At 47.3% G+C, this 57,671-nt stretch carries 44 protein-coding genes (2 of these 44 running past the window's edge); 7 read left to right on the forward strand and 37 right to left on the reverse strand.

The annotated features are described in order from the left end of the window. The 10 genes from ASD40_RS30230 to ASD40_RS38885 all read right to left on the reverse strand — a co-directional run. Positions 1 to 36, reverse strand: partial view of an SDR family NAD(P)-dependent oxidoreductase gene (locus tag ASD40_RS30230; RefSeq protein ID WP_057306827.1) — the 5' portion only. The gene continues 726 nt to the left of window position 1, outside the view; 36 of the gene's 762 nt are visible here — the first part of the coding sequence; it begins with the start codon at positions 34 to 36; its stop codon lies beyond the left edge, outside the window. Positions 37 to 106: 70 nt separating this feature from the next. Beyond that, entirely contained in the window at positions 107 to 385 is a 279-nt protein-coding gene (locus tag ASD40_RS30235) for a GntR family transcriptional regulator (RefSeq protein WP_156390239.1), read from the reverse strand. Between the two features lie 118 nt (positions 386 to 503). After that, positions 504 to 1,370, reverse strand: coding sequence for a phytanoyl-CoA dioxygenase family protein (locus ASD40_RS30240; protein WP_057306829.1), 867 nt, complete (start codon positions 1,368 to 1,370; stop codon positions 504 to 506). Between the two features lie 84 nt (positions 1,371 to 1,454). Further along, positions 1,455 to 1,727 carry a hypothetical protein gene (locus ASD40_RS30245; RefSeq protein WP_057306830.1) on the reverse strand — a complete coding sequence of 91 codons (273 nt, stop codon included), beginning with the start codon at positions 1,725 to 1,727 and terminating at the stop codon, positions 1,455 to 1,457. Positions 1,728 to 2,422: 695 nt separating this feature from the next. Then, positions 2,423 to 4,237, reverse strand: a complete 1,815-nt coding sequence (locus ASD40_RS30250; RefSeq protein WP_057306831.1) for a family 43 glycosylhydrolase — start codon at positions 4,235 to 4,237, stop codon at positions 2,423 to 2,425. 61 nt (positions 4,238 to 4,298) lie between these two features. After that, a complete protein-coding gene (locus ASD40_RS30255; protein WP_057306832.1) occupies positions 4,299 to 6,677 on the reverse strand; it encodes a glycosyl hydrolase family 95 catalytic domain-containing protein in 2,379 nt (792 codons plus the stop codon). A gap of 75 nt (positions 6,678 to 6,752) precedes the next feature. Then, positions 6,753 to 7,676, reverse strand: coding sequence for a glycosyl hydrolase (locus tag ASD40_RS30260; RefSeq protein ID WP_235549441.1), 924 nt, complete (start codon positions 7,674 to 7,676; stop codon positions 6,753 to 6,755). Between the two features lie 25 nt (positions 7,677 to 7,701). After that, on the reverse strand, positions 7,702 to 9,258 hold the full coding sequence (locus ASD40_RS30265; RefSeq protein WP_156390240.1) for a glycoside hydrolase family 43 protein: 1,557 nt from the start codon (positions 9,256 to 9,258) through the stop codon (positions 7,702 to 7,704). A gap of 41 nt (positions 9,259 to 9,299) precedes the next feature. Next, positions 9,300 to 9,548: a hypothetical protein gene (locus ASD40_RS30270; RefSeq protein WP_057306834.1), complete on the reverse strand. Its 249-nt coding sequence runs from the start codon at positions 9,546 to 9,548 to the stop codon at positions 9,300 to 9,302. A 187-nt stretch (positions 9,549 to 9,735) separates the two neighbouring features. Further along, the gene (locus ASD40_RS38885; protein ID WP_235549442.1) at positions 9,736 to 12,168 is read right to left on the reverse strand and encodes a LamG-like jellyroll fold domain-containing protein; all 2,433 of its coding nucleotides are present in this window, start codon (positions 12,166 to 12,168) and stop codon (positions 9,736 to 9,738) included. Positions 12,169 to 12,594: 426 nt separating this feature from the next. On the opposite strand from ASD40_RS38885, the gene ASD40_RS38890 reads away from it, so the two are divergent. Continuing rightward, positions 12,595 to 12,903 (forward strand): hypothetical protein, encoded by a 309-nt coding sequence (locus tag ASD40_RS38890; RefSeq protein ID WP_235549443.1) that lies wholly within the window; start codon positions 12,595 to 12,597, stop codon positions 12,901 to 12,903. Between the two features lie 346 nt (positions 12,904 to 13,249). Next, positions 13,250 to 13,387: a hypothetical protein gene (locus ASD40_RS38895; RefSeq protein WP_235549444.1), complete on the forward strand. Its 138-nt coding sequence runs from the start codon at positions 13,250 to 13,252 to the stop codon at positions 13,385 to 13,387. A 503-nt stretch (positions 13,388 to 13,890) separates the two neighbouring features. Here the strand turns inward: ASD40_RS38895 and ASD40_RS30280 are convergent. The 6 genes from ASD40_RS30280 to ASD40_RS30305 form a co-directional block, all read right to left on the reverse strand. Beyond that, positions 13,891 to 15,513, reverse strand: coding sequence for an extracellular solute-binding protein (locus ASD40_RS30280; protein WP_057306836.1), 1,623 nt, complete (start codon positions 15,511 to 15,513; stop codon positions 13,891 to 13,893). A gap of 64 nt (positions 15,514 to 15,577) precedes the next feature. Further along, positions 15,578 to 16,447 carry a carbohydrate ABC transporter permease gene (locus ASD40_RS30285; protein WP_057306837.1) on the reverse strand — a complete coding sequence of 290 codons (870 nt, stop codon included), beginning with the start codon at positions 16,445 to 16,447 and terminating at the stop codon, positions 15,578 to 15,580. Then, the gene (locus ASD40_RS30290; protein WP_057306838.1) at positions 16,447 to 17,406 is read right to left on the reverse strand and encodes an ABC transporter permease; all 960 of its coding nucleotides are present in this window, start codon (positions 17,404 to 17,406) and stop codon (positions 16,447 to 16,449) included. Before ASD40_RS30290 ends, ASD40_RS30285 begins: the two co-directional genes overlap by 1 nt. Positions 17,407 to 17,613: 207 nt before the next feature. Beyond that, positions 17,614 to 19,050 (reverse strand): response regulator, encoded by a 1,437-nt coding sequence (locus ASD40_RS30295; RefSeq protein WP_057306839.1) that lies wholly within the window; start codon positions 19,048 to 19,050, stop codon positions 17,614 to 17,616. Continuing rightward, positions 19,043 to 20,812, reverse strand: a complete 1,770-nt coding sequence (locus ASD40_RS30300) for a sensor histidine kinase (RefSeq protein ID WP_057306840.1) — start codon at positions 20,810 to 20,812, stop codon at positions 19,043 to 19,045. The genes ASD40_RS30295 and ASD40_RS30300 overlap by 8 nt, the downstream gene beginning before the upstream one ends. Before the next feature lie 367 nt (positions 20,813 to 21,179). Next, entirely contained in the window at positions 21,180 to 22,028 is an 849-nt protein-coding gene (locus ASD40_RS30305; RefSeq protein ID WP_057306841.1) for a helix-turn-helix transcriptional regulator, read from the reverse strand. A 241-nt stretch (positions 22,029 to 22,269) separates the two neighbouring features. Here ASD40_RS30305 and ASD40_RS30310 point away from each other — a divergent pair, with 241 nt between their 5' ends. Further along, the gene (locus ASD40_RS30310) at positions 22,270 to 24,555 is read left to right on the forward strand and encodes a beta-L-arabinofuranosidase domain-containing protein (protein WP_057306842.1); all 2,286 of its coding nucleotides are present in this window, start codon (positions 22,270 to 22,272) and stop codon (positions 24,553 to 24,555) included. A gap of 250 nt (positions 24,556 to 24,805) precedes the next feature. Here the strand turns inward: ASD40_RS30310 and ASD40_RS30315 are convergent, their stop codons facing one another. From ASD40_RS30315 to ASD40_RS30360, 9 genes are all read right to left on the reverse strand, one after another. Further along, complete coding sequence (locus ASD40_RS30315) at positions 24,806 to 26,257, reverse strand: glycosyl hydrolase family 28 protein (RefSeq protein ID WP_057306843.1); 1,452 nt, start codon at positions 26,255 to 26,257, stop codon at positions 24,806 to 24,808. 107 nt (positions 26,258 to 26,364) lie between these two features. Next, a complete protein-coding gene (locus tag ASD40_RS30320) occupies positions 26,365 to 26,580 on the reverse strand; it encodes a hypothetical protein (protein ID WP_057306844.1) in 216 nt (71 codons plus the stop codon). Between the two features lie 32 nt (positions 26,581 to 26,612). Then, positions 26,613 to 27,581 carry an ABC transporter permease gene (locus ASD40_RS30325; RefSeq protein WP_082562554.1) on the reverse strand — a complete coding sequence of 323 codons (969 nt, stop codon included), beginning with the start codon at positions 27,579 to 27,581 and terminating at the stop codon, positions 26,613 to 26,615. A 388-nt stretch (positions 27,582 to 27,969) separates the two neighbouring features. After that, positions 27,970 to 30,333, reverse strand: coding sequence for a glycoside hydrolase family 95 protein (locus ASD40_RS30330; protein WP_057306845.1), 2,364 nt, complete (start codon positions 30,331 to 30,333; stop codon positions 27,970 to 27,972). A gap of 1,092 nt (positions 30,334 to 31,425) precedes the next feature. Then, the gene (locus tag ASD40_RS30340; RefSeq protein WP_057306847.1) at positions 31,426 to 31,659 is read right to left on the reverse strand and encodes a hypothetical protein; all 234 of its coding nucleotides are present in this window, start codon (positions 31,657 to 31,659) and stop codon (positions 31,426 to 31,428) included. A 302-nt stretch (positions 31,660 to 31,961) separates the two neighbouring features. Then, entirely contained in the window at positions 31,962 to 33,155 is a 1,194-nt protein-coding gene (locus ASD40_RS30345) for a Ger(x)C family spore germination protein (RefSeq protein WP_057306848.1), read from the reverse strand. A gap of 13 nt (positions 33,156 to 33,168) precedes the next feature. Beyond that, positions 33,169 to 34,695 (reverse strand): spore germination protein, encoded by a 1,527-nt coding sequence (locus tag ASD40_RS30350; protein WP_057306849.1) that lies wholly within the window; start codon positions 34,693 to 34,695, stop codon positions 33,169 to 33,171. Between the two features lie 17 nt (positions 34,696 to 34,712). Beyond that, positions 34,713 to 35,825 (reverse strand): GerAB/ArcD/ProY family transporter, encoded by a 1,113-nt coding sequence (locus ASD40_RS30355; RefSeq protein WP_057306850.1) that lies wholly within the window; start codon positions 35,823 to 35,825, stop codon positions 34,713 to 34,715. Continuing rightward, the gene (locus tag ASD40_RS30360) at positions 35,809 to 36,042 is read right to left on the reverse strand and encodes a hypothetical protein (RefSeq protein WP_057306851.1); all 234 of its coding nucleotides are present in this window, start codon (positions 36,040 to 36,042) and stop codon (positions 35,809 to 35,811) included. Before ASD40_RS30360 ends, ASD40_RS30355 begins: the two co-directional genes overlap by 17 nt. A gap of 434 nt (positions 36,043 to 36,476) precedes the next feature. Between ASD40_RS30360 and ASD40_RS39545 the strand changes: the two genes are divergently transcribed. After that, positions 36,477 to 36,653, forward strand: coding sequence for an EAL domain-containing protein (locus tag ASD40_RS39545; protein WP_442952751.1), 177 nt, complete (start codon positions 36,477 to 36,479; stop codon positions 36,651 to 36,653). Between the two features lie 62 nt (positions 36,654 to 36,715). Here the strand turns inward: ASD40_RS39545 and ASD40_RS30365 are convergent, their stop codons facing one another. From ASD40_RS30365 to ASD40_RS30390, 6 genes are all read right to left on the reverse strand, one after another. Then, a complete protein-coding gene (locus tag ASD40_RS30365; RefSeq protein WP_057306852.1) occupies positions 36,716 to 37,423 on the reverse strand; it encodes a FadR/GntR family transcriptional regulator in 708 nt (235 codons plus the stop codon). Positions 37,424 to 37,446: 23 nt separating this feature from the next. Then, positions 37,447 to 38,187: a LutC/YkgG family protein gene (locus tag ASD40_RS30370; protein ID WP_057306853.1), complete on the reverse strand. Its 741-nt coding sequence runs from the start codon at positions 38,185 to 38,187 to the stop codon at positions 37,447 to 37,449. Next, positions 38,180 to 39,697, reverse strand: coding sequence for a LutB/LldF family L-lactate oxidation iron-sulfur protein (locus ASD40_RS30375; protein ID WP_057306854.1), 1,518 nt, complete (start codon positions 39,695 to 39,697; stop codon positions 38,180 to 38,182). Before ASD40_RS30375 ends, ASD40_RS30370 begins: the two co-directional genes overlap by 8 nt. Beyond that, a complete protein-coding gene (locus ASD40_RS30380; RefSeq protein ID WP_057306855.1) occupies positions 39,694 to 40,422 on the reverse strand; it encodes a (Fe-S)-binding protein in 729 nt (242 codons plus the stop codon). Before ASD40_RS30380 ends, ASD40_RS30375 begins: the two co-directional genes overlap by 4 nt. Positions 40,423 to 40,728: 306 nt before the next feature. After that, complete coding sequence (locus ASD40_RS30385) at positions 40,729 to 41,685, reverse strand: aldo/keto reductase (RefSeq protein WP_057306856.1); 957 nt, start codon at positions 41,683 to 41,685, stop codon at positions 40,729 to 40,731. A 32-nt stretch (positions 41,686 to 41,717) separates the two neighbouring features. Beyond that, entirely contained in the window at positions 41,718 to 44,420 is a 2,703-nt protein-coding gene (locus ASD40_RS30390; protein ID WP_057306857.1) for a UxaA family hydrolase, read from the reverse strand. A 384-nt stretch (positions 44,421 to 44,804) separates the two neighbouring features. Here ASD40_RS30390 and ASD40_RS30395 point away from each other — a divergent pair, with 384 nt between their 5' ends. The 3 genes from ASD40_RS30395 to ASD40_RS37600 all read left to right on the forward strand — a co-directional run bounded on the left by ASD40_RS30395 (position 44,805) and on the right by ASD40_RS37600 (position 46,396). After that, on the forward strand, positions 44,805 to 45,707 hold the full coding sequence (locus tag ASD40_RS30395; protein ID WP_057306858.1) for an AraC family transcriptional regulator: 903 nt from the start codon (positions 44,805 to 44,807) through the stop codon (positions 45,705 to 45,707). A gap of 181 nt (positions 45,708 to 45,888) precedes the next feature. After that, positions 45,889 to 46,197, forward strand: a complete 309-nt coding sequence (locus ASD40_RS39550) for a restriction endonuclease (protein WP_442952752.1) — start codon at positions 45,889 to 45,891, stop codon at positions 46,195 to 46,197. Between the two features lie 46 nt (positions 46,198 to 46,243). Continuing rightward, a complete protein-coding gene (locus ASD40_RS37600) occupies positions 46,244 to 46,396 on the forward strand; it encodes a hypothetical protein (protein WP_156390241.1) in 153 nt (50 codons plus the stop codon). A gap of 149 nt (positions 46,397 to 46,545) precedes the next feature. On the opposite strand, the gene ASD40_RS37605 is transcribed toward ASD40_RS37600, so the two are convergent. From ASD40_RS37605 to ASD40_RS30420, 6 genes are all read right to left on the reverse strand, one after another. After that, entirely contained in the window at positions 46,546 to 46,683 is a 138-nt protein-coding gene (locus tag ASD40_RS37605) for a hypothetical protein (protein WP_156390242.1), read from the reverse strand. Positions 46,684 to 47,332: 649 nt separating this feature from the next. Beyond that, positions 47,333 to 47,854, reverse strand: a complete 522-nt coding sequence (locus ASD40_RS30400) for a hypothetical protein (protein WP_156390243.1) — start codon at positions 47,852 to 47,854, stop codon at positions 47,333 to 47,335. 394 nt (positions 47,855 to 48,248) lie between these two features. Beyond that, the gene (locus ASD40_RS30405; RefSeq protein WP_057306860.1) at positions 48,249 to 52,247 is read right to left on the reverse strand and encodes an NPCBM/NEW2 domain-containing protein; all 3,999 of its coding nucleotides are present in this window, start codon (positions 52,245 to 52,247) and stop codon (positions 48,249 to 48,251) included. 18 nt (positions 52,248 to 52,265) lie between these two features. Beyond that, on the reverse strand, positions 52,266 to 53,762 hold the full coding sequence (locus ASD40_RS30410) for an S-layer homology domain-containing protein (RefSeq protein WP_057306861.1): 1,497 nt from the start codon (positions 53,760 to 53,762) through the stop codon (positions 52,266 to 52,268). 125 nt (positions 53,763 to 53,887) lie between these two features. After that, positions 53,888 to 57,160 carry a carbohydrate-binding protein gene (locus tag ASD40_RS30415; RefSeq protein WP_082562556.1) on the reverse strand — a complete coding sequence of 1,091 codons (3,273 nt, stop codon included), beginning with the start codon at positions 57,158 to 57,160 and terminating at the stop codon, positions 53,888 to 53,890. Positions 57,161 to 57,177: 17 nt separating this feature from the next. Further along, a protein-coding gene (locus ASD40_RS30420; RefSeq protein WP_057306862.1) for an ABC transporter substrate-binding protein crosses the window boundary here: on the reverse strand, positions 57,178 to 57,671 show its 3' portion. The gene runs 838 nt beyond the window's last position; the window shows 494 of its 1,332 coding nt (coding positions 839-1,332); its start codon lies off the right edge, out of view — the gene reads right to left on this strand; the stop codon is at positions 57,178 to 57,180.

Genomic DNA, 57,671 nt, shown 5'->3' on the forward strand with positions numbered 1-57,671 from the left:
ACCTGTTACGATCGCCGTTTTTCCTGCTAAATTCATTGACATACCTCCTATTCCAAATCATATATCATGTATGATTTATTCCAAAAAAAATTATACAAAATAGTTTCTAGTCCGGATGTGCGATTGTTTTTATATGCTTGAATCGAATTTTCTCTTCGTATTCATTCGGTTTTCTACTAGACCATGTTTGCATAGCCTGCTCGAGTTCCTTTATAACTGAACTTGGTATTTTGGGGGCTGCTTTCTTAATCGCCAAACCTTCCAGTTCGATCCGAATTTCGAACATCTCATCCAGCTCTTGCAGTGACATTTCGGCCACATACATCCCTTTAAATGGCACCGTATTAACTACGGATTCGTTCCTTGATCTATGAATAAATTTCATCGGTTAGTACATAACGGCAAGTCATTTTCTTGTTATATCATAAATCATACACGATTTATTATGAAAGATAAAGAGGAAGATCGTCGATCTGCAAATTTGCGTTAAATTGTACGAGCGATCATGCTCCATGCTCCATTTTCTCCATCAGCCAATCCTTCAACGTTGCAACTTTATCTGGAAATTTGATACTACGTGCCAGAAACCCAAATCCGTGGGAAAGCATGGGATCCTGATCCGTCGGCTGATACCTTAAATCAACGCTCCAACGAACACCATCCGAATTATTTGGTGTGGACATGTGAAGCAGACGATCATTGAATAGAATAGCCGATCCTGCTTTTACCGGCAGCGCTACTGTTTCCCGTTTGCCTAGCTGGTCTTCATGAAGCGCTGTATATCCAGTGCCGGTATGGCTTTCCCTGTGCCACTCCAGCAGCTTGGACCCTTGTGTTCCTGGCTTCACATGGAGGCACCCGTTCTCCAACGTTGCATCAACGAACGAGATCCATACGGTGATTACAGGGTTGGCATTGGCATCAGGCCAATAGGATTTGTCTTGATGCCAGGGAACGGCTCCAGCGGCAACGCCGGGCACCTTCGGACGGACATTGTAGACTGGGCTGCTGAATATTTCTCCACCGATCAGTGACTCGACGGCATCAAGAATTTTTGGGCTGCTCATTAAATGATAATACCCAGGGATTCTGTCTCTCCATCCTCTCCCGTACTTCAAGAAATCTTGATCCGCCAGACCTTGAAACAATTCTGCTAATCTGAATTCGAACGGTCGATCTTCCAGTTTGTCCTCAATCCTACCTTCATCGTACAATTCATTAGCAATCCTGGACACTTTCTCCGTCATCGCCTGTTTAACAGGTGCCATATCTGCTTCCGTCAATAGATCGGGTAAGATAATATATCCTTCCCGCTTATAGATATCCAGCTGTTCAATTGTTAAACTTCCGCTCATTTCTTGGAACTTCATGTAAGATCATCCCCTTAATGTCATAATGTTTCTCTTGTTTAGATTATCATCGCTGCGCTACTATGTATTTAGAGAAGATTCCTCTCATTTATAAAATTTTCCGCTAAAATAGTAATTCCAAGGATCTGCTCCTGCCCTTACCTTCGTTCTAACGTTTTCAAGAAGCTCTTTGGTGAGTCCTACACCAGGATGTGTAAACCCGGCTTCATCGGTTACCTCTGTAATCGTTGGCAGATAATCTGTAAAAATCGAAGTTGTTTCTGCCTTAACGGCAACCGGCAAAACGGTTAAACATAGCTGTGTTATCATTACAATTGTTGTTATACATGATAACAATTTTTTTACCTTAATTTTCATATGCGATCTCCATTCCCATTTTAAAATTGATGGCGTTATTCTGCATATTCTTGGGGATTACTATAATACATTTACAGTTTCCACCCAAGGACCGCGTAGATTAACAAATATATCAATCTAATTGATCATATATGGGTGGGGTTTTACTGGTGATGCTGTTGCTAGAATAAGAGTAATTGCTTTCTAAATTGTTTAAAAATTTATCTTCTTAACCTCCTCGCATGGTGATTGTTTCTTGTATTTGTTTCTTCTTAGTAATTTCCTGATTGATTATTATTGCCATTCCCGGACTGATCTCTTCATGATCTGTTATCCAGTTGTCTCATTCTGGTAAGCGCTTACTTTAATATAATTTTAACAATGCCAGCGGTTGTGCGTATATATCACTTTTCCCTTATTCCTTGTAATTTTCAAAAAAAACCTGTGCACTAAGGCAACAGGGCTCATCTGGGTTGCGTACAGTCTGAACGGAAGATAAATACGTTGGTTGTTGCAAAAAGCGTACATACGATTCCCCCAGATCATTTTCAAAGCCCCTATAACATTTCTTGCTTCAACCTCCCGTTTCTACTTTTCTGTAGATGCACCTGTAACATATAAAGAACCGCCTCGTTCCCGATAAAGGAGAGAAGCGGCACGAAAGCGAACCTTTCCTATTACGCCTGAATACTTGGGTTAGGGCTACATAGCATCCTCTACAGTTTCACCTGTTGCATCAGCCCATCTTCGCCGAAGGTGAGGGGGTCTATGCAGACTTCGCGGTGATAGCCTTTTCCTTGTGTAAACCGGGTCAGCGGCGTTACAAACCGGTGATACGCAATCCAATACTTATCGGTGCCCGGCTCCTGGAGAATCGAATGATGAGCGGTGCCGAGCATATCCTTTTCCTTATTTTTGACAAGAACCGGGTAGCGGTAAGTTACTGGACCGTAAAGATGCTCCGCCGTGCCATAGTTCACGTGGTAATCCTCGCTGCCGGTGTCATCGCAGGACCAAGTGAAGTGATACTGCCCGCCGCGCCTCAGAACGGTGACCGCCTCCCGGAAGTCGTGCAGTCCGGCAAGATTCTTCATCGTATCCTCAATGACGCTTACCATATCTTCGCCGAGCTGTACGATTGCAGGGTGTGCATTTCCAAACAGCATGTAAGCCGTACCGTCATCCTGGGTAAAGACGGATGGATCAATGGTCTGGCCCATGGCGATACCAAGACGCTTCATCTGTTCCATGGTAATAAGCGGCTGCGGCTGCGCGCGAAATGGGCCTGCCGGAGTCTCGGCAACCGCAACACCTATGGCGCACTCTCCGCTTTCCATTTTGCCGCAGAAATAATAGTAATATTTACCATTTTTTATGGCGATGGCTGGTGCCCATGCGCTGCCGACAGCCCAGGGTACATCTTCCGTCGCAAGATCCAAAATCACGCCTTCGTCTTTCCAAATGCGCATGTCAGCCGAAGAAAACGCATGAAATTGCGTGCCCGACCAGCCCGTGAAGCCGTCGGTTGTGGGATAAAGGTAATAGCAGTCGCCGAACTTCACAAGATCCGGGTCAGCGAATTGTCCGGGCAGCACCTGATGGCCGTCGCCAAACACTGCCAGAAGGCGGCTGCATTCCTCAGCGGTAATAGGGAGGACTCCGCCGTGGCGCTTCTTGGTTTTCCCCAAATTGAACGACCCTTCCGGCAGAACCCGGAATTCACCGCTTTCAAGGTCGGAGGTCAGCAAGGGGAGGTAGCCCTTTCCTTCCGCAAAGCGATCCACAATAAGGCACCACTCCTCGCGGTCGTTCAGCTTGAAAATTTGCGGCCCTTCCACACCTAACAATTCCTCCAAAGCAGGAGCGGACAGATTGGTAAAAGAGTCTTTTTCCAGTGATGTGCCTTTTTCGACCCGGATATTCTTAGTCGTTTCATCCTTGGAATAACGGTAGTAGGTACCATTATGGGCAATGATCGTGGTATCAATGATATGGTTATCCCGTTCAATATACTTTTCAGGCGCTGTGAAGCTGCGGAAATCCCTGGTACGGGCACTATAGATCTTTTGTTTCCGCTCTATTTCCTGCGGCTCCTGCGTCGCGGAGGCCCAGAACACCAGGAATTCGTCCGCGGCTTCGTCATAAATGGCCTCCGGCGCCCAGACGCAGCCGGCACCCGGTACGCCAAGCGTGACTGCCCACGATGAAGACCAGTGCACCAGATCAGCGGATTCCCATACGATAATGTCCCGGCTTCCAGCATTCACCGCAGTGTCCCAGCCTTTTCCGTTTGCAATGCGGAGATCCGTGGCAATTAGATAAAACTTGTCCTCCTTAGGCGAGCGCACGATAAACGGATCCCTCACGCCCTTTTCCCCTAGTTCCGAACGTAGAACCGGTAAGCTCGCGTTCAGGTCTTTCCAATGCAAGCCGTCCTCACTATAAGAGAAATAGACCTGTTCACCCTCAAGCTGCTCCCCGATAAAATGTACCAAAAGGTAACCTGAATATTGGCTGTTATGTACTGTCAAAATAAAGTCCTCCCCTTTATGGATATGATGTCTGTCTGTGTGGGTTTAAAGACAAAAGTCTTCAAACGGTCGATACCACGTAACGTTTACCGCTTTCAACATGGAACCCGATGCATCCGTTCCCCATAACAGAATAAGCAACTTCTTCGCCATCCTGCGTAATTCTGACCTTTTGCTTGGCGAGGACTTTGCAGGTCTGTGTTATGGAAACGGCGATTTCCGCCTTTGACAATACGCCATTCTCCCACTCAAGATCGACCACATACCCCCCTCTGCCCCGCAAGCCTTTGACATATCCGTCCTTCCAGGCATCGGGCAACGCCGGCAGGAGTTCCAAGCAGCCTTGATGCGATTGCAGCAGCATCTCTGAAATCCCCGCTGTGGCGGCAAAGTTTCCGTCGATTTGGAAAGGAGGATGCGCGTCGAATAGATTGGCGTAAACACCGCCTCGGCCACGATGAATCGAATCTTCTCCCTTAACGAGCGACAGTAAATTCGAGATTAACCGCTCAGCGCGGTTGCCGTCCTTGAATCTGGCCCATAGGCCGATTTTCCAGCCCAGACTCCAGCCCGTTCCCCCGTCCCCCCTTATTTCAAGCGATGTCTTCGCAGCTCGGAACAGATCGGGAGCAGACTGCTCCGTAATCAGACGCCCCGGATAAACCCCGACAAGATGAGAGACGTGACGATGATGGGCATCCTCCTCCTCGAAATCTTGGAACCATTCCTGCAATCGACCGTGCTTGCCGATTTGAAGCGGCAAAAGCTTTTGCTTCTTCACTGCCAGTGTCTTTGCAAAATCTTCATCAATCCCAAGCAGCTCCGCAGACTTGATGCAGTTGTCGAAACATTCGCCGATCAGAGACAGATCCATGGTCGCCGACGCACTTACGGAATGGCACTTATCGCCAACCCGGAATTTCAGCTCTGGAGAGGTGGAAGGCGAAGTAATCAAATAACCGTCTTGATCTTCCATGAGCCAATCCAGACAGAATAACGCTGCTTCCTTCATGATAGGGTACGCGGTTTCCCGTAAAAATGCTTCATCCCCGCTGAAAGCATAATGCTCCCATAAATGCTGGGTCAGCCATACGCCTCCCATCGGCCAGTACGCCCATGCCGGGTCTCCATCGCCATAATCGCCAACCGGCGCCGTTTGGGCCCAAAGATCCGAATTATGGTGTGCCACCCACCCTCTTGCGCCATAATTCGTTTCCGCCGTCTCCTTTCCATTGCATGCCAATCTGCGGATAAATTCAAACAACGGCTCATGCAATTCCGCCATATTGCAAGACTCTGCCGGCCAGTAGTTCATCTCGGCATTGATATTAAGCGTGTGGTTGCTGCTCCATGGCGCTCTCGTTTCCTCATTCCATATGCCTTGCAGATTGGCAGACTGGGTTCCCGGGCGGGAGCTTGCAATCATCAGGTACCGGCCATAATGGAACAAGAGCTCCACCAGCCCCGGATCGCTGCTGCCATATTCAGCAATTCGCCGATCGGTCGGCATATCGGAGGGAGCTTTGGACTCTCCCAAAGACAAGGCAACTCTGTCAAACAGCTTGCGATGATCGTCAAGATGCCGGTTTCGAATCTCCTCATACGTCATACTGCTAACAGCCTGGATGGCATCCGTTGTGATTTTCCGCAGATCCCGTTCGGAATGGCTCGCGCCCATGCTTGCGTCAAAGGAGGTGGCTGCACTGAAAAACAAGGTCGCGCTGGTCGCTCCGACAACATGCAAGCCGTCTGCATTAACCTTCAACGTCCCGCCTTCATGCACCACAGCCAATCCGCCGTGGAACTTCAAAGCTTTTGATGACTCAGGCGCACCGTAAACAATGGGATTTTCCGAGTTGTAGTAGCTGGGCCATACTTGCTCAGGAGCTGTACCGGATATCATATATTGTTTTTGATCGGCATCAAAGGACGATGCATAATGAATGGGACTGTCCAGCCAGGCCCGAAAATCGAGCATCCCTTCCTTGCTCGACGTCAGACGCACGACAATGGATTGATCGGGATAAGAAGCGAATGTTTCTCGGGTATACTGAACGTCGCTAACGTTATAGGTAACCGTCACGATGCCGGTTGACAGATCAAGCTTCCTGCTGTATTGGTGGTTCACATCGCCATGATGCATCACGAAACGCAAGTCTCCGAAAGGCAAATAGGATTGCGTATAGGGACCCATCATTTCCTTGCAGAGTCGATCCGCTTCCTCATAGTTCTCTTGGGCAATAATCTCTCTCACCTTCGGCAACACGTCTTTGGCCCCCGGATTATTCCAATCTTTAGGGTAACCGGACCATAGCGTGTCCTCATTCAATGCAATGCGTTCTTTCTCAACTCCGCCAAATATCATCGCGCCAAGTCTTCCGTTTCCAACGGGAAGGGCTTCCGTCCAATAAACGGCTGGGGCATGAAACTGTATATTCATAGTGATTTCCTTTCCTTCTATTTCAGAATTTCACTCGTTGTTCATACCGAATAATCGAAATGATCTCAGGTTTGCTTACTCGCAGGTTGGAGGCATGAGCTTCAGTTCAAACGGCCGGTCTCGGTCGCATACCAGCTTACCGTCAACAACGTCCAATTGGGCTACTTGTATGGAGGAACGCCGTGTTCCGTAGGTGTAGGAAGGAGGCTCTTGCCCGGTTAATCTCTCCGGATGGGTGAAATAAAAGATATAGGCTTCGTCCCCTGAGCAGACTACATCCGCATGCAAGCCAATCGTGCCGTCATCTTCCCTCGTGCCTGGCTGATCGAGAATGAGGCCGTTCCGTTCCCAGTTGATCAAATCATCCGATCGGTATACACCTTGCCCTCTCCACTCGTCCACGATTAACCAATAATATTCTTTGAACTGAAAGACATTAGGCCCTTCATGTCCCCGTCCCTCAATAATCAGCCCTACACGTTCCCAATGGTATAGATCCTTGCTGTCGGCGGCGTAGGTGTTGTTGTCTTCTTTGAACCACATTCTGAACAGGCCGTTAGGGAGACGGTAAATACAAGCATCTATAATATTTGTCTCGCTGATATCCAGCCTGGACTGAAACGTCCAATTGAGGAGATCTGGACTTGTATAATGGAGCATGTCCGCCCGACCTACCCAATCCTCAGGTACCCCTTGAATATAAGTGACATACATATGGTAAATGCCTTCATGCCAGTAAATCTCAGGCGCCCAGAATGTATTTCTTCCCCACTCGATGTCCAGCCCCGGGAGTGTTCCCCGGTAAACCCAATCGTTCCCATCTTTGGATGAAGCAACACCGAGATCAGTGCCGTGCACCCAGGCAAATCGACGATCTTCCACCGTTGCCCTGCGGTTTGTGTAAATCATCCACCATTCCTTGGCTTCTCTGTTCCAAATAACGACCGGATCCGCTGCTCCGTCATAAATAGGGTCTCGATACAATGGCGTTTTCATCATAGCCTCCAGTGTGTGTTCGTCATGGTTACATTTCTCCTGCAATCTCATAACAAAATTGGTCTACATCAATATAACCCTGTTCACTCTCGCAGTTATAGCTGTATAACCCGATCCGATCTCCCCTATAATTCCCCCACCCCAGCTGATAGGCGCCTCCAAAGCTCGTGAAATGATCCCCATCGACGCTATATTCGAACTGGCTGATTCCGTCTAAGTTCCACACAGACCTTAACCATAGGGTGCAACCTGATAATTCCGGTCCCCATTCCATCGTTCCCGAATGGTTAAATTTCAGAACCCTTGTCCCATTCTGTTGGTGTACGCCAATCATGCAATAGGTTTGTGCAAAATGGCAAAGCCCCGCTTCTTGCCCGTCTGCCATGCCGCTGATCTCTATTTTAACGGTTACCTCATTGTGAACCGTTCTAAACGCTCTTTGCGAAATTATGTTGCATACGGTAAAGAAATTGTCCTTATCGATGGGTTGGCATGCGTTTAGACGCAAATAACCGGTCCTTTCCGTTAACGACCATTTGTCGGCTCGCGGCTGATGGTTCCATTCCCAATGCGGCTCAAGCACCGCTCTGTCAAAATCGTCGTTTGTGGAAAGAACCGTTACGGGATGTCCGCTTATGGGCTTCCTGCCTCCCCATACCATCTCCCCGATTCCGTCACCGTCCGTATCGTTTCCGATGATCGGCCATCCGTCAATCCACGTTACGGGCAGCAAGTGAAGCGGTCTCCCCTCGTACTCGCCCGTTCCTTGATGCGAAATAAAATACCAATCACCGGAAACGGTCTGGACAAGTCCACCTTGATTCGGCTCCCGGTCTACATCCTTGCCATGCGTATGGATAATCTCCTTCTCCTCGTAGGGCCCATAAATATGTTTCGCCCTTAACATCATGACGACTCTGACTTCAATGCCTTCCTCACAGCGAACCTCGCTGTGGAAAAAATAGTAGGTTCCGTTTATTTTATAGAGCTTATTGGCTTCGCTCCCTTTGTGCTGATGAATAATCGTATCGCTGTCATGCAATAGTTCTTTGCCGTCTTCACTTAATTTAAATAAATGGATATTATAGTTATCGGCAAAATTAGTGGCAACAAAGTAGCCTTGTCCGTCATCGTCCCAAAACGGACAGCAGTCGTCCCAGCCGCTAACCTCCCAAACTTGATGAAGCGGTTCCCAAGGTCCCGCTGGATCGGCAGCCGTGCTCATAAACAATCCTTCATCGGGCGTGAAAAAATACACCCAATATTTATCCTTGTGGAATCGGATCGCGCCCGCCCAGACTCCTCTGCCATAACGGTTCATTCGATTGTAGTTATATTCAGGGCCGATACTCGTCAAATCATCCACAACATGCCCGATCATTCTCCAATTAACAAGATCTTTGGAATGCAGTATCGCCATCCCCGGAGAGCAATGCAAAGTAGAGGAGATACCGTAATAATCATCTCCGACTCTAATCACATCCGGATCGCTATAATCTCCCGGCAAGACAGGATTGACATAAGTGCCGTCCCCCTGATCTCCCCAAGCTCCCTTCTTCGATAACAGATTGTAGTTATCTTCCATAACAGAATCATCCTTTCCATTCTAAAAGAACATTATATGTTTCAGTCAATAATTATCTGATCGTACGTGCTCTCCATGTCTTCGTTCAGAGAGTACAGCAGATAATAACGTCCATTCACAACCCCGCGAAATGACTGTGGGTAAGCTTCATACTCCTCACGAGTAAGTAGAGGGTAAATTCTCACGCTCGTTTTCGCGCGTTCTTGCACCGTTGTCTTGATTGCATCCCCAAGTTTGTCCATGACGGAAAGAACAGATGCCTTTTGTTCATCGTACAAACAGAATCTCACATCATAGCCCCCCTCACTCTTGATGTGCTGGAACTTCTCACGCAACTCTACACAATTTCCGACACATTCGTCATAAGTATCATTCAACGGATCAGAATAAAGCTCCACCGCCGAACAAATGACGGAAAGTCCGGAACACGACGTGCATGTTCCGGACTTCCGCTGGTTCATTCACTGTCGCTGCAATCTACTCGTTCATCACAGCCGATACTTCCTGAGCGTTTAAAGCACTATTGTAGATGCGGAAGTCGTCAACCCGACCGTCGAGATAAGGATCGTTGAATTGCGATCGGCCGATCCGATTCTGCGTGGTAATGCCGAGTTGTGACGGTTTGATGTTGATGTTGCCGCTGCCTACTTGCTGGCCATCGACATAAAGTGTTCCAGTAGAACCGTTCAAGGATACGGCAACATGATGCCAGCCACCTGTAGGCAGCGTCACAGTCCCGTCGAACTTTTGCTCCGTCCCGCCGTTTTTGATCCCAAAACGGATGAAGCCGTTTGAATCGTTTTGCGGCGTCAGGAACATGTAGTGGGACGTATCGGAACCGAAGTCGAAGATCCGCGCCCATTTGGTACTGGTGTCCAAATATACCCAAGCGGTTACGGTAACCGCGTTATCGCCGGAAACAACGCCTGACGGCAGGGTGACATAGCCATCAGTGCCATTCAGGTCTACAGCGTTGCCCTTATAGCCGGCTACCAAGCTGGCGCCGCCTGTCAAGGTGCCGTTCCAGCCGTTGCCGGTCACATCGGAGGCCGTCGTTCCTGTCGTTTCGTTAAACGGAAGCTCCGCCACCGGAAACAAGGTTTGCCCATTCACGAGATGCATCACTTGCGATGCGGTCATAGCGCTATTATAGATCCGGAAGTCATCCACCCGTCCATCGAGATAAGGGTCGTTGGTGTATTGCGAGCGGCCGATCCAGTTTTGCGTGGTGACTCCCAGAGTGGACGGCTTCAGGGTCATTGCGGTATTGCTGCCTACTTGAACACCGTCAACGTAGAGGATGCCCGTCGAGCCGTTCAAGGTAACCGCTACATGGTGCCAGCCCCCGGTCGGCAGCGCCGCCTGTCCGTCAATGATTTGTTCAGCTGAGCCGTTGTTCTTGATTGCAAAACGTATTTTGCCTTTGTCACTTCTCGGTGTGAGGAACATATTGGTAGCCGAACCGGAACCGAAATCGAAGATCCGCGCCCAGTTGCTCACCGTATCCAGATTCACCCAAGCAGCCAAGGTGATCGTGTCGTTGCCGGATACGACGCCTGACGGAAGAGCGACATATTGAGTCGTTCCGCTCAGGTCTACAGCGTTGCCGTTTTTGCCGGCTACACGACTCGCGCCGCCAACCAATGTGCCATTCCAGCCGTTGCTCGTCGCATCAAATGCGATCGTTCCGCTGGTCTCGTCAAACGGCAGGTTCGCCATAGTCATGGTATCGCCAGTGTCTCCGAATACCTTAAAATCACGGATGCTGGCCGTAGCGCCGCTTGGCAGTCCGGTCACGCTAACACGGACATATCGGGCATTTGCAACAAAGTAATCGGTCTGAACCTGGCTGTTGTTGCTATTGCCGGTCTTGTTGATTTTTGTGGTCCAGTTAACATTATCATTGGACACATCAAGGGTATACTTATATGCTTGACCGTCCTGTGCCCACATTACCTGAGTACCGTTATTGATCGTCAAGCTTCTGCCAAGGTCTACCGTCCACGTATGGCCGGTTAACGTATCAGCTGCACTCCATGCCGTCATCGTGTCCCCGTCGTTCCCATTGGAGGCGGAATTTCCTGCCGCAGAGCTATCCGCCGTTGAGGTCTTGCCGATCGCCAGATCGGTCGGGTCTCCGAATACCTTGAGATCGCTTATAGCAGCGTTAGCGCCGCTTGGCAGTCCGGTAACCGTAATTCGGACATACCGGGCGTTCGCTGAAAAGTAATCGTTCTGAACCTGATCCGTACTCGTATTCGTCGTCTTGTCAACGACTTGGGTCCAGTTGGTGTTATCTATTGATGTTTCGACCTTATACTGATAGACGGAGCCGCTAGTCGGCCACAACACCTGGGTGCCATGGGTGATCTTCTTGACATAGCCAAGGTCAACCTTCACATAATGTCCGGTGTTTCCGTCATTCGCGCTCCAGCTAGTCATTTGGTTGCCGTCTGCCGCATTGGAAACCGGAAAGCCTGACATCGTACTATCGCTACTTGCGGTCTTGCCCATCGCCAGATTCCATTGTTCTCCGAGTACCTTGAAATCGTAGAAGCTTGCCCACACACCGCTTTCCAGACCAGTCACAGTAATTTTGACATACCGGGCGTTTGCCTGGAAGTTATCGGCTTGCGTTTGGTTCGTGCTCGTATTGGCGGTCTTATCGACTTTCATGGTCCAGTTGGTATTATCATTGGAGGTTTCAATCTTGTACTTATACACTTTGCCGCTCTGTTCCCACTTCACTTGGGTACCGGTAGGAATTCTCATGCTGGAGCCAAGGTCTACCGTCCATGAATGGCCGGAATTTCCATCATTCGCTGACCAACGGGTCGAGATGTTGTTGTCATTCCCGTTGGAAGCCGGATTTCCTGCCTGCGAGCTATCGCTACTTGCGCTCTTGTTCAACGCCAGATTGAGTGGCGTGACAGGAGGGAAAGGCGTCACCGCAGGAGGTGTACCTCCGGAAGCGATGAAGTTCACGTTGCTGGTATAGTTGCCGACCGTAATATTTCCTGCGGCGGCATTCGAAATTACATTCCCGTTAATTTTCAAATTCTCAAACGTGATATCCTGGGCCAGACGGGAGGAATTCCAGCCGTAAATTGTGGAACTGTCGGTATTCGTACCGGTATAGGATACATCCTTGAAATAGACATTTTTAATTCCACGACCCGGGCCGGTCGTCCAGCCATTATCGACGATACCCATTTCAACAAGCTTGTGTGCACAACCATCTTCGACCCGGATATTGTCGAAAGTCGTATTGGTGATCAGGTTGCCGTCGCCGCTTATTATTGCAATGTTCAACGCACGGCTGCAGCTTAAGGTATTATGCGTCAGAATGTCAATATTCTCAAACCTGAGATTATCCATCACAACGCCGCCGCCGGGAGCCGTCGGATCACCGTGAGTGCCGATGTTGATGGCATGGGCAACGTCCGGCATCAGAATACTGTTGGAGACTGTGACATTCTGGGTATTTCCCCAAAAGCTTTCTCCCCCGCCTTGGCGCGTGCCGTAGAGCGCGATGGCGTCATCGCCGGTGCGGTAAAAGGCGTCATTGATCGTTACATTGTTGGAACCGTATACATTAAGACCGTCGGTCCATTTCTTGTAGCTGAACCATTTGACGTTGTTTAACAAAACATTGCTGGAATTTCCGATATTGGCGCCAGTGCCGCCGCTGCCAGCGTTGCCGTAATCGTTCACTATGATGCCATCGACGGTGATATTATTCGAAAAGTTGATCACCAGACCTCCATAATTGGGACGACTCAGCATTCCACGGCCTATGAACTTGGCATTATTAGCACTTAGGAAACTTACATTCCCGTTGATGACCCCACCGCCGGCAAGGTAAAGCGTCTTGTCGCTGGGTACTACGTAGCTCTGGTTATGCACACCGGGGCCAAGATAAATGACATTCGGGTCCGTAGGGCTGGGAGGATTGACCTCCAACGGATTTACAAAAAGGTGAAGATTAGTGTTGACATTCCCATTCACCTCCACCGAGAGCTTCGTAGGGCCGGATATGGAGAATGTCATCGTATTGCCGGTGACGGCAGGCGTAAGCCCGGCGCTCGTAGGATGGATGGCAGCCGATGTAACCGTTCCGGAATTGTAGGTTATCGAAAGATCGACCGGACCGTCCGTATCGAAATAAGCAATGGAAGCATTAGAGGCGGGAGTAACTCCAACTGTCGTATTATACACGTCCACGTTCTGCCAGGTTCCGCCTGGAACCCGTACTTGCACGGTATAGGTGGTGTTCATGGGAATACCCGCCGGGGCTGGATAAGTCTTTAATGTCGTAGCCGCTTGAACGGATGCCGGAAAGTTAAACACCATCGGAACGAAAGCGATTACAAACGCAAGTAGAAAAGATAACACTTTAGACCTTGTTTTACTTCTGTTAAATAACGGATTTTTACTCATTCTTGCAGCTCCTTCTTTTTTTGAAATTTTTAAATCGTAAGCATTGATAAGCTACTGTTTGTTAATCCCCCCTTACACTAGTGAAAAGCACAAAGTACTTCATGTTTAGTTCACGCGAAGGAAGCTCACGAACATAGTAGATATCGTTCGGAAGCTTCCTCGCGTCGTTGCACTGCAATGGAACCTTGGTTGTTACTTGATACCTCTCTTGGCTACCTCATCGTTAACTTCTTTGATGGCTTCAGGCACACCTTTGGAGTCGTAACTCTTAACAATTTCTTTCCACTGGGCAATCGGGTCACCTTTGCCCAAAATCACTTTAAAGATGTCATTCAGGATATCTTGGCCCTGAGCCGCAAGCTTATTTTTAGCTGGGGTCGAGATCGCATCTAAATCAAAGTTGACTGGGATCAGCGTATTTTCTTGTTTATAGCGATTCCACGTTTCAATTTGCAGCTTCAGCAGTGCGGCTCCTTCAGGATCGGAGCTTACCACTTTTTTGCCCTTATACAGGAGGGGATCCCATGCGGCAAGAAAAACCAGTTTTGACGTGATCGGGTATTTGTCGGCAAGCGTTTCACCGGCTTTCAGCAGGGAAACGTATTGTCCATTGTCCACTTTAAAATCGACATTTTCGATTCCATTAATGCCCAGGACTCTATACTCATCAGACATCATGTAATCCAACACTTGGAGAGAACGTTTGAATTTATCATCGCTAATGGTACTGGCGAAAAACGTATTGGACCAGAAAGGCGCGCCCGCAGGCGTATAGCGTTTTCCGTCGGCCGCAGGCCAGATGTTCAAATAACCCATTGCTTTCGAAGGGCTGACGCCAGGATTCGCTTTTTTGAATGCGGATACTTGTTCATCACTCACGCCTTCCATGCCATAAAGCGCAAAGCTTTGGCCGGACAAAAACTTGTTGGTGCCGTCGGCGTCTTTCTGGATGGCAAAGTCCTTGTCAAGAATACCTTCCGAATAGAGCGTACGAAGCTGCTTGATACCCGGATAGGCTTTCTCGGACGTGAAAGAGGGAATCCACTTGCCGTTTTCCTGGGTCCAGTTATTCATCATTTCGGGGAAGCTTCCCAAGAATTGCGTTAACAGATAGCCTTTATTATTAATCGTCAAACCGGTGACACCGGGGTGTTTCTGTATGACTGCTTTGGTCATGGCCAAGAATTCGTCAAAGCTTGCCGGATCCTTAGTAAATCCGGCTTCCTCCGCCCAATCCTTCCGATAACGGATGGGCCTGGTCAGCCTGGCATCGCCGATATCCTCACCGCCAAAACGCGGAACCGCATAATATTTCCCATCCACTTTTAACGGCCGCAAGGCCGGTTCCACAGCTGGACTGGAAAAGAGCTTTTTCAAATTCGGATACGGGCTCAGATCGTCGGGAAGCGGCTTGATGACGCCTTGCTTGGCCCAAGTTTGGTACAACCCCAAATCAACATCGTCGGCGAACATATCGGGAAGCTGCTTGGATGCGGCCCATACCTTTGCCTTCTCCTGCCAGTCGTTCCAGGTAATCTGAACGGGTTTGATCGTGATGTTGAATTTCTTGGTCAAATCGTTGTAAATTATATCATCCTTTGCTTTCGGAGCATCAAAGCCCGTCTGGATGTCCCATACTGCAACACTAAGCTCCAATGGCTTGCTCAATGCTGATTCATCTGACTTCTGTGACGCCCCCGCCGTTGCGCTCGGGGATGTGTTTGGCTTGTTCTCCGCTTTACCGCAGGCGGACAGCGCCGTCCCTGCGAGCATAAGCAAAGCCGAGCATACCAGTGCTTTTTGTTTGACCTTCATTTCGTAAACCCTCCTTGTTTATTTGAAGCTAGGATATATATAATAACGGCCGAAGCCACTATTATCATTCTTTTACGGAACCGAGCGTGATTCCCGCATTGAAGTGTTTCTGCACGAATGGATACATCATCAAGATCGGTATGGCGGATATGATGATCAACGCAGACTTTACCGAATCCACATAAACGGTTTGAGCTGCTGAGGCATACTGACTGCCCAACCCATTGAGCGACTGACTCAGATCTGTGATCGCGTCTCTTAACACAAGCTGTAGCGGGTGTAAGTTGATATCGTTGATAAACAAATAGGGAAGCCACCATTCATTCCAACGTTCAACCGCATAAAACAATGACATGGTCGCCATGATCGGCAACGAAACAGGTATGACTATGCGAATGAGGATACTCAGATCATTAGCACCGTCGATTTTTGCCGACTCCTCAAGCGCAGGATTGACTTTTCCGAAGAAATTAATCATCAGGATTAAGTTGAATGCGTTTACAGCCGCCGGCAATATCATAACAAGAATATTATTCTGCAAGTGAAGATTCTGAATCGTCAAATAAAAAGGAATGAGACCGCCTGAAAAAAATAATGTAAAGATGATGCAAGTCATGATCAAGTTTCGCCCCGGCATCGACTTCTTAGATAACGCGTAAGCGCCTGTTGACGTCATCACCAGATTTACCAAGGTGCCAAACACAGTCACGAAGACCGATACAAGCAAGCCATCGACTACTTTCCCTTGTGAAAAAATGTATTGATATGAAGAGAAATCAATGGAACTCGGAAATAACATGACGCGTCCCGCATTCCTGTCTGCTATGGAAGACAAGGACTGAACGAGCGTTTGATAGAATGGGAATACAGCCGCAATCGCGCACAGCCCCAGGAAGAGCGTGATCAGCGCATTGGAAACCGATAAACGCTTCATTAGAGACCCTCCTCCTTCAGAACATGCTTCACAAAATAGTTAGCTCCAAACAGTAGCAAGCAATTGATGACGGATTTCAGCAAACCGACCGTTGTGGAGTAGCCGAACCCCGTTGAGTCTACAAAAGCGCTGCGATACACGTAGGTATCGAGAATATCTGCGCGTTCATAAACGGCCGGGTTATACAAATTGAAGATCTGGTCGAACCCGCCATTCATAATACCGCCGACTGCCAGAATAAGCAGAATAGCTGCCGTGGTACGAATCACCGGCCATGTAATGGCCTTCATTTGCTGATAACGGGTTGCGCCGTCGATGGCCGCCGCCTCATAAAGCTCGGGATTGATACCCGCGATGGCTGCCAGATAAATAATGGAGGACCAGCCTGCTTCTTTCCATATGTTCGACGTGAACAGCAGCGCCAGAAAACTTCCGTCGTGGACCAGGATCGTGTTTTTTCCCCATCCGAATAGCTGCAGGATCTGATTCAGCACACCCTGATCGTTCAGGATACTCGTTATGATTCCGCTTAACACGACCCAGCTGATGAAATGCGGAAACGTAAATACGGTTTGATAGATCCGCTTTAATTTTCTGTGTCGCATTTCATTCAGCAGAATCGCCAGCAAGATCGGAATCGGAAATTCGATAAGCAAACGCCCGAAGCTAATCAACAAGGTGTTGTTGAACGCATGCAGGAATTTCTGATCGCCCAGCACATCCCGAAAGTTTTGAAAGTTATTCCAGGGACTGTTCATGATGCCCAGAGAATAATTGAAGTCCTTAAAAGCCAAGATCACGCCGTACATAGGCACATACGCGAAGATCAGAAAGAACAGCACCGTTGGGAATACCATCAAGTAAAAGTACTTATGTCGGACGACTTCCTGCCAGCGGCGACGGATGACTTCCGCCCTTCGGTGCCTTTTGTATTTTGTCTGCGTTACTGTCTGTTGCATACCCCTCTTGCCTCCTATCTCGTCTATAAATCTATTGTAAAGGAAACGCTTCCATAGGGGTATGTCGTTAAATTAGTGTTATTCTTGTATTTTTCATGTAACTTTATGTCGAATTCGAGGAGAAATTGTCTTGCACCTAATTCAAGTACAAGTTATCGATAAGGAATACAAAAAAAAAAAAAAAAAAAAAAAAACGGCCTCCGTTAATTAGGAGCCGGAAATATAGCCGTTCTGACTTTGGTCGTAACGATAGCTTCTTGGTGGAATGCCCATCATTTTTTTGAACATTTTACTGAAATAAAAATAATCTTGGTATCCTACCTGGTCCGCTATATCGTTGATTGGAATGGAGGTAGTTCTGAGCAACTCCGAAGCGCGTTTCATTCTAAGACCGGTTAAGTGCTCGGTAAAGGTTTTATCCAGTTCTTTTCTGAATAATTGCGAGATATAATTCGAGTTTAAGTTGAATTGTTTACTTAAGCCCTGTATTGTAATGTCCTCGCCAAAGTGCTCGTTGATGTATTCCAGTATGGCAGAGAATGTATGAATGCGTCCAGACTGCATGGAAACATGCTGTTGATCGGTCTGCTCCCCCCGGAACAATCCCTTTAAATAATCGATCATATCCCGGACATCCTCAAACTGATCTGCCAAGTGTTCGAAAGAATAGAGGTATAAATCGTCCGAATCCATACCTTTTCGACTTAACTGCGTAATGCAATCGTTATACAACAACAGGGCATGCCGGATATTCAGAAGGCCGCTCTGGAACATGGATAACAAGGAATCCATATGTGCGTTGAACGTCTGGTTATTTCCGTCTGTCGGCACTGCAAATGCCGACTTCGTGTCATTGGTTTTCCATGATCCTTCCCATGTGAAGATTTCGGCTAAAGTGAAATATTGATAGGCTTGAAGCTCTGCATCTTGGATTGCCTGTGTAAATCCTTCCGTATCGCCCCCCCGTTTGCTGAACCCGATTCCTTTTAAGAAATGACGACTTTCAGAAGCAAATTGGGTCATTAATTGGGTCGCATCACTGTCAGCCATCACGTATATAAACTTGCGATAACCGATACGCAACGTAATGCAAGGTGTTTTTTCATTGATCGGAAACTTGTCCCTTCTCACTGTAAGCATGATACGCAAATCTTCTTTTCCGGAACTTGTCATGCCGGCCAAAGCTAACTCACGCTGCAATCTGCTGGTTGCTTCTGGCGTACCGTTCTCGATCAAATCAAGTATTTCGCCTTCAGGCAACAGACGAAGGGTGTCTAATTCACGCTTGATCTTTTTAAGATACCCCATGATTTCCATCTCGTCGAAAGGTTTAAGGCAATAACCGGATATGTTATTCTGGATTGCTTTCTGCACAAGAGCAAATTCCGCCAGTCCGCTCACGATTATAAATTTGGCGGATATACCCGCATCGTCCAATCGTTTTTTCAGTTCCAGCCCGTTCATTCCGGGCATCCGGATATCGGAAAAAATCACGTCCGGTTGAATAAGTTTGACAGCTTCCACTGCCTCCTCCCCGCTGAGCGCATATCCGACAACTTCATAGCCGCAGCCCTTCCAATCCACCGTCGCTATCAAGCTTTCTATAACCAGTTCCTCGTCATCCACAATAAAAACTTTATACATGACCTTCACCCCTAACCGGAATTGTAAGCGAGACCGTTGTTCCGCCTTCAAGCTCGCTCGTCATCCTGATGCCGTATGGTTCTCCGAAAATCATGCGGATTCTTTTATGGACATTTGCCAGTCCGATGCCGGATACGGAATCGCCATCAAGGCCATCTGTTGGCGATAAGCATTCCATTGTATTATTAATTTCCTCTAACTGTTCCAAACCTATTCCTGTACCGTTATCATTAACGGAGAGATACAGGTTCTCCCCGTCCCTATAGCCTTTTATCACCAACACACCAGTTTGTCTGAGCGGTTCAATGCCATGTTTGATGGCGTTTTCCACGATGGGCTGCAAGATCATTTTAGGGACAAGACATGCGAGGCATTCCGTAGGAATATCGTATTCCACATGCAAGCGTTCGCCAAATCGGATTTGATGAATGAAGATATAGTTTTTTATGATGATCCATTCTCTTTCCAAGGAAATCATATCAGGTCCCTTGATACTGTAACGGAAAAACATAGCTAGCGCCTTAGTCAGTTCAAATATTTTCGAAGAACCCTCTCTAGCGGCAAGACCTTTGATCGATTCCAGCGTATTGTATAAAAAATGCGGATTGATTTGGCTTTGCAAAAAGCTGAGTTCCGCTCTCCGTTTAATCAACTCCGACTCGTAGAGGACACGCTTGCTTTCCAGCAAATGATCCGTCAATTTCTCAATTTCCGCCAACATTTCATTGAAACGTGAAGCCATAATAATCATTTCCGCATAACCATCTACATCGATTCGTTTGCTGAGATGGTTTTTTTCCCCGAGACTCACTTCTCCCATCAACCTCATAAACTTCTTCAAAGGCAGCAGAATGTTATTGCTCACGAACAGAAGAGGTATAATCATCAATACGAGTGCAATTGCAACCATGATAAGCTGCTGTTGACGGATCACATTAAGACCTTGAAGGAGCACACGATTCGGCATGGCAATAACAATTTCACCGTCCATATCCGGAATAGCTTCCCTCTGAATCATGTATTGACTGTTATGATTCAACAATCTATCTTTTGGAATCGGCTCCCCAAGTTTACTTGAATCATCATTCGTATAGAAGAGCCTTCCGTTACGATCAGCCATGTAGATTAAGGCACCCTCGGGTAAATTGACCGGGTTGCCGTCGCCAAAGAGCAGTCGATTGTCGATTATCAAAAGCAGAGTTCCAAGTTCACTATTGACGGCCTCAAAATCAGTTGTTGAATAGATTGGCACTCCCGCAACCAACACCGGCGTTGTAGTATAAGGTAAATCGATCATTTTAAGCCCCAAAAAATAGGACAAGTTATCTCTCGGAATTTCCCTGGAAATTGCTTCAATTTGAGCCGAATTGGCCAGGAAGTTGAAAACGGCGCCGTTATTTTCAACCAGTGCAATATCCAAAATAGCCTTTTTCATTTTCCTCATATCTGACAAATAAGCTTTTAACTGGTTGAACATTTCTAACTTTTGGACTGGATTTTTTTCAGACAAAAAATTTTGTACGGTTTGTCCGTTATAGGCAATCGTTTCCATAATTCTTTTAACATCATTACTATTCGAAGAAATGGACTGGTTCAGTTGCGATATAACACCTTTGATGTAATCGCTGTTATTCTTCTTTACGACATTGACGGCTTGGTAATAATTCACAGCCATGATCGAAATCATAACCATAACAATTAATAAATCCAGTAAAGATAACTGAACCGTGATGGGAAGTTTTTTCAAATAGGATCGTTTCATGTGATATATCCTTTTTTTCATTCTGTATTTGGAAAAAAATTGAAAAAGTGCGCCAAACCAAGGATAATGGTATCCGCGAAGAAACCCATAAACCTTGAGAGGAGCACCTATATGTTGAATAGTAAACGATAATAATCCTCAAGTAAATAGATACCAGAATTTTCACCGTAGTGGTAGTTCGACCCTCTTCCAATACCTTTTATGACGGAATGCAGGCACAAGGACAGGACAATATCGTAAACCTGGTTCGCGCTGCGCTTGGGCAGTCAGCCAGCGATATGGCGCATTAGTGTGGCCGGAAGATATTCATTCTTCATTTGAAGATTTCAGAGAACAAATCGTTGCAGGCCTTTGGCGATGTCATTCATTATTTATAATAAAGTAATCGGTTTACGTAAGCATTCCGGTAATCCGTAGGAGTCAAGCTTGTTATTTTCTTGAATGATTTGGTAAATGAATGACTATCTGGAAAACCTAGCTGCATAGAAATCTCATTAATCTTTTGATTGGTATCCGTCAGCAGAAATTTAGCCGCCTCCATTTTTTCTTGCATGATGAATTGTTTTAATGAAACACCCGCGATAGAAGAAAATATGCTGGAGAGATGTTTGGCGTTATATCCAAAATGTTTAGCAAGTTGTGTAACTCTTATATTCTCTTGCCGGTTCCATTTGATGTAGTCCACAATATCATTGTAAAGCTGCTGTTTTAGCAGTTTCTTAGATTGGTTTGGGACCACAAACATCTGGTTGTATATCTCGCACAAAATACTGGTGGTCAAGTAATTGTTTAAGGTCTGTTCCCTGTAGCTGCGAATGGAATCCTGCAATTGCTTCAGCATCACAATGAGCTTTTCGGGACTGCGCAGCGTACCTGTTTGGGGAAGGACGATAATTCCCGGTTCGTAGACATGCTCGTGAGCGGCCTCATGGAACGTTTCATGCCCGTATGTTGAAAAATGTAACCAGTAAAAGCTGCAATCGGACTCTTGGTAGCCATATTGTTGGGTGCGGGGAGGCATGATCAAGAACTCCCCTTCCCTAAGGGCGAAGCGGTCTATGCCGCATGAGATGTACATCGTTCCGCGGGTTTGAATGAATAACTCGTAATTCATCAATACTCGGTTCATGTGCTTCCACTCGGGATTCGGCGATACAAATTTTCCTGTCATATCCATGACCACCGGTACATCCACACGGAATTGATACAATACCATATTACTGATCCCTGCCCTTTCAGACTTTTTCACAATTGGCTTAAGAACAGAGTAGCAGAAATATAGGGTTATTTCCATGTCCTATGAGGTTTCAGAAATTGATGACAGTAAAGCCGAAGCGATGAAACCCTTCCTTTTTGACACATAATCCAACCTTATGTTATTTACCCTATCGGTAGAAGACGCTAAGCTTGATATAGTCTCCATCGGAGAACGTTACTATTTAACGGAGGGATTGGATATGAAGGAAGCTGCGCCGAGTATGGTGGTTCTGAAGGATATTGGCATGAACCGGGTAGAGTTGACCGGAGCCTATCATGTGAATGCATTCGAGAAGGAAATGGCTTATTTGGCGAGCTATGATGCGGATCGTCTGCTAGTTGGTTTCCGTGAAGTGGCAGGTCTGCCGGCCAAGGCCCGGATCTATCCCGGATGGGAAAATACGGAGATCAGAGGCCACACTTTAGGCCACTATCTTACCGCTTGTGCACAGGCTTATTCGCAGAATCAAAGCGCAGAACTGCTTGCTAAGCTGGAGTATATCGTGGCTGAATTGGCCGTCTGTCAGCTGGAAAGCGGATACATGTCGGCGTTTCCAGAGATGCTATTCGAGAATGTAGAGAATAGGAAGCCAGCCTGGGTTCCATGGTATACGATGCACAAGATCATCGCAGGTCTGATCGATGTCTACGAATGGACACGAATCCAAACGGCCTATGACGTTGTCAATAAACTGGGGGATTGGGTAGCGTACCGCACCTCCAAATGGTCCAAGGAATTGCAGGCTACCGTACTGGCTGTGGAATATGGCGGCATGAACGATTGCCTCTACGACCTGTTCAAATTGACGGGGAATAAACGCCACTTGGAAGCGGCCCATCAGTTTGATGAGCTTAGCTTATTTGAGGCAATCTGGGAAGGCAAAGACATATTAAAAGGCAAACATGCCAACACAATGATTCCCAAGTTCATAGGAGCCTTGAATCGCTATCTGACATTGGGAGAAAGCGAAGTGTTTTACCGGGAGGCTGCCGCAAGATTCTGGGATATGGTGGTATATCACCACAGCTATATCACAGGCGGAAACAGTGAATCCGAGCATTTTGGCGAGCCTGATCTTCTGGATGCCAAACGCAGCGATATCACTTGCGAAACCTGCAACAGCTACAATATGCTGAAGCTGACGAGGGAGCTTTTCAAGCTAACTCAGGATGTCAGATACGCTGATTTTTACGAGACTACCTATGTGAACGCCATTCTGTCATCCCAGAATCCTGACACCGGGATGACGATGTATTTCCAGCCGATGGCAACAGGTTATTTCAAGGTTTACAGCTCGCCGTTCGAGCATTTTTGGTGCTGTACCGGCACGGGCATGGAAAGCTTCACGAAATTGAACGATAGCATCTATTTCCAACTGGACCAGCGGTTGTACGTGAATCAATATGTCAGCAGCCAGTTGGATTGGTCGGAACAGAAGGTGAAGATTATACAAACCACCGACCTTCCGTTCACCGATACGGTTCATTTGTCCGTTGAAACCACCGATCAGCAGGAGCAGTATTTGTCCATTTATCTGCGTGTGCCTTATTGGACTGCAGGCGAAATGGCGGTTGCTGTGAATGGCAAAACTGTTCAACCGCAGGTAAGCAATGGTTATGCTTTAATCGAACGGGCTTGGAAGAACGGCGACACCGTTCATGTCCAAATCCCGATGAAAGCCACTTACTCCTCTTTGAGGGATGCGCCGCATGTGGTCGGATTTAAGTACGGTCCAGTGGTACTAAGCGCCGCATTGGGCAAAGACGATATGGTCGAGTCCAGGACAGGCGTTATCGTAAGTATTCCGACCAAGCGAATGCTCGTGAAAGACTTTATCACCCCTCAAGGTATGAGTGTCCAGGAGTGGTTAGGCGGATTCGATCAGCATTTCGTTCGCAAGAACGGCGAATTAGCCTTTGTGCTCCAAAATACGGATGAGGACGATCATCTGGTCTTTACGCCTCACTATAAGCAGCATAATGAAAGATACGGGATTTATTGGAAATTGGTTGAGGTCGGTTCGGATGATTTACGGGAGCATCTGGATAAGAACCGTAAGGAGCAGCTCATCAGAGAGACTACGATTGACAGTGTGCAGGTGGGCAATGACCAATATGAGCTGGAGCATCAGGTCAAAGGCGAGCTTACGCATGCCGGTAGCTTTGAGGGGCTGAATGGCAGAAGAGCGGAGCCTGACGGGTGGTTCAGTTATGAATTGAAGGTATCGTCCGGACAAAAGAACGGTCTGTCGGTCACCTTCTTCTATTGGCTCAAGGACAGCAGCTTGGAAATCTGGATTGACGGGAAACTGTTGATAACCGAGACCTCTCCGAATGAGAGAATTCGGGGTTTTTATGAGAAAATAATTGAAATCCCTGCGGATATGATTGCATCAGATCAAGAATCGGTTGTGGTCAAGTTTGTACCCATTGGAGGTTTGAATGGTATTTATGGCATTCTTAGATCCATAAAGCTTAGTTCATAAACCCTCTACGCAGGTTGTTCAGGAAATCAAAAAGAAGCAGCCGGACTGCTGCCGGTTTGCTTCTTTTTGGTTCTGTTCGTCTTAGAGAAGTACCAGCGAAGCTGAAACCACTCATCCTCCAATAAATCCCCCCGGATGGCAAGCCAAAATGAATTAATCTGCTCAATTATAAGATCGTGGATAACCCTTCAACAAGGTGCTTATGTTTCAATACTGTCAAAGCCTCGTAATATTGGATTTTGAATCATCTTCATACGTTCCTCCCGTCGGAGAAAGATATACGCTTTGCAAAACCATTGATATCGAAATTCCCCTGAGACGGCTCAAGGATCAGTTGCTCATTTATCCTCAGATTGATGAAGCTGATCCCATCTACTAACCGTTCGGAATCAAAACCATAAATCCGGTTCGGATTGGTGTTCGCTCCTTTATAGCTAATGTTCCGGAACGTAATATTTTCGATTCTTTGACCAGGCACAGGGTTGTAATCTTTGTTCCAAACAACACGAATGTCAACCAGTTGTCCCAACTCAAAATCCTCTACACGGATGTCATCATAGATCACGTTCCGTACCGTATTCTTGTCACCAGCGTTGATCGACAAGGCCCCCCAATAATTAGTCTGCGGTTCATGATGCTCCAAGATATCGATATTTTCGAAAAGAATGTCTTCAATAACATCACCATCCCGATAATGATCTCCATGCGTCCCAATATTGAGCGGATGCGCGACATCCGCCCAAAGCACTGAGTTGCGCACGCGGATATGACGTGTATCTCCATGGTAGTCCCATCTTGTCCCGTAAATCGCAATACAGTCATCGGAGGTACGAAGGAATACGTCATTGATCTCGATTTGGGTACTCGCCATGATATCGATGCCGTCAGACCAGCCTCGCGTGCTGAACGATTTAAAATTATCGATCCGTACAGCTTTTGATCGCTCGATATAAATGCTGTAATGCGGGGGATCCAGCAGAATGATACCTTCAACCGTGACATTCTTCGAGAAGATAATTCGAACGCCTCGAAAAGCGGAAAATCGATGAAAGTCGGCCAAATACAAGATACCTCTTCCGCGTATTACGATATTTTCAACCGTGTCACATACAAGTGATCCGACAACAATCGCTCCCCCAGCAATATAAACCGTTGTACCGGATGGAATACGCATGATCGTTTCCTCCAAATAGTGCATACCAGGGGCAAAATAGATCACCTTCGGTAACTGGCCGGTTGTGTTAATCGGCGTCGCCACAAGCCGGTAAATATCTTCCATCCGGTGAATAGCAGGATTAAGCAAGAGTACGTCGGGGTCATTTGGTTTCGGCGCCTGTTCTTCGAGCGGGCTGGCAAACAGATGTAGATTATGGAAACGCTCGCCGTTTACCTCGATTGACAGCTTGTGCGGGCGGTCCAGAGTAAAAGCAATACGATTCCCTTCACACACAAAAGGAATGGCAATTGAAAGCGGACGAATGACTACCTGCTTTACGGTTTGTTTTCTGCATTCAACCTCCACCTCAACGCTACCTTCCATATCGAAATAAACCATAGATGCCTTGCGTACTTGATGCATATCAACCTTCACTTCATACTCAAACAAATCATGCCACTCTTCGCCTGGAATACGGACGCGTACTTGAAAGTCGTCGCGACCCACCGCTCCTTTTGGTGCTTCATAAATGATCAAATCGTTCATATAGCCTCCAGATATCCATTAATCTTTAATTTGCGCAATGACTGACAGCAAGCGCTTCCACAAAAATGTATCTTAACCGCTTTCATTATGGTTTATAACATATTTTATCAACGCGGTTGTGGATGGACTATCCTAATTTCACAAGATTCCTTAATCGCGACCTGACTTTCATCGCTGAGAGAATCCGATAGTACGAGAACAAATGGCAGTAAACAAACGATGGCAAAGAACGAAATTATCGTGACAGCGATCACATTAAAAATTTTGGTACCTGTATCCTGCTGTATCGTATTTTTTTGCTTTTTCATGGATAATTCAGCCATAATAAGCTCCTTTCATCTGAAAAAATAACTAGTTAGAAAAGCGCATTTTCGTTATCTGCTTTTTTCACAATATAATTAACAGTCAAGATTACAAATAAGCCAAATACCGATTGAAACAATCCAGCAGCTGTACCTAAGCCCATACTAAAGTTGACGGTAAGTGAGCGGTATACGTAAGTATCAATAATATCCGTTGCATTCAACAAGAACCCATTTTGCCCAATAATATTCCAGAATAAGTCAAATTGCCCACGCATGATGCCCCCTAATGAGAAGAGTAGCAGTACGATAACGGTTGGTTTGAGCAGTGGCAATGTAATATGAATGATTCGTTGCCACTTGGAAGCACCGTCCACATAAGCGGCCTCGTAAATGCTTTCATCGATCCCCATGATGGATGCCAAGTAAATAACGCTCCCATAACCTAAGCCCTTCCAAATCTCGACGGCAACGATAATGAACGGCCATACCGCTGGTGTAGCATAAAAGTCAAACTTTTCAAAACCCATTGCCTTGAAAGCGCTGTTAATTACACCAAAATCGTAGTTGAAGAGGTTATAGACAATGGAGCTAATAATAACCATGGAAACGAAATATGGCATAAACATCAGTGTCTGTGAAGTCTTAACAAACTTCTTATAGGTAAGCTCTCGGAGAAGAATAGCGACAGACATTTGAAAAAAAGTGTTCAATCCAATAAAAGCAATATTGTAAAGAATTGTGTTTTTCGTTAGTTTCCAAATAATGGAACTAAAACCACCTTGGAACAAAAACTCAAAGTTTTTGAACCAAACAAACTTACTTGCAATTCCCTTGCTAAAATCATAGTCCACAAAGGCATAATAGACACCAAACATCGGTAGGTATGCAAATAGAATAAAGAATACGATCATAGGCGTTAACATGAAATAGTACGTTTTATGTTCTCTAAAATCCGAGAATAGTTTTTTCTTGGTTCTTTGCTTTGTTTGCGTTTGCACTGTTATGATAGCTTCTGACATAAGATCTCCTCTCCTTCTGAATTCATCTTAACAAAGGTAATGTTCAACGCATATATCACTTTTCCATGATTCCTTGTACTTTTTAAAGCGCATACATTAATTGTTAGACGCTTTCTTTTAGACACAGAAATGGCCCATTTGCAATTCCGAAGAAATTGCAAATGGGCCATTTCTGTGTTTGAAGCTAATCATCGCTGCGCTAACAGCGTGGCACTTATCCCCAATCAAGAATTTCTGTTCGGGAGAGGTCGAAAACGAAGTTATGAAATCTGTACATTTCAGCCCCGCCAGAAATTGAAAACGTTCACTAATTCCATTATGCTGTCGGATTTAGCTCCGGTCTTTAGACCTCTTCGGAAATTGTTGTTTTAGAAATGCCGCGGGTTTGCTATGAAGGCTTAACCTTATAAATAAACCCGGGCTCCGTATCGAAAGCAATCGTCCCGCATGCGTTGCTTTCGAACTGGGCGGTTCTGCCGTCCGCTTCCACCTTCAGCGGAACCGATGCCGTAACACAGCAAGGACCGCCGAGAAGCGAACGAATCTCTGCCTTTACGAGCGCGTTGTTCTCCCAGGCAAGGCCGATCTCAAAGCCCCCTCTTGCTCGAAGTCCTTTGACTGAGCCGGTTTCCCATGCATTTGGAAGAGCAGGCAGCAGACGGATGGCACCGGTATGAGACTGCATCAGCATTTCGGCTACACCGGCCGTTAAGCCGAAATTTCCGTCGATCTGAAACGGCGGATGCGCGCCGAATAGGTTCGGATAAACGCCGCCGCCTGTGACGCTGCCCACATCGGTGTGAACGAGATTCAGCACGTTCCCGATTAGCTGCAAGGTGCGGTTTCCGTCGCCGAATCGTGCCCACAGGCTGATTTTCCACGCGAGGCTCCAGCCAGTGCCGATATCGCTGCGCCGTTCGAGCGAGCGCTGGGCCGCTTCGAATAGCTCCGGCGTAGCCTCCGCGGTCAACTGACAGCCGGGATAAACGCCGAACAGATGCGACACATGGCGATGCTGCACATCCTGATCCTCGAAATCAAGAAACCATTCCTGAAGCTGACCGTATTTGCCGATCTGATACGGAAGCAGCCTAGACCTAGCCTCCGCCAGCTCCTCCCGGAAGCTATCGTCCATTCCAAGTATATTCGCCGCCTTGATGCAGTTCGTGAACAAGTCCCAGATCAGTGCATGATCCATCGTCGCCCCTTTGCTGACGGCAGCCATTTGGCCGTTCGGCAATACAAACTTATGCTCGGGGGAGGTGGATGGCGATGTGGCCAGCCGACCGTCCGGTTCCTCCTGCAGCCAATCCAGGCAGAAGAGAGCCGCTTCCTTCATAATCGGATAAGCGTTGTCACGAAGGAACGACGTATCTCCACCGAATGCATAATGCTCCCACAGATGCTGGCTTAGCCAAGGACTGGCCATGAACCAACTCGCCCAAACGGGGTCCCCGTTGCCGAAGTCTCCTACCGGCGCGGAATGGCACCAGATATCGCTGTTGTGATGCGCGACCCATCCTCGGGCGCCATAATTGATGCGCGCGGTTTCCGCCCCCGACTTGGCCAAATTGCCGATGAAATCAAGCAACGGCCCATGGCATTCAGCCAAGTTGCACGTCTCCGCGAGCCAATAATTCATTTCCGCGTTTATATTTAACGTATAATTGCTGCTCCAGGGCGGCCGTATTTCCTTATTCCAAATTCCCTGTAAATTCGCCGCCTGCGTGCCGGGCCGGGAACTCGCGATCAGCAGGTACCTGCCGAATTGAAACAGGAGTTCCACCAGTTTCTTGTCCTTCGCTCCGTATTCGGCAACGCGTATATCTGTCGGTACGTCGCCCGGAATGTCGGATGGCCCCAAATCAAGGATAACTCGATCGTATAAAACGCGATAATCGGCAATGTGAGAGGCATAAAGCTTTGAATAGGTCTTATTAAGAGCCGCGTTCAAGTGTCTCTCTGCGATTGGGGAAGGGTCGACACCCTCCGTTGCCGGATTACGGTCAAAACCATGAAAGCTTGTTGCTGCGCTGAAAATGATGGTCGCGCTCGTAGCAGATTCGACATGCAGTCCGTCATGATCGGCATAGGTGCGGCCATCTTCGGTCCGAATAGCGAGCCTTCCATCGAAGCGTGTGCCGGATTCGCCATAGCGAATCGGATTGTTGGTCTGATAGTAATTCGGGTCTACATGGACCGGAGCCCTACCTCTCATCACGATGCGTTCGCCCTCGGGACCGGTTTGATGCCGGAGCGGACTCCATAGCTTGGCCGTAAAGTTCAGCATGCCAGGACGGTCAGCCTCGATCCGCATAACAAGAGTTTGATCCGGGAAGGAAATGAAGCAGGTTCGGGTGTATGTGACTTCGCCGATCCTATACCGAACCGATGCGGACGCCGTCTCCAGATCCAGCAAACGTTCGTACTGTGTGGCATTATCGCCGTGATAAAAGTGTACGGTCAAATCCCCCAAAGGCATATATGATTGCGTATAAGGACCCATCGCTTTTTGGCAAAGAGCGTCCGCTTCCTCATAATTCCCTTCGTTAATTAGACGGCGAATTTCAGGAAGCGCCTTCTGGGCGTTCGGGTTCGTCCCGTCCTTCGGTTCCCCCGACCATAGAGTATCCTCATTCAGCTGCAAGCGTTCGGTCTCAATCCCTCCGAATACCATCGCTCCGATACGGCCGTTTCCTAACGGAAGCGCCTCTGTCCAATAGGATGCAGGTTTCGTGTAATTCAGCTTCAAATGATTCGCTCCTCTTCACAAAAAAGTTGCCGCTAACTCCTTCCATACAGAGCCTGTAGCGGTACATACTTCAATTTATTCTCCACCGTACTTCCTCATAGTGTTCGAGCAAGATATCGCGGGGCACCTCCGTTAATATGTTAAGAAAAAAAGCCTCAAAGAGCCATTATCTTCTGACCCCTCCATGCAATCTTTATTTTAACATTATATTTTATTCATCCTATATCGTAATCTAGCATTGATATACTGTTTTTTGATATTTACATATATTCAACCCTCTAAACGCCCAATCCCACGCTCAATTCTCTGTAAGACAGCTTCAGAAGGAAGTCAATTTCCCCTCTAAGCTGGAATCCTCAACCACTGACTCTTTTCCTGAGAGAATTCCCCCAAGGACAGGTCTCGCATCCCCTTCCGTAACTTCATTCTGAAAAAAGAAGAGGTTTCCCCCAGTCATTTTCGATGACTCGCGAATCGCCTTAGCCTTACAGAATACCATTGCGCCAAGCCTTTCGTTCCCGGTTGATAATAATTAGTATTATTAAACCTATCATTTAAATAATTTAAAAATGATGATAGTGTTATTTCTACTTTTGAATCTCTAAAGTCAAATCCACATTTACAAAATAATAACCTTTGTCTATATGGATTAAAGTTTCCTTTTACTTACTCTCAATAAAACACTCAACTTTTGTAAATCAAGCTCTTCTTCAGGTATTAGCACATTATTAAATTAATTGTATTGTTGAAAACCCGCGCGGCGATATAAAATCTTAGAATCTGGTTCACAGTTTTTTTGAAACAAAAACTACAATAAATTTCGAAACATTTACAGTTAAGTTAATTATGAAAATAATAAAAAAACAAAAAAAACAAAAAATGTGATATTCCATAATTAATTAGAAAACGGAGCCCGCAAACCCGTGGCGCTCCGTTTTTGTTGTTCCAGAATTCATTAAAATTTGAAGTAAACCGCGGCAAAATTGGCGGTTTGTTGCAGAATTAGTTAGAAAAATATTCTAGACTTTTAACTGCACTTGCATAAATATACATTCATTTCTAACGAATTTTAGTATTAAATATTTTATTTCATTAATAACTTCGATCCATCTCCAAATTCACCGTCATGATTCTTCCCAGCGCATGAAAAAAGCGTCCTCTTAAGATAAGAGGTACGCCATAACATAGGGCGTGTCGCTGCTGTCGATGGCTATACTTGTATAAAAAATCAACACCTCTCGAAAAATCGCCGAAGCCTACACCGACCCATTGTTTGGACGCTGCTTGGGCAACCATTGGTGCGCCCATATAGGATATGCCTGACAAAAAAATCAGCATCCCAGCATGAAACTTAATAAGTTACGATAAATCCGCATGACTTTTCGATTCATTTACATCTTACCCCCATCACGATTTTAGTAAACGGCATCGGCGTTTTACTCCACTTAACTTTAGCAACTTTCAAGTCATCACTTTTATCAGTTTACTAAAGCCAAATAAAAGAATAATGGAAAATTTGGGCATAAACGAAAAAAAACACGTAATATCAAGCTTTCGCGGCTTTTTTAAATGGGTATAATACAAAGCTGTAGAGGTCTATCCCTATTGACTTCGGAGAGAACTCAGTTTTACTTAATCTCATCCGTGTAGCTTTTCATCTTTAGTCCGGTTCTTCTTATATAGATGGAGACGTCTGCCTTAAGCACTGCGCGCTTGAACTCTTCGTTCCAGTTTTGACGAACTTTTTTGAAAGCGGCCGTATCCTGTCTGTACATATCTTCACCGAATCCAAAAATATCAGATCCGTATTCGACCTGCACCTTCTTCATGGTACTCTCTATGGATGCTTTTAATTTAAGCTCAGCCAATTGTTCCAGTTTTTTGAATGTTTGAGGCTTGGATAAATCGGCTTTGCATGAAATCCCCTCAACGATGCCGTTGATGAATACTTTAACGGTTACGATAGGGGTGCCGGCACTGTAAAACGCCTTTATTTTTGTTCCTGAATCATAAACACTGACATCAAAATGCCCGTTGTCTTTACAGGGTACCGTCACTACAGTGTTTTTAATCATGTTCTGTGTCCATAAGTAGTTGCGCGTATCATCTAAATTGAGGAGTCCGACAAGTTTCTGTTTGTTAAACACGCCTAGTCCCGACAAGATCACATTATTACGAATGATAACGGATTTTAAATTCTCATCTTTCGAGCCTGTTTTCGCATTCCCTTGGACGGTAACCGTGTCGATGACAGGGTCCCTTCCTTCAGATGTGAACGCTTCGATCATGTCTTTCATCTTGACTTGCGAAGCTCCTCCCCAATCATTATTAAAATTGTCGCTTTGCCGAAACAATTTGGTCGAGGGTGAAATACCTGCCGGTATAAGAGTAGAGATGACTTCCAAAGCGGTGCCGCGAGTAACTAAGACCATGTTGAAATCGTCCCGCAGTTCCCAATCTCTTTCCAGAAAATCCAAAAAATCCAGATTGCCCTCACGGGCCACTTCCTCGTTCAGTGCAAATACTCGAACATGCGAATAAATCAATTTTCGAGGAAGCCCTGCATTCATTTTGCGGCGTATTTCCTCTACCGAATTCCCTTCCTGACTATAAACGATAGCTGGAATAGAACCTCCCCCTGTTTTTTTGCCCATTTCCGTCGGATTAATAATTTGTACGGAAAGCTTCCATTTCATGTTCTCGCCTTTATCCAATGCCATCCCAAATACAACAAATAAATTGTTCATTTCAACTGTGGCACATCCTGACAATAGGATTAGCAGTGCTATTCCCGATAATAGAGATCGTTTGATCGTATTCATTGCTGGAGGCCCCTCAATCTTTTGTTTTTTTGTTCATTTTGTAAAGCGGCGATTTTGTTTTTAAGAAGAAGCTTCTTTGGAACATTTTTGGATAAGGCAGACGAATCCATACCCCGATAATATCCCGTCGAGAGGAAGGCGCTAATGGTGTTAAGTAAGGAATTCCCAGCGAATTTAGCTTTACTAAATGAATCATGATGAGAATTAAACCGAACCCGATACCGTATAAACCCAATGCAGCACTTAATAGGATTAACATGAAACGAAGCAAACGAAGAGTAAGTGCCATGGAGTAAACAGGCACGACAAAACTGGCAATTCCTGTAAGCGAAACGATAATGACCATAACACTCGACACGATACCAGCTTCGACTGCAGCCTGTCCGATTACCAAAGTACCGACAATGGACACCGCATTGCCGACAGCTCTCGGCATACGTATTCCAGCCTCCCTGAGAATTTCGAAGGTGGTTTCCATAAGCAGTACTTCGATGACGGTAGGGAAAGGAACCAATTCCCGTTGTGAAACAATCGTGATTAACAACAAGGACGGTATCAGTTCTTGATGATAGGTCGTGACTGCCAAATAAAACGCTGGCAATATCGTAACAAGAAAAAGCGAAATGAAACGAATCAAACGGATGAACATTGACATTAGGTAGGATTGATAATAATCTTCCTGGCTTCGGAAGAAATCGTTGAACACAGCTGGAGCTATAATCGCAAACGGGCTTCCATCCACGATGACAACTATCTTCCCTTGGATTAGGCTGCCGGCTGCAGTATCAGGTCTTTCTGTGTTAAGAAACATGGGGAAAGGCGAATACATATTGTCGCTTAGCGATTCTTCGAGAACAGAAGAATCCATCAACGCGCCAATTTGCAGCCGCTGCAGACGGAGGCGCAATTCCGCCACGATGTGCTCGTTTGCAATATTTTGCATGTATGCCATGACAACCGAGGTATTCGTATCTTTGCCTAGCTGTAGGGATTCAAATCGAAGAGCGGTATGTTTGATCCGGCGCCGGACAAGGGAAATATTTGTTTGCATATTTTCCGTGAACGAATCTTTCGGACCACGGATGATGGTTTGCGTGGTAGGCTCTTCGATGCTTCGGGACTTGAGATTAACAATTGAAAGAGCAAGAGCTTTATCAATTTGATCGAAGAATAATAAAGCATATCCGTCCAATAGGCTTGATAAAGCTTTCTCAAGTTCGGTTACGATGAGATAAGAAAATCCCGGAAACAGCTGCATCCGGAAATGCTCCAAGTCATTGAAATCTTGGGATGCATGGGCAGGAGACAGTAAAGGCTGTCTGATGGTGTCTATTTCCTGCGTGTTTGTCATACTATCGAGAAAGCATAATAAGGCGCTTTGCCTATCCACAAGCATCCGGTCGAAGCGAATGTCAAGGGTATTGCCGAACGCCGCTTTGAGATTATCCAGATTCGTTTCCAAAATGGGCGATAAGGGAGCATTGTTCATTCCTTCGGGAAGCAGCGAGTTTCTCGTCGTTGCTTGATCTGTATTATTCATCGGAAAGTCCCACCTTACTATTTATTGCCTGCAGCTGCCCGTTTTCTAGTTCTCCATATTACGATTCCGCATAATACGCATGGAAAAGCGATTTGAAACGGAATATGAAGGATATAGGGAACGAGTTTAATGCCTTCAAAAACGTGTTCGGCAAAATTATGGGAAACTACAACAGACAAGACCGAAAGGATCAACCCAATTGGAATGACAAACAATTGATATCGTACGTTCGTCAAATGTTCCAATCCCTTTAGTCCGCCGTAAAAGAAGACGGACACTTTGATCACGATGCCCAGCATCACGATGAATGTCGCTAGCGCATCAATACGTTCAATAAAATATCCTATGGTTAAAATGCGTGCGGCGCTAAGCAATGGGAAGGTTGCCCTTGTTCTTGCATCTATGCCAATCGTGCCGATTTGGATAATACAAGAGAAGACGATAACAAAAGAACTAGCTAAGATAGCAAACATACCGACGCGCCGAGCTTTCGAGAACTGCGAGGTGAACGGAATGAACATTGTGAATGCGATCAACTCACCAAACGGAAAAGTAATCACGCTCGGGAATGCAGCTTTAATAATCGGTCCGATACCTTCGCCCATAACGGGCAACAGTCTTTTATACGAGACGTCCCCGTCGGCAATTAAAAGAATGCCGATCAGAAATAAAAAACCCATCAAGAGCGGAGCAAATAACTCTCCGATCCGACCCATGATTTGAATCCCCGAGCTTGTAAGGTACATACAAAGGATATAAAAGAAAAGATGCAAGATCTCAACTGGCGTCTGGGTCAAGAGTGTGGTTTTCATGATCTCTATTAAGTCACGATCTACCCGTATGCAAATGTAGAAGAAATATATAACATAAAGGTAAATAAATACGGCCGCAATTGGCTTACCCATGGCAAATTCCATGATTTGAAAGAAATTCCGTTCTGGCAGCCGAAGCATAAACCCGAAGTAGATCAGCAGCAGAGCGACTCCCACTGCAGATGACAGTAAGATCGAAATCCATGCGTCCTGTTTAGCATCGCTGCCGATGCCGAAAATGATGGCGCTGCCTGTTTCAAATGTAACCATCAGCAAAAATAGTTGTGATAGAGATATTTGCTCACGACTTGGATTCATTGCGGTATACCGATCGAAATTTTTTGATGTCCATAAATAGACTTACGACCAATGCCATAACTAATTGCAGGAGCAGGATGGGCCCCCCGAAGCTCGTGTGAATGCTTGCCAATTCCAGGTAAGATTGAAACAAAGATTGCTGGTAGATGATTGCGTCGAAGAGAGCCAAAACCGTAATGAGGCTTAAGAATACAAATATAAACGTCAAAGAAACCATGTGGAACGACTCCTTTTGGTACATTTTAGTTTATGATGTTCAATTTGGAAAATTTTATACCAAAGCGGGATCGATCTGGCGGTAGACAAGAAGGGCAATATATGTCATTGAGGTTAACCTTCATAATCCGGCTCATTTTTTTCCAAAGTGATGAAATACAATTTTTACCAGACCATCAAACGTCTTTTTACCGAATACTGTAAATATAACAAGCGACGGATATTAAAAAAGAACCGCCGGAACCACTGCGATACCTTCTCAGTAGGAACTTATAATTTATAAAAAAAAAAAGTGATATTCCAGAATTAATTAGAAAACGGAGCCCGCAAACCCGCAGCGCTCCGTTTTTGTTGTTTCAGAATTTGTTAGAATTAAGTGAACAGCGCTGCGAAATTGATGGTTTGTTGCAGAATTCATTAGAATAAAAAATTGAAATAGCACGCAGCTTAAAGCTGGATATTATTGCGGAGGGCGTTGAAACAAAGGCACAATTTGATTTTCTAAAAAGTCACGGCTGTGACCAGGTACAAGGTTACTTATTGGCTGGGCCTTTATCAGCCGATCAGTTTGAACGCAATTATGTGCTCCGATTGCGTGCTGCTGGAAGCTAGCCAAATTGGGAAATGCGAAAACGACCGATCTCCTTTGGGAATGGCCGTTTTTTTTTCACATTTTATATATATTTGATTAAAATACTTTCCACATGCTCCAAATGCACTCGCATCGCTTGAGAGGCTAGCTCAGGATCTCCGCTGTGAATCGCTTCATAGATAACTTTATGTTCCTTCAAAAGCTGAACAGCCACTTCCTGATTCGCATACAGCTCCGCACGACGAATGTCGCGAATCATCATTTCCATCGCGTTGCGGATCGAATCGCACGTCTGCATCATGATTGCGTTATGCGTCGCTTGCACAAGCAGCTCGTGGAAGACAAGATCGGTTCGTTCACCCTCTGCATCATCGTTAATCGAGTTCTCCATATCCTGCATGATGAGCTGGAGTTGTGCGAGATCCTCGGGCGTTCTCTTCCGCGCAGCAATGGCTGCGATCGAGATCTCCAACGATTGTCTCACTTCCATGAGCTCGAGGAGCGTCGTCCGATTCATGCGAAGTGACGTCCACTCGGGCAGTGACACCTCGGCAGGCGCTTGCCGAATCACGCGACACGCGCCGCCTTGGCGAATCTCGATAAGACCCATCGCCTTTAAGGCGCTGAGAGCCTCCCTCATCGTGGAACGACCGACGCCGAAACGCTCGGACAGCTCTTTCGTGGAAGGCAGCTTATCGCCCATTTTCAACTGGCCATGTACAATCATATCTTTGATCTGCTGGGCAATCTCATCATAGTGATTCTGTTTGTGCAGCTTCGTAACTTCCATAGGGGTACCTCTTCTATCAGGTTCTATCCGATAAGCAGCACGTGAACAATCCCTGGACCATGCACACCGATCGTCAAATCATTCTCAATGTCCGCCGAACGGCTGGGCCCTGAGATGAAGTGGATGCCGGCAGGCAGGTCTTTCCTTGCTATCTGATCGAATGGGGTGAGAATTTCGCCTAGTCTCGTTTTCAAGCGTTCAATCGGCAGCAGGACGATCAATGCCGTTGGCAGCAGGCTGACCGAACGGCCTTTTTCTTTCGATGATAACACAGTTAGCGATCCCGTGTAAGCCGCCGCATAGTCAGCAAGGACGATACCCAGATCGGCATTCGCTGCGCTGGCCTTCCAGTTGGTTTCTTCATCGGTATTCCACACCGCTAGATCGACTTCTGGGAGAGCATCGGCTAGTTCCAGCGCATGTAACTCCGCTTGATTCTGGTGGATCACACGTCTGACACTTAGCGTGCCCACGAGTTCTTGGATGGTTGCTTTCGCCGCCTCCATCGAAGGGACTCTGACAACATGCCCGCCTGCGGCATGGAAGTTGGCCGTGAAGTTCTCGATGCGCTCCTCGGGTGACCAGTCAAAAGCTTTCCAGCTATCCGATGCCCCTTGGAAAGGATGTGCAGGCTTCTCTGTTACCCGTGCACGCCCCAGTTTCTGGGCGATGCCTTGGATGAATCGTTCTTGCTCAGCCAGGGATTGCTGATCCAGCTTATTTAACTTCGACTGCCAGTCTGGCGTAATGTCTCGTCTAGCCATGATGGTTTCCTCCCTTTTTGCCCCGAGCGGCTAGTGCGTCCGCCATTCTTGCTTGGATAGCAGGATCAGCCTCCGTAAGCCCATGACGAATCTCTTGCTCGAGTGTTTTCCAGCCGTCGCGGAAGGATGCCTTCGGAAGGCTCGGCGTTACGCGATAGGAGTTCCACCCTTTGAGCGGACCGACCTTCAGACGAATGCCCCCTTCACGGACGACCAGCTTTTGGCCGATTCTGCCCAGCTTGAGTACGGCGTTGAGACGCTTGGCATTGCCCATCACCGCAGCAAAGCCCTTCATACCCACTGCCTCGATCTTGTCAACATGGCCCGCTTCCACCTTGCGCCTGCGCAGTGACACCAGCATGTCATGCAGTGGAATCTTCACCGGGCATGCTTCATAGCAGGCTCCGCAAAGACTTGAAGCATTGGCGATGTCATCCCATTCCGCCACGTTTTTCTTAAGTGCTGGTGTGAGCACCGCTCCGATAGGGCCACTGTATGTGCCGCCGTAGGCATGACCGCCGATATGGCGGTACACCGGACACGCGTTCAAACATGCGCCGCAACGGATACAGTTGAGCAACTCTTGGAACTCCGGGTCTCCGAGCTGCTGCGAGCGCCCGTTGTCTACGATGATGATGTGCATCTCATCCGGCCCATCAGCGTCCAAATCTCTTCTCGGACCTGTGATGCCTGACATGTAGACGGTCAGTTTTTGTCCCGTTGCTGAGCGCGGAAGTAGTGTCGCCATGACCTCGAGGTCAGCCCACGTAGGGATAATGCGCTCCATCCCCATGAGCGTGATTTGTGTCTTGGGCACCGTTGTGACCATGCGGGCGTTGCCTTCATTTTCGAACAAGACCATCGATCCGCTCTCCGCAATGGCAAAATTGCAGCCCGTCATCCCAATATCCGCTTCCAGGAATTTCTCTCTTAATTTCTTGCGAACATAGCCAGCCAGAATCGTCGTATCCGGGGCCAACGTCTCCCCAGCATCCTTCGATAATAGCTCAGCGATTTGATATCTATTTTTATGTATAGCTGGAATGATAATATGGGATGGTGTTTCGTCCGCTAACTGAATGATGTACTCGCCTAGATCTGTTTCTATTGCTTCGACGCCGATGGAAGCCAGCGCTTTGTTCAAATGCAGCTCCTCCGTCACCATCGACTTGGATTTGACGACCGATTTGGCTTGTTTGGCTGCTGCTATTTCCAAGGAAATTTTGACCGCCTCAACATCCGTATCCGCAAAATGCACATGAACCCCATTCGCTCTCGCATTGTTCGCAAACGTCGTTAAGTAATAATCCAAATGAGCGATCGTATGCAAACGAATCTGTCTGCCGCGTTCCCGCCAATCGTCCCAGTTCCCATGATCGGCAGCTGCCTTCAACTTGCCGTCGCGCAGGCGCTCCGTCGTAAACTTAACCGCTTTGCGCAGAAACTCATCATTCAGCGCGATATCCGCCCGTTCCTTAACCGTTGATGATTTCCCCGTCGTGTGACTCATGCTCGCTTCACCCCTTCATATAGCAGCTCAGCTAGATGCATCACCCTCACCGGCTCATTCCGATAACGCAAATTGCCCGCAATATTCATCAAGCAAGCCAAATCCAGCCCAACCAGCACCTCTGCCTCAGTTTCCTTCACATGATCTACTTTCTCCTGTACCATCGCACCGGAAATATCGGCCATCTTTACTGCGAAGGTTCCGCCAAATCCACAGCAATCCTCAGCAAAAGGAAGCGGCACTAGCTCCATTTCTTTGACGTTTTGCAAGAGGGCGAGCGGCTCTGATTTGACGCCGAGCAGTCTACTTCCGTGACAGGAAGGGTGGTACGTCACTTTATGTGGGAAAACAGCACCCAAGTCCGTGATATTAAGAACACTTACAAGGAACTGTGTGAATTCATAGGTCTTACTCTGAAGCTGTATGGCCTTCTCCAGCCACTCCGGCTCATCCTTAAATAGATTCGCGTAGTGATGAATCATAAACGTGCAAGAGCCCGAAGGCGAAATCACAAAATCGCTATCTTCAAATGCGGTAAGTAGCGTCTTCGCTGTTGTTCGCGCCTCATCCCAGTAGCCGCTGTTGTATGCAGGCTGACCGCAGCAGGTTTGTACAGTCGGTAATTCTAGCAGAACTCCATAATGCCCGAGTAGTCTTGCAATCGCTTCGCCGACCTTGGGATATAATGCATCACTTAGACACGTAATAAATAAGGAAACCTTCATGAGAAGCCCCACTTTCTTTCGTTAACTTATCAGGTTATCAGACATCTTGAGTTTAACACAAACCCCTTGTCTTGAGAAGGGGCATATGGTGGGAATTGCATCATTTTTTTTGTGGACAGTCCTGTTATCGCTGCGTCCCAGTTAAGTTAATTCCAGTATAAATCATCTTTTTGAAGTAATTAAAAAATCCCGCCCCAAAGACATTCTCTTAGAGACGAGATTATTGTTCCAATTCAATGAATCACCCGAGCAGCTCGGTCACGAATCGATCTAGATGACCATGATTTCCCCTACCCACTAAGCAAATCAATTCCCTTCGGGATCTTCCGTATCATAGCCAAATTCATCAAGCGCCGGCCATAGTTCAGCGGCAATCGGGTAATTCGCGAGCTCCAATGTCTGGGCTACCCGTTCCGGTTTACTCATGCCGACGACCGTGCTGGCGATCCGCGGGTCGCGAAGTGAAAATTGAAGCGCTGCGGCGGCTAGTGGCACATCGTATTCCTGGCAAACTTTGGCAAACATACGTGCTCGTTCCACTATGATTGGCGAAGCATCGCTATAGGCATACCGAGCGTATGCTTCCGGACCTTTAGCTAATATGCCGCTGCCATAAGGAGCAGCGTTAATGACGGCGACGCCCATGCGACTAGCGACATCAAGCAATGGTTCAGCAGCTCGATTGAGCAGCGTATATCGATTGTGGGTTTCTACAGCGCTGAACGCTCCCGTTTCGACATAACGAATGAGCATATCGATCGGTCCGCCGGATATGCCGATGTGTTCGATGACGCCTTGCTTTTGAAACTTATGAAGTACTTCTAAAGGTCCACTGGTTCCCATAACATTTTCGAAGGTGGTATGTTCAGGATCGTGGATGTAAACGTATTGCAGACGATCAAGTCCTAATCGTTCGAGACTTCCTTCTATGGAACGTTTGATCTGTTCACCGCTGAAGTCGCCGGTCTTGAAGTCGCGGTCGGCTTTGGTAGCCAACACGTACCCAGCCGGAAGACCACCATTCGCTCGAATAGCCTTGCCAATCCGCCGTTCACTCTCACCTTCGCCGTATGCTGCAGCCGTATCTATAAAGTTGATCGGGCTTTCGAAAGCGGTACGCAGCGTTACCAAAGCTTGTTCCTCCGACGTGCTATATTGAAAGGTTTCCGGCATATCCCCGAGCGGAGCGGCTCCAATACATAGCGGCGATATGAAGAGGCCGGTACGACCAAACGGTCGTTTGGATAATAATGCGTTCGACATGGAGTGTTCCTCCCTTTCTGTTACTGTCTGCCTTATAACGACACGCCTAAAAAACCCCGTGTCATTTGAAAATCGATATTACCTTGCTGATAGAGACGCGGTACATAAGTATGTTCTAAGATTTCTTTGCTGCGCTCGAGAATATGATTCACCCATAAACTCGGGTTGCCCTCGAGTTCCAAATCAATATCTTGCTTATGATTATGCAGCACGGCCTGTTCCGACGTCACTTGCAGCATTGGAACGAAAGGATGCGTCTGCATCGGACGATCACCGATCCATGCAATTATTAATTCCACACCTGTGGCGGCGAGTCCTGTGATCGTCTCCACCCCATGCTTTGTTGGCGTATCCATAATGTGGAAGCCGTTTCGGCGGACATGTTCCCCATAGGCGATAGACGGCCCGACTTGATACGCGCTAAATAGATGCTGACTGAATGCATCCTCGGTTAGCAATCCGCTGTTATCGGGAACGACGACCAAGCCTCCGGATCCGACAATCAGCTTGGTTAGTAGTCCCAGCTGCTCGCCGGCATCTTTGTTAATGGCACCAACGCTTACGATCCCGATGCGCAGCCCTTCCAAACCGACCGTCACCTTTTCCGCAGTATCGGCCTCAATCAATCGATCGGCGAACCAGGCCTCTACCTTCTCGCTGACCTTGGCAATTCCGCCGTCGAGCTGAATGCTGGCATATCCAAGACGGCTCGCATCGACGCCCATCACATCCATCTGATGGCGCATGTAGTCATTATGCGTTTTCTCGCAGCCATGCTCCAGCAGCAAACAATGCTCCACCATCGGATGCGTAATATAGCCGATCATCGTACGGGCAAACAGAGATTCAGCTGGCCCCCCTGAGGTGCCGCAGCCTTCCGTGTGCGCCAATGTTACGAAGCGCGAGAGCTCAGGCTGCCCCGCTCCTTGCTCGTTCAGGCGCTTTGTGATCATGCCCGCTACCTGTCCAGCACAAAGACTGGTCGGCACGATCAAGCCAATATTGTCACTAGACTGCCGATTGCGATGTCGAGTAAAGGAAAATTGGATCGGGTTAGCCATCGTTATAGCATCATCTTGAATGTCTATCGGAGCTCCTGTCGGTACAGGAGTGTGAAGCAGCATCTCCAGTTGACTCGCATCGTTCTGCTGCCAGTTGCGCCAAATTTGTACTTGGGCATGGCCCGCCTTCTCGCCGACGCTTCGCTGACCAGAGGCAATTTGGAGCGCCAACTCGAATACCTCTTGGCCCAGCTCATCCATCGACTTGCCTTCCAGATACTGCCCCGCGTTCACATCCATATCGTTCGAAAGCAATTGGAAGCGGCGAGTTGTCGTGACCACTTTGACCGTAGGCACATATGGAAAGTTAGTGATCGAACCATTTCCCGTTGTAAAGAAAATCATGTTGCAGCCTGCGGCTACCTGTCCGGCGATGCTCTCCAGGTCATTGCCAGGGCTATCCATGAAATAGTAACCGCCATCCTTCATGAGCTCCCCGTACTCAGTTGCATAATCGATCCGCGTTGTCGGGTCTTTCTTCATAGCGGCGCCTATAGATTTGAGATAGATGTTGTACAAGCCGCGATACATGTTGCCACCTGACGGGTTACCTTCCGCACTGGTGCCGTGCCAAGACGTGCGCTCCTTAAATCGGTTCACAAGTTCCAGAAATTTGCGAGCGGTTTCAACGTTTCGTACTTTCGAGAGGACATAGGGCTCCGCGCCAATCAACTCATCCGTTTCAGCTAGACTAGCCGCACCCCCGTAACGCACCAATTGTTCCGAAACCCATCCGAGAAGCGGATTCGCGGATACCCCGGAAAATGCGTCCGAACCGCCGCACTGCAATCCGATTCGCAAGTGGCAGATGGATTCAGGCGTTCGCTGCATCGTGTTGACCGTTGATAGCCATTCGCGTACTAAAGCTTCACCATTAACCAGCTCCTCTTCGAAGCTGCCTGTGAGCGACACGAACTTATGCAGGACTTCATCGATCGGATAGCTATGCTCACGTGCATAAGCCTCCACCATCTTGTTCGTGACCGATTCATTACCATAATCGACAACCAATACCGCTCCGACGTTCGGGTTGACCATGAAACCTGCGAGCGTCCGCAGCAGCAAGTCCACATTATTCGGCTTTTCTGTGCCGCCCTCGGTGTGAGCGACGGGAACGATCCCGTCTATATTCGAATCTTTCTTCCATTCGCCTTGCATACGAGTGGCAAGCTCATTCACGTAGCTCCCCGTATGCGAGGTGGTGCCGAGCAGTACGATGTAGTTCCGGGTGCCAACCCCGCGATCTTTATGGCGGCGATATCCCATGAAAGTTTGGGTATCCGTATAAGCTGGCGATGCCTGAGCCGGCCGGAAGTTCTCCTCGTCAAAGATAAAAGGAGAAACTTGATCCGCGAAATTGGGCTCCGCCGGCACCGCGAATGTCAGTTGGCGCACACTGAGCGCTTCCCGTACTGTTTCGTTGATCACATAGTGGCCGGGCTGAATCGGCTGAATCGCCACGCCGAATGGCAAATGCCACGAAAGCAGATCTTCACCAGGAGCAATCGCTTTCACCGCAAATCGATGGCCTTCCATAACCGTGTAATCCAAGGTGAGGATTTGGCCTTCATACTGAATGGTGGTACCGGAGTTCAATTGCTGAATCGCAACGGCGCAGTTATCCCCGGGTAAGGGAAGTCTCGCTACTTCTTCAAATTGGTATACGACGTCCATCGATGACTGGCTCCTTTGATGAGATTTTCCGAACAACACAAATACTACGTCAGCCTATAATAGAATAATTTGAGTTTCTTCCAAAATTAGTGCTGTATAGATAACAATATCTCCGTCCAGTTGATGAGCTTGCAGGCAAAAAGTCTCAGTACCTCCGTCAACTTCGGTGTAATCCATCCATAATCTTTCCGCTGCATACTCCAAAAATTTAATGGCATCAATTTTTTAGCATGCATAGCCTCCTTGATTTCGGTGTGCATACCTATTATTGTACCAGGACTACGGCATTTGTTAATTCTTTACCTTTGCAAAAACATACTCTATTTTGATATTCTATAAATAAGACAAATTAATGAAGTGAGATGATCTAGGGAGGTTCGGAAAATGCAAAAACCGCTAATAAAAAACTTTATTAACGACCCCCTCTTGCCATTTGACATTGTATTTAAGGACAAAAAGACACCGAACCGTGAACTACCAGAGCATCTTCATGATCGCTTTGAATTAGTTTATGTTTATAGTGGAAAAGGTACGTTTTTCTTAAATCAAATGCTCTATGAGATGAATGAAGGAGACCTCTTCATCATTCCTGGCAATACCATCCATCAGGCATTGCCAGATTCTGAATCTCCTATTACGGCCACTGCTATCTTTTTCGATCCGCAACTGATCGGACATTATTCATCAGCTGATTCGTTTACGAATATGCAAGTTTTTGACCGAGCCCGAAAAAATAAGAGCTATAAGCTTGTTGTCCCAGCAACCATACGCCCTCTGTTTGAAGAAAAACTCAAACAAATGCATGAAGAATTGGAACAACACGAAGCTGGTTTTAGATATGCTGTTCAACTGAATTTAAATAGCCTTTTGATCATCATAAATCGTTTGATATTAAAAGAATCCCATCATCAACTGGCCGCGTCCGATGTCTGTCCCTCCTGGTTACTAAACATACTTCAACACTTAGATCAGTTTCACACTGACCAAATCGCTGGACTTTCGTATTTGGCTAAGCACTCTTCAGTATCAGCCGCTCATTTATCTAGAGCGTTTAAACAATTAACCGGGATGAATATCACTGACTATGTGAATGCCAAGCGAATTTCAACTGCAAAGGAGCTGCTTTTAACTACCAACTTAGGTATTGATACGATCGCCCACAATTGCGGTTATGAGAGTTTACCTTATTTTCATAAGTTATTTAAGAAGTTTACTGGCGTTACCCCAGGCATATACCGAAGAAAAGTATTAGAAAGCCGAAAACAATTCCGAAATGAATATTATTAAAAAAGCAGATGAGGTGTATCCCATCTGCTTTTTCATGATCTGAATCGATCCAAGTTTATGCCTTGCATAGCTTGCAGCTCCGCCCACTTTCCACTAAATTACTTAGTACGAATAACCAAATGTATAAAACAATCGGAGGGAAAACATATGTTACTCAAAGTTCGGGCGATTATGGGTAGACATCGAACATCAACGGAGTAACGGTCTCTTTCTTGTTCAAGTAAAATGCTATAAAGAGGATGTCTCTTTTGATCCAATTGCCATTATCCATTCTCAAATTGTCAAACAGAATGCTAGAAGTGGCATTGTACTTACGACAAGTGGATTTACTTCAAACGCACAAAAGTATGCAAAAGAAGTCGTTCTGGAATTGATTGATGGGCTTCAACTTGTTCATTATTGGTCACCCTATATGCAAAAACAAGCACATGAACTTGGCCACTGTAACAACGATGCAAATGACAATAATCATGATTTGAAACCGGCGTGAATTTGAAATAATAGTGTTCTCTTTGTAGTAATAGTGGCAAAAAAACATGAAAAATAAGAGAAAAATCACACAAAAAAAAAAAAAAAAAAAAAAAAAAAAAAAAAAAAAAAAAAAAAAAAAAAAAAAAAAAAAAAAAAAAAAAAAAAAAAAAAAAAAAAAAAAAAAAAAAAAAAAAAAAAATGTGATCTTTCATAAATAATTAGAAAACAGACCCGCAAACCCGCATGGCTCCGTTTATTTTGTTTCATAATTAAAAGTAATTTGACCTCTGCTGTATCCCGATAGAGCCTCTGTTTCAAAATTATTTATAACAGATAATCTACACTCATGCATTCTTTGCATAAATATTCATACAATTTTCGGAATTGGATAGAAGATTAAAGTAAGATACTTTGGCGGATCGCCAGGCTCCATTACTCGTATCCGATGATAGTTAGGACGAATGACAATTCTGGCTAAGTGATTCATATTACCAACAAGCTGCATGTACATTGCCTCCCTGTTTTCGGGCATGAAAAAAAGGAGACGTAAAAAACACACGTATCCCGTATGTCTTTTGGTCTTCTATGTTCAAACCCTATATTTAATCGCTAATTACAAAAATTAGCTTTCTCCATCTCTTCCGAATAGTGGACGACAGAGAAAATAATTTGACTCATAATATTTTTATTACATTGTTGAAGTGTATTGCTTGTTAGTAAAAGTAAACGAACCCATCTCTTCAAAGTGGAGCTCACGTACTTCCATTTTAAAGAGAAGGGCTATAGGGTATTTCAGACATGACGGAGTAGGAGCCATAACGAGTTCATCCTATTTTGTATGAACAGGTTGATTATGAAACATAAATTTTGAATAATAAAAATTACAGCCTGAGGAAGAAAATGTCGTTAAGATTCAAAATCTCATGAAAATACACCTTTTTATAATGATCTTGTGCATCCACCCACATGAGGATGCAGGAGTAGGAGTAGGAGTAGGAGTAGTTGTTGCATTACTAATTGTTGTCTTTGCTTTTGAATCACTATCATCCTCACAAGCTGCAAAAATCATTATCATCATTAAAAAAACGGACTGTTTTTAAGAATATCCCTCCGCAGTTATTCTTGAACTTTCAATGTCTCAGATAGAACACTTTTCATGCATATTTTAATATAGAAAGAAACCCTTTATTAAATCGCTTTAAGAGTATTACCCAGAAATGAAAGCGTTTTATTTTTACCCTACTATATATCCAATTTGACTGTATTGCAATCAAAAATCGAAAAAAATTGGTTGATAAAGAAGTGGGATTTAAGACAAAAATGGCATTGTCGCTGAACCAGCTCATCTTTAAGGGCTGCTTCTCCAGTTGATCCGTCATGAATTGATAATTCACTCGATTAACTTGCTCAAATGAATAAAATAAATTTTCTGTCGAAAGAACATCTTTACTCGATGTAACGAAATAAATCGCGCGAATGTGCTCCAGCCTGCCCCGAAACAGATTGGAATACACCATGCTTTTAAATTTTTGATTCGCATCAAATAATCGATACGGGGAATCCAAGGGACCGTTAATAAAATCAAGCGACTGCTCATATAACAATGTCCATGTGAGCCGATCAATCTCTGACAGATTGGCATCCAGTGCCCTCTGAGTTTGTGCAACCGTTTGCAACAAATACTGGCTCATCTGTGTTTGAAATAATTCATTTTCCTTTTTGTATGTAATATAGGTAATTACGACCAAAGGGGAAATCATAAACAGAAGTAAAACAGATAGTAGAATAGTTCGAATGGAAATCAGTTTGCTGACGCTATTGAAAGCGCTCACCCTTTCTATGATTTAATACACGAATAATCTATCACTTGTATTTTAAAATGTTTGTCGAATTAACTGAAATTAGGAATTAATTATGACGTGAAGAAAGTTAATTCTACAAAAACATAGAACTCCCCTATAGCACAACTGAGGCATACAGAAAAACCGTTCTTTCTCAGGGGAGAAAGTTCCCTAGTCAGAAAGAACGGTTTTTGTGGTTTTTAGTCGACAGGTTTCCTTGCGCCGCAGTCTATTTCAGCTGAACCAACGCCGCCAAACTGACGGGAGACGTCAAATCGCTGTTGAAGCGATCCAGCACCATGGCTCGAACCGTGTACAGACTAGAGTCAAAATCTGCCGTGTTGAAGAAGGCGGTAAAGGCTCTGGAGGCTTCGATTCTGTCGGATTGCACAGCCACGATCCCTACAGGCGTGTTGCCCTTCATCAGTTGAAAGACGATGACCTGTACATCCGGACCCTTCACTGCATCCGGCGTCGGCTGCACGCTTACCTGGGCCTCTATGCCGCCTTGGCGCTTGAGAACACCTGTGGTCGTAAGCGTATATGGCGCCAGTCCGCTGGCCTGCGGGACGAGAACGGAAATCGCCTCGGTCGCCGCCTTGCTGCCGTCCGACAAGTCGGTGATCTCCAGAACCACCTGTACAGTCGTTTGCACCTTAGGCGCCCGTATCGTGCCGTCCAGCGCAATGATGCTAGGGTCGTCGGAACTTTGAATCGCGATGCGGAATCCATTCGGTACGTCAGGCAGCTTAAGCCGGGTGTCGCTTGGCAATGGATTTGCGATCTGCTTGATGCTCGCCGCCAATTCTCGTGCCGTCATGGCCGTTGTCAAGAAACCGGCGTTCAGCCAATCGCCGTGGTCAAAGTTTTTGCCGCCCGCATCGTTCAGCGACAGGAGAATCTGCTTGGCTCCGTCCGGCATCGGGACGTCGAAGTTCCACAGCATGCCTTTGCCGATGAGCGGCGAGGCGGCAGCAAGCTTCCCGTCCACATACACGCTGAACAGCATGCTTGCATATCCGCCTTCTTCCTTCACCTCGTCGTCCCCAGCGGCAATAGCTACAAATCTTTTGGCCCCATTGGGAATCGTGTATACGATATCGGAATTGGCGTGAGTCCCCAAACCGCGCTCATACATTTTACCGCCCGCTCTCAGTGGATTGCCGTCAATCGAAAGCTTTTTCTTCGGTATGTTGTTCCAGCCGGACGTCGCGCTGACCCAATTCAGTTCGTCCAGGTAAACCGAAGGCAGAGGAGACACTGGGCCGTTATGCTCCAAGGTGTACAGAGTTTTCGATACGGCGTTTGAGCCCGGTTGTCCTTTCACAAAAAGCTTGGCTTTCAATTTAGCCGTGCTTACAGGGAGAGCAAAAGGTCCTGTATACAGCAGCGAGTGTTGGCTCGGTTCGCTATCGTCCAGCGTATAGCGAATTTCGAAGTCGCTTCCCTCCGCATTGGTCTGTATCCTTACTTTCCCACCTGGATTGACCCAGTTCCGATCCCCGTCGTACAGGATCTTTATGATAGGCAAGGTCTTGTTGAATCGGGCCGTGACGGTGCTGCCGGCTCCTTCCCCGCTCGTGATGACCGCACGGAGGACGGCGGAATCAGTGATCACGATTTCCTTCTCGTATCTCGAAGAGCTAGCCTTCGGTTCGGAACCGTCCAGCGTATAATGAATCTCGCTCGAGCTGTCCGACGTTTTCAGATGAACCGTACGTTTATCCAAAAATCCGCCGCCGAACGGCTCCATGTCAAGCTGGCTGAATTTGGCCACATAGCCTCCGCTACCGCGCATCTTCATGCTTAACACGTCGCCTAAAGACACCAATTCCTTATCAAGACTGTAAGTGTTGGGCTTCGTAAAATCGTCTGCATAGATGCTGGAATTGTACTTCCCACTGCCGAGGAACGACAGATTCAGGCCCATCGTGCGCTCCTCCAGCCCGTTCATGACGGCCACATACCAGGTCGTACCAGAGCGGCGGGCCATCGCCGAAACCTCTCCGATTTCACTGCCGGGCAATACAATCGTCTCATCCCAGGCCGTCGGCATGCTTTTGAACAGCTCTACTGCCGGATTCAGCAGCATGTTCTCCGGATGCTCCCCGAAGGATAGAATCGGCGAGGTAAGGCTTAGCGCCGTGGCCACCTGATGGCTCCAGGTGCTTTTGCCCATCCGGTTGCTGAGCGACATTGGCGTATAGTCTCCATGACCTGCTAGGTAGCGGGTGAACGGCAAGGTGGCGTTATGATCGGCCGGCGGCGCGCCTTGCTCCAGACCGTGCACGGCCTCGCGGGACAATTCATTGGGATAAGTCCGCGACATGCCCGTCGGTTTATTGGCCCCATGGAAATTGACCATCAGGTGATATTTTGCGGCGTCCTCCAGCGTGTCTTTATAAAAATTCATCTTGAACAGCTCTTCGCCGTCGATGAAATCGATCTTGACCCCGATTACCCCTGCCGCTTTGGCTTTTTCGAAAAAGGCAATCCGGTCTTCTCGGTTGAAGAGGCCTTTGATGCCGAAGCGATCGGAAGCAGATTTCCATAGCCAGCTTTCGACATGCTTGGATTTGCCGTAGTCCACGACTTCTTTGACCGCTGCCCAATACTCCTCAGGCGTTGATGCCCAGTCCGTCCATCCTTCGTCGATCAGGTTGTACGGAATTCCCATTTCGGCGGCGTAGTCGATATAGAGCAGCATGTTGCGTTTGCTGACGTCGCCGTCCACAACCCAGGACCAGGTGGAAGAGCCGGGCTTGATCCAATCGGTGTTGTTGTCAAAGATCGGCGCTTGCGGCGGGCTCACATTGGTAATGATGTCGTTGTTCACGAGGCCGTTCAAGTCACGGGCTACGGTTACGATTCTCCATGGCGTCGAAACCTCGCCGGACAAGGTCCAGTTGCCGCCGTTGATGAAATTGGCTTTGAAGTTGGCTCCGCCTTCGGCATTCAAGGTCATGCCGACATATTGAACGAGCGCTCCCTCGGTAATTGCCGCATACCCGGCGCTGCCTGGCAGCTTAATCGTCATCGGCGGGCCGATTTTCGTATTCGCAGGAACTGATTGGGCGCGCTGTTTCGTGAAGCGACCTTCGTAATTGGTCGTATTTTGCTGATACCAGACGGTGCTGTCCGCGGGTAGCCGGAAGCTGGTGCTCTCGCCCGAGAACACGCGGTCTGAGGTTCCCGGCGGAATCACATATCGGAAAGCAATTCCATCGTCAAACAGTTTGGCTTGGAGCTTGTAGGTCATGCCGCTATTCACGTCCGTAATCGGAATCGTCGTCAACGTGTGATGATCCCTGGCTGTGGAATGGTTGCCGGTTATCGGATAAGTGAAAGCGTCCGGAGAAACGGTAACCGCCTGAGTCCGGTCCCAGAGAACCCGCTCGCCGATATCGTGGCCGTCCACGATGACGCCAAGCGCCGACTTTTCAACGACAGTTGAGCCGTTATACTTCATGGAATAGGTCAGCCTTCCGTCCATCTGCTCAATCGTACTCGTGACTTGGCCTCCGGGGCTGGAGATAACGACAGGCTCGGAAGGCGACCAGCCGCCATTTTCGTCGGTCAATAGGAAACGGGCGTCCATCCAATCCGTATGGTCGCAAGTCGGGTCGCCCAAGTCATCGGTGATCAGGGTCAGTGTCTTGGCCCCTGCCGGAATCTTGACTTGAAATGTATACGTTTCGTTAAATTTCACTTCCGGCGAACTGGCGATGACGGTATCGTCCGCCTTGATGTAAAATTTAGCCTTGGCCTTGACATGATCCGGGTTCGATTTGACCTCGTCGTCAATCCCGGCAACCGCCGTAAAGCGCTTGTAAGCAGGGTCGAGATTGTACACGATTTTGGAACTTGCATGCGCCCCGATGCCCTTATTGTACGTTTTCCCCGCCGAGGTCAGCGTGTTGCCGTCCAGCGACTTATCTTTTTTGGCGCCGCTCCAGTACGATTCCATGCTGACCCAGTTCAGGTCGGACGCGTATACTACATCGCTCACAACGAGGGCAGTTGAGCTTTCGTTATAGGTCGCTACGGTCACCAATGCATTCGTTGCCGTCGTACCAGTTCCTTCATCGAATGTCTTGTGCGTGAATGGAAGCTGCACGGAATTGGCCACGACAGTTCCCGGCAATCCGAAAGGCAAGCTGCCAAACAGCAAGCAAACCATCAAAAACAACTTGGCCGCAATTGGCCGCAAATAGCGTCTATTATGCAAGCGTACTCTCCTCCTGATTCATGGTTTGGCCCAACTGCTGTTAGGGCAAAAGGTTTGCATCAAATTGTAGATAGCTTGAGCATTCTGTGAACGCGTAGCTGCGGATTGAGCATCAAATGTGCCCTCACCGATGCCCTGCATCAGCTTCGCGGTCCATGCTTGGTTCACAGCTTCCCGGGCCCATCCGGAAATCTGTTCCTGATCCTTGAAGACCAGCAGCGAAGATTGCCCCGCATGAATGCTCCCGCGTTTGGCCTCATAAGCCTTCACGAGCAGCAAAGCCATCTGTTCGCGGGTAATGGCGGCATCGGGACGGAACTCGGTATCCGTTAGCCCAGAGATCAACCCGGCCACATAGGCTCTCTGGATGGGATCGGCGTACCAAGCATCAGCGCTTACGTCCAAGAAGGGAGTGCGTCCTTTGCTGGTCGGCAGCTCCAATACTCGCACGAGCATCGCCGTGAATTCCGCCCGCGTCGTATGGTCGTCAGGCTGGAACAAGTTTTCGGTTTGGCCCGATACGATATGCCGCGCAGCCAGCAATTCCAGTGTTCGGTTTGCCCAATGGCTGGATGGGACGTCATCGAATGATTTTTTATACGCGATAGCCGCATAAGAACTCAGATGTTTAAGCTTGACTTGTATCCGCTCCGAGTTCTTATCCACCGTGCCGCCAACGTATTCCCATTGCTTAGTGTCATCGTTGCGGTAGTAGATACCAAGTAAGCGTTCATCGGCCTTCGGATCGTAAGGCAGAGACAGCTCCGTGTCCCCTACAAGCTGAACGGCCCGAATTTCAGTGCCGTCCTTCGAAATCAGCGACACCTTGACGTCAAAAATCTCGCCGGCCATTTGCAATTGAGCACCGTTCTGGCGGGTCAGACGCCCCATTTCCGTGCTTGTGGTAGCTTCCGCTTTGACTTGCAATACCGCCCCCTCCGAGTTGGCTGTCCGCTTGAGTAGGGCCTGCACTTCGGACAGCCCTACCGTGAGGTAAATGTCGCGAAATCGCACCTTCAGCGGCATATTCGCAAAATCTTCAACAGCTATCAGCGCTGTGTTTTGGCCCGCCTCCGTCTGAACCGATGCGATGCCGTTCTGTATGACAGGCTTAAGCGTTGGCGTCTGGTTAGCCGGCGCAGGAACCGTTCCCCCGCTCGAGCTCCCGCCGTCTTCTCCACGGCTCGGCGCGATAACTTGGAATTTCTTAACATCCTGCACGTCGCCGCTTCCGGCAATAACGGTATAGGTGCCCGGTACGGAATCATCCGGCAAGGTGAACGAGTCGCTGAATTCCCCTCCATTTAAAACGTTCACATAAAGGATGCTTAGATTCGGTCTTAAGACTTTGACCGTGATCGTCTCCAGATCGGTGCGTCCTGACATCGCGACGGTATCCCGGGCTCTGCTATCCTTGATTTCCTGAAGAGTTACCGAGGAAGCCGAGAAAGCGTTTCCAGCATAGGACGTCCAGAAGATGCCTGCAAGAATAAGCAGGACGATAAGCTTTTTCATAACCCACCTCTATTCAATGAATTCGCTGCTGGCGACATCCAGTGTAGCCCCTATCTAATCACGCTTGACACCTCTTCCATGCATAAATGTAGGTCGACCTGCGGTCGACCTACCTATTTTTACGGTTAGCCCTCTTTCCTTTTCAGCCAAGTATCAATGAGGAATTGAGCATCCGTATTCAGAATCGCCTTTGCACGAGCTTGTACGTTACCGCTTAAAGCTTCATTATTCAAGTGCTTGATAAAATCTTGCATATGCTTTACCGCTTGATCTTGCTTGCCTTTGTCTAGCTGATGCTGAACCTGCTTAAGAGAGTTGGTCAGCTGAGGGACGATCGCTCCGCTCAGCTCTCCCGAATTCGTGAAGCGGGTTATTAAATGCTGCATGGCATAGACGCTGGTCGTCACGCTGACGTTTCTTGTGTTCTCTAGTCTGTTTCCAGAAGCGTCCTCAATAGTGACAACGGCCGTTTTCATTCCTAGATTTCCAGCCATATCAATGTCAATGCTTTGCTGCGTCGTCGGATCAATCGTATATTCCTTACCGTCAATTGCGATTTTTGCTGTCCTGGTCGAAGACATGTGGTCCCATGCTTTGAAGTTTAGAGCCAAGTCGTCATCAAAAGAATCGCCGTCTTTTAAAATAATTCCGTTAGCGGTTAGAGCATAGGAAGGCAAATTTCTGCCGTCTACCGTGATTCCCTTCGATACGTTCCCAGACTTATCTGTGTTCTTGATCAAGATCGTGTAGCTGTTGTTCTCATCAAGACCCGATAAAAGTGCAGTCTGTATGCCTCTACCGACGTTGATTGTGTTACCAACCTGTTGGCCGTTGCTGAATACCGCGATTTGTGATTTTTGACCGTCGATGTCATAAGGGCCGTCCCAATACAATGTCATGGCATCGTTGCCGCGAATCGCTTGCACGTTCTCTACCTCTCCCGGAGGTACATGATCAGGCATAGTCACAGGAGGCGGAGTCGGTGCCGTAAGCACGGCCGGGTCACCAAACGTAAATTTATCGAAGTTGTATAACCAATCGTTGCCTTTGAACAGCATGAACACGATATGTTTTCCGTTCACAGGAGTGGTGACGTCCGCCGAGGTAACCTTGAAATCTTGCCAACCGCCGGTTCCTGAAACCGAACTGGTTGCGATAACCGGGCCGCTCATGCTATCGACTCTAACTTCTATCGTTCCTCCGCCGGTTGCACTTGCCGCATTAACATAAAATTTAGACGGACTCTGAGTTCCAAAGTCAATGTAATTGTACATGGCATACGGCTTATTGGGACCGTATATTCCCGCCAAGTACGTTTGACCGCCGCCGTTTTCCGTACCTAAGCCTACGCCGCTGGTATAGTTCTCAGCCTCCAGCTTGCCATAAGCATCCCTTGCTTTCCCTTTCACTGTCGTAAAGGTGAACCAATCCAAATTGCAGGGCGCATCGCTTCCGTTTGTGCCATGGAATACGAGATACACATCGTGAACGCCAACTGCCTTGGTGTCGTCAATGTTGGCCATCAAGTCCACCCAATTATTCCAGTTTCCCAAAGCCGGAATTCCGATCACACCTGCGGTCGGCCCGTCCAGGCTATCTAGCTTCACCTCAATCGTGCCGCCTTGATTGCCGCTGGTCACATGAAAGGTAACGCCGGCCGCACCAGATCCAAAGTCAATGCCTTTATATGAGGCATAAGCATTGTTTTTAATACCGTCCAGGAAGCCCCAATCGGCATTTTTGCTGAGACCCGAGCTGAAGTCGAAATTGCCGGCCTTCAGCCTTGCATATGCGTCCGATTTGGTCGGATCCGTTGTTGTGAATTTAAACCAGTTCAAATTAAACAAATATTGATCGTTCGTCTTCGTAAAGACAAGATAGACGTCATGTACGCCGGTTACTTTGCTCGGGTTCCCTTGATCGTCTTTAAGAACGGTCACGGCATCCGTAAAATTGTTCCATCCTCCTGTCCCCTCAACGTTTAAGGTTCCGACTTTTGTACCGTTCAAGGAGTCGAGTCTTATTTCGATGTTCCCTCCACGAGTTCCGCTTGCCGCTCTGGCGATAAAGCCAATGGCACCCTCAGATCCGAAGTCGACATTTTTATAAGCCGCATAGTATCCGGGCTGTATGCCGCCGAGCTGTAGCGAGCCATCCGGGCTACCTTCCATAACAAATCCGGTACCGACGTTATAGCTTTCCGCTTCTACCTTATTAAAAGGATTTTTGGAGGCATACCCGCCGAGATTGACATCCTGCGATTGCAAAACGGACAATGCTTCTACTGCGCCGGATGATGCCCAAGCCTCATAAGTTCCGGAAAGCAGCTGCCCTGACCAGTTGCCGTCGACGATGTTGTCGGCGTTTCGATTGTTCCATGCCGTTTGGGCGTTGAAAGCCGCCCAGTAATTAAATTCCGCAGCGAATTGCTTGTAGGTGCTTTCGCTTCGCTCGTTGACGGCCTTTTGTAGATAGGCAAGATTGCGAAGCAGGATCGTTTTGCCGCCTTTTAGGTCGTGGTTCGGTCCTTCATAGCGCAACAAACGGTTTTCATCGACTAAATGATCTTTGGTAAAGCTCGCCGCTTTCACAGCATCGTCAAGATACACGGTATTTCCTGTTATTTGATACAATCCTACCGCTGCGCCGATGAAAGTGCCCTGATTGTAATGAGTCGCATCGGGGACGGCGCCTTTCTCCATCTCGATGCGGTCAAACACTTTCCCGTTACCGTCCGTAAGCATCGTCTTGCTCCATCGGTAAATGCGGGTGGCCGCATCCAAATAATGATCGTCCTTCGTGATGTTATACAGATAAACGGCCGCTTCGGCTGCGGGGAAGTTAATACAGGCATTCTTCGTAGAGTGATCCGTATTCATCCACCAGATGCCGCCGTTCGCAAAGCTGTCATCCCATTGCGTATTGTAAACAAAGTCGAAATAATACTTGGCTTTATCCAAATATTTTTGATTTTTCGTTATTTCGTAGGCTCTTGCTGAACCCATCGCCCACCACATGATGTCGTCATTGAAATGATTGTTCGTCCAATCCTCCCCGTATTTCGCTACCGTACCGTCAAAAATGTCGTCAATCTGAGTTCGAAGCTGCGCTTTCAAGCCGGCATCGGAAGTATGAAGATAGGCGTCCATGACCGTTTCCCAAAGCTCCGCTTCTATCCAAAAGTCCATATAGTTGCTGCCGCGATTCGAATTTTTCCAAAATAACTTTGCGCTGCTGTCCCAAAATTTCGCGTTAAATGCTTGTATGGCCGTATCTCCGTCCGACGAAGTAAATGCATTCGCTTTTGGGCTTCCCAGAGCAGAATATGATGTGAAAGTTAATGCAAACGCCGTTGTCATCAGTAAAAGTTTAGAGCGGACCCTTTTTGTCAGTACCATTACATTACCTCCCCGGATTATTTGGATGACGCTATCACTTTGTTCACCTTGTCGACCGTATCCTTCAGCTCGGCTTCGCCAGCTTTGCCGCTCAAGACATTATTCCAGACGGCGTCGATGAACGGGCCTGCTTTACCGGACCAGGTCGTAAGGAACCGTACCGGCTGAATGTTCGGTGATTTTAGAATATAATCGATACCGTCCGCCAAATCCGGATGCCCCGCTTTCTTGAGCGTGTCGAAATAAGCGCCTGCGGCCGATTTGTAAGCGGCGGGAGCGACCGGTGTGGACGGCAGCACTTCCTGATACATCGACGAATCAAGATACATCAGCACTTTCCAGACCGCATCCGGATTCTTGATAGTGGCTGGGCTGCACCAACCGACGGCGTCATAAATCTCCGATTGCGTCTTCACGACAGGCTGAGGAGCATAGCCCCATTCCAGGTTCGGCGCATTGCGGATCAGGTCGTCTGCCACCCACTGCCCTTGCATCGTCATCGCAACTTTAC

This window comes from Paenibacillus sp. Root444D2 (genome assembly GCF_001426375.1).
Taxonomy (GTDB): domain Bacteria; phylum Bacillota; class Bacilli; order Paenibacillales; family NBRC-103111; genus Paenibacillus_E.

Bases quoted from the DNA above. Each gene is read 5' to 3' on its own strand.
- ASD40_RS37600 (WP_156390241.1), top strand. From the start codon at position 46,244: ATGAAAAATAAGAGAAAAATCACACAAAAAAAAAAAAAAAAAAAAAAA.
- ASD40_RS38890 (WP_235549443.1), top strand. From the start codon at position 12,595: ATGCGTCAGAATGTCAATATTCTCAAACCTGAGATTATCCATCACAAC.
- ASD40_RS30355 (WP_057306850.1), bottom strand. From the start codon at position 35,825: ATGAATCCAAGTCGTGAGCAAATATCTCTATCACAACTATTTTTGCTG.
- ASD40_RS30360 (WP_057306851.1), bottom strand. From the start codon at position 36,042: ATGGTTTCTTTGACGTTTATATTTGTATTCTTAAGCCTCATTACGGTT.
- ASD40_RS30305 (WP_057306841.1), bottom strand. From the start codon at position 22,028: ATGGTATTGTATCAATTCCGTGTGGATGTACCGGTGGTCATGGATATG.
- ASD40_RS30290 (WP_057306838.1), bottom strand. From the start codon at position 17,406: ATGCAACAGACAGTAACGCAGACAAAATACAAAAGGCACCGAAGGGCG.
- ASD40_RS30300 (WP_057306840.1), bottom strand. From the start codon at position 20,812: ATGAAACGATCCTATTTGAAAAAACTTCCCATCACGGTTCAGTTATCT.
- ASD40_RS30240 (WP_057306829.1), bottom strand. From the start codon at position 1,370: ATGAAGTTCCAAGAAATGAGCGGAAGTTTAACAATTGAACAGCTGGAT.
- ASD40_RS30255 (WP_057306832.1), bottom strand. From the start codon at position 6,677: ATGAATATACAGTTTCATGCCCCAGCCGTTTATTGGACGGAAGCCCTT.
- ASD40_RS30395 (WP_057306858.1), top strand. From the start codon at position 44,805: ATGCAAAAACCGCTAATAAAAAACTTTATTAACGACCCCCTCTTGCCA.
- ASD40_RS30260 (WP_235549441.1), bottom strand. From the start codon at position 7,676: ATGATGAAAACGCCATTGTATCGAGACCCTATTTATGACGGAGCAGCG.
- ASD40_RS30310 (WP_057306842.1), top strand. From the start codon at position 22,270: ATGAAGGAAGCTGCGCCGAGTATGGTGGTTCTGAAGGATATTGGCATG.
- ASD40_RS37605 (WP_156390242.1), bottom strand. From the start codon at position 46,683: ATGCAGCTTGTTGGTAATATGAATCACTTAGCCAGAATTGTCATTCGT.
- ASD40_RS30375 (WP_057306854.1), bottom strand. From the start codon at position 39,697: ATGAGTCACACGACGGGGAAATCATCAACGGTTAAGGAACGGGCGGAT.
- ASD40_RS30295 (WP_057306839.1), bottom strand. From the start codon at position 19,050: ATGTATAAAGTTTTTATTGTGGATGACGAGGAACTGGTTATAGAAAGC.
- ASD40_RS30320 (WP_057306844.1), bottom strand. From the start codon at position 26,580: ATGGCTGAATTATCCATGAAAAAGCAAAAAAATACGATACAGCAGGAT.
- ASD40_RS30345 (WP_057306848.1), bottom strand. From the start codon at position 33,155: ATGAATACGATCAAACGATCTCTATTATCGGGAATAGCACTGCTAATC.
- ASD40_RS30385 (WP_057306856.1), bottom strand. From the start codon at position 41,685: ATGTCGAACGCATTATTATCCAAACGACCGTTTGGTCGTACCGGCCTC.
- ASD40_RS30325 (WP_082562554.1), bottom strand. From the start codon at position 27,581: ATGTCAGAAGCTATCATAACAGTGCAAACGCAAACAAAGCAAAGAACC.
- ASD40_RS30365 (WP_057306852.1), bottom strand. From the start codon at position 37,423: ATGGAAGTTACGAAGCTGCACAAACAGAATCACTATGATGAGATTGCC.
- ASD40_RS30235 (WP_156390239.1), bottom strand. From the start codon at position 385: ATGAAATTTATTCATAGATCAAGGAACGAATCCGTAGTTAATACGGTG.
- ASD40_RS30315 (WP_057306843.1), bottom strand. From the start codon at position 26,257: ATGAACGATTTGATCATTTATGAAGCACCAAAAGGAGCGGTGGGTCGC.
- ASD40_RS30285 (WP_057306837.1), bottom strand. From the start codon at position 16,447: ATGAAGCGTTTATCGGTTTCCAATGCGCTGATCACGCTCTTCCTGGGG.
- ASD40_RS30280 (WP_057306836.1), bottom strand. From the start codon at position 15,513: ATGAAGGTCAAACAAAAAGCACTGGTATGCTCGGCTTTGCTTATGCTC.
- ASD40_RS30415 (WP_082562556.1), bottom strand. From the start codon at position 57,160: ATGGTACTGACAAAAAGGGTCCGCTCTAAACTTTTACTGATGACAACG.
- ASD40_RS30380 (WP_057306855.1), bottom strand. From the start codon at position 40,422: ATGAAGGTTTCCTTATTTATTACGTGTCTAAGTGATGCATTATATCCC.
- ASD40_RS30265 (WP_156390240.1), bottom strand. From the start codon at position 9,258: ATGGAAGATAACTACAATCTGTTATCGAAGAAGGGAGCTTGGGGAGAT.
- ASD40_RS30350 (WP_057306849.1), bottom strand. From the start codon at position 34,695: ATGAATAATACAGATCAAGCAACGACGAGAAACTCGCTGCTTCCCGAA.
- ASD40_RS30370 (WP_057306853.1), bottom strand. From the start codon at position 38,187: ATGGCTAGACGAGACATTACGCCAGACTGGCAGTCGAAGTTAAATAAG.
- ASD40_RS30410 (WP_057306861.1), bottom strand. From the start codon at position 53,762: ATGAAAAAGCTTATCGTCCTGCTTATTCTTGCAGGCATCTTCTGGACG.
- ASD40_RS30390 (WP_057306857.1), bottom strand. From the start codon at position 44,420: ATGGACGTCGTATACCAATTTGAAGAAGTAGCGAGACTTCCCTTACCC.
- ASD40_RS30245 (WP_057306830.1), bottom strand. From the start codon at position 1,727: ATGAAAATTAAGGTAAAAAAATTGTTATCATGTATAACAACAATTGTA.